47 protein-coding genes, 1 tRNA gene and 1 pseudogene (1 of these 49 running past the window's edge) are annotated in these 57,671 nt (G+C 75.7%); 37 read left to right on the forward strand and 12 right to left on the reverse strand.

From position 1 onward, the window contains the following. The first annotated feature begins 219 nt into the window (after positions 1-219). Entirely contained in the window at positions 220-921 is a 702-nt protein-coding gene (locus ACI79V_RS07545) for a hypothetical protein (protein WP_456887988.1), read from the forward strand. Between the two features lie 18 nt (positions 922-939). On the opposite strand, the gene ileS is transcribed toward ACI79V_RS07545, so the two are convergent. Continuing rightward, complete coding sequence (gene ileS / locus ACI79V_RS07550; RefSeq protein WP_456888278.1) at positions 940-4,098, reverse strand: isoleucine--tRNA ligase; 3,159 nt, start codon at positions 4,096-4,098, stop codon at positions 940-942. A gap of 87 nt (positions 4,099-4,185) precedes the next feature. Here ileS and ACI79V_RS07555 point away from each other — a divergent pair, with 87 nt between their 5' ends. Continuing rightward, positions 4,186-5,697, forward strand: a complete 1,512-nt coding sequence (locus ACI79V_RS07555) for a potassium/proton antiporter (protein ID WP_456887990.1) — start codon at positions 4,186-4,188, stop codon at positions 5,695-5,697. Between the two features lie 38 nt (positions 5,698-5,735). Here ACI79V_RS07555 and mqo read toward each other — a convergent pair whose 3' ends face one another. Continuing rightward, positions 5,736-7,169, reverse strand: coding sequence for a malate dehydrogenase (quinone) (mqo, locus tag ACI79V_RS07560; protein ID WP_456887991.1), 1,434 nt, complete (start codon positions 7,167-7,169; stop codon positions 5,736-5,738). A 115-nt stretch (positions 7,170-7,284) separates the two neighbouring features. Here mqo and lspA point away from each other — a divergent pair, with 115 nt between their 5' ends. The 6 genes from lspA (at position 7,285) to ACI79V_RS07590 (ending at position 14,742) form a co-directional block, all read left to right on the forward strand. Then, positions 7,285-8,028: a signal peptidase II gene (gene lspA, locus ACI79V_RS07565; RefSeq protein WP_456887993.1), complete on the forward strand. Its 744-nt coding sequence runs from the start codon at positions 7,285-7,287 to the stop codon at positions 8,026-8,028. A gap of 26 nt (positions 8,029-8,054) precedes the next feature. Beyond that, the gene (locus ACI79V_RS07570) at positions 8,055-8,990 is read left to right on the forward strand and encodes an RluA family pseudouridine synthase (protein ID WP_456887995.1); all 936 of its coding nucleotides are present in this window, start codon (positions 8,055-8,057) and stop codon (positions 8,988-8,990) included. An 18-nt stretch (positions 8,991-9,008) separates the two neighbouring features. Beyond that, positions 9,009-9,860 (forward strand): CPBP family intramembrane glutamic endopeptidase, encoded by an 852-nt coding sequence (locus ACI79V_RS07575; protein ID WP_456887997.1) that lies wholly within the window; start codon positions 9,009-9,011, stop codon positions 9,858-9,860. Further along, positions 9,857-10,291 carry a GNAT family N-acetyltransferase gene (locus tag ACI79V_RS07580; protein ID WP_456887998.1) on the forward strand — a complete coding sequence of 145 codons (435 nt, stop codon included), beginning with the start codon at positions 9,857-9,859 and terminating at the stop codon, positions 10,289-10,291. The genes ACI79V_RS07575 and ACI79V_RS07580 overlap by 4 nt, the downstream gene beginning before the upstream one ends. A 204-nt stretch (positions 10,292-10,495) precedes the next feature. After that, a complete protein-coding gene (dnaE, locus tag ACI79V_RS07585; protein WP_456888000.1) occupies positions 10,496-14,074 on the forward strand; it encodes a DNA polymerase III subunit alpha in 3,579 nt (1,192 codons plus the stop codon). Positions 14,075-14,133: 59 nt separating this feature from the next. Further along, positions 14,134-14,742, forward strand: a complete 609-nt coding sequence (locus tag ACI79V_RS07590; protein WP_456888001.1) for a hypothetical protein — start codon at positions 14,134-14,136, stop codon at positions 14,740-14,742. 72 nt (positions 14,743-14,814) lie between these two features. Here the strand turns inward: ACI79V_RS07590 and ACI79V_RS07595 are convergent, their stop codons facing one another. Further along, positions 14,815-15,708 (reverse strand): LON peptidase substrate-binding domain-containing protein, encoded by an 894-nt coding sequence (locus ACI79V_RS07595; RefSeq protein WP_456888003.1) that lies wholly within the window; start codon positions 15,706-15,708, stop codon positions 14,815-14,817. 108 nt (positions 15,709-15,816) lie between these two features. Between ACI79V_RS07595 and hisD the strand changes: the two genes are divergently transcribed. From hisD to hisB, 3 genes are read left to right on the forward strand one after another with little or no spacing between them, the layout of a single operon-like run. Next, positions 15,817-17,121 (forward strand): histidinol dehydrogenase, encoded by a 1,305-nt coding sequence (gene hisD / locus ACI79V_RS07600; protein WP_456888005.1) that lies wholly within the window; start codon positions 15,817-15,819, stop codon positions 17,119-17,121. Then, entirely contained in the window at positions 17,118-18,221 is a 1,104-nt protein-coding gene (locus tag ACI79V_RS07605; protein WP_456888006.1) for a histidinol-phosphate transaminase, read from the forward strand. The genes hisD and ACI79V_RS07605 overlap by 4 nt, the downstream gene beginning before the upstream one ends. A 5-nt stretch (positions 18,222-18,226) precedes the next feature. Next, positions 18,227-18,823, forward strand: coding sequence for an imidazoleglycerol-phosphate dehydratase HisB (gene hisB, locus ACI79V_RS07610; protein ID WP_456888008.1), 597 nt, complete (start codon positions 18,227-18,229; stop codon positions 18,821-18,823). Here the strand turns inward: hisB and ACI79V_RS07615 are convergent. After that, positions 18,820-19,755 carry a hypothetical protein gene (locus tag ACI79V_RS07615; RefSeq protein ID WP_456888010.1) on the reverse strand — a complete coding sequence of 312 codons (936 nt, stop codon included), beginning with the start codon at positions 19,753-19,755 and terminating at the stop codon, positions 18,820-18,822. The two genes, hisB and ACI79V_RS07615, sit on opposite strands and share 4 nt — an antisense overlap. A gap of 81 nt (positions 19,756-19,836) precedes the next feature. Between ACI79V_RS07615 and hisH the strand changes: the two genes are divergently transcribed. Then, on the forward strand, positions 19,837-20,472 hold the full coding sequence (gene hisH, locus ACI79V_RS07620; protein WP_456888011.1) for an imidazole glycerol phosphate synthase subunit HisH: 636 nt from the start codon (positions 19,837-19,839) through the stop codon (positions 20,470-20,472). Positions 20,473-20,487: 15 nt separating this feature from the next. On the opposite strand, the gene ACI79V_RS07625 is transcribed toward hisH, so the two are convergent. Continuing rightward, positions 20,488-20,724, reverse strand: coding sequence for a hypothetical protein (locus ACI79V_RS07625; RefSeq protein WP_456888013.1), 237 nt, complete (start codon positions 20,722-20,724; stop codon positions 20,488-20,490). A 95-nt stretch (positions 20,725-20,819) separates the two neighbouring features. After that, complete coding sequence (locus ACI79V_RS07630; protein WP_456888015.1) at positions 20,820-21,854, reverse strand: molybdopterin-dependent oxidoreductase; 1,035 nt, start codon at positions 21,852-21,854, stop codon at positions 20,820-20,822. Positions 21,855-21,917: 63 nt separating this feature from the next. Between ACI79V_RS07630 and ACI79V_RS07635 the strand changes: the two genes are divergently transcribed. Both ACI79V_RS07635 and ACI79V_RS07640 read left to right on the forward strand, forming a co-directional pair. Further along, positions 21,918-24,191 (forward strand): M28 family peptidase, encoded by a 2,274-nt coding sequence (locus ACI79V_RS07635; RefSeq protein WP_456888016.1) that lies wholly within the window; start codon positions 21,918-21,920, stop codon positions 24,189-24,191. Between the two features lie 387 nt (positions 24,192-24,578). Then, positions 24,579-25,223 (forward strand): annotated as a pseudogene (locus tag ACI79V_RS07640) (DUF222 domain-containing protein); the annotation flags it as partial. A 563-nt stretch (positions 25,224-25,786) separates the two neighbouring features. Here the strand turns inward: ACI79V_RS07640 and ACI79V_RS07645 are convergent. Continuing rightward, positions 25,787-26,743 (reverse strand): helix-turn-helix transcriptional regulator, encoded by a 957-nt coding sequence (locus ACI79V_RS07645; RefSeq protein WP_456888017.1) that lies wholly within the window; start codon positions 26,741-26,743, stop codon positions 25,787-25,789. Between the two features lie 106 nt (positions 26,744-26,849). On the opposite strand from ACI79V_RS07645, the gene ACI79V_RS07650 reads away from it, so the two are divergent. Further along, on the forward strand, positions 26,850-27,251 hold the full coding sequence (locus ACI79V_RS07650; protein ID WP_456888019.1) for a VOC family protein: 402 nt from the start codon (positions 26,850-26,852) through the stop codon (positions 27,249-27,251). Between the two features lie 5 nt (positions 27,252-27,256). On the opposite strand, the gene ACI79V_RS07655 is transcribed toward ACI79V_RS07650, so the two are convergent. Together ACI79V_RS07655 and ACI79V_RS07660 are read right to left on the reverse strand one after the other, a co-directional pair. After that, positions 27,257-28,012, reverse strand: coding sequence for an SDR family NAD(P)-dependent oxidoreductase (locus ACI79V_RS07655; protein WP_456888021.1), 756 nt, complete (start codon positions 28,010-28,012; stop codon positions 27,257-27,259). Next, positions 28,009-28,635: a nitroreductase family protein gene (locus ACI79V_RS07660; RefSeq protein WP_456888023.1), complete on the reverse strand. Its 627-nt coding sequence runs from the start codon at positions 28,633-28,635 to the stop codon at positions 28,009-28,011. The genes ACI79V_RS07655 and ACI79V_RS07660 overlap by 4 nt, the downstream gene beginning before the upstream one ends. Positions 28,636-28,693: 58 nt before the next feature. Here ACI79V_RS07660 and priA point away from each other — a divergent pair, with 58 nt between their 5' ends. The 3 genes from priA to hisF are packed head-to-tail and all read left to right on the forward strand — an operon-like array spanning position 28,694 to position 30,602. Then, positions 28,694-29,428, forward strand: coding sequence for a bifunctional 1-(5-phosphoribosyl)-5-((5-phosphoribosylamino)methylideneamino)imidazole-4-carboxamide isomerase/phosphoribosylanthranilate isomerase PriA (priA, locus tag ACI79V_RS07665; protein WP_456888025.1), 735 nt, complete (start codon positions 28,694-28,696; stop codon positions 29,426-29,428). Continuing rightward, on the forward strand, positions 29,425-29,811 hold the full coding sequence (locus tag ACI79V_RS07670; RefSeq protein ID WP_456888027.1) for a RidA family protein: 387 nt from the start codon (positions 29,425-29,427) through the stop codon (positions 29,809-29,811). The genes priA and ACI79V_RS07670 overlap by 4 nt, the downstream gene beginning before the upstream one ends. Beyond that, positions 29,808-30,602 carry an imidazole glycerol phosphate synthase subunit HisF gene (hisF, locus tag ACI79V_RS07675; protein ID WP_456888028.1) on the forward strand — a complete coding sequence of 265 codons (795 nt, stop codon included), beginning with the start codon at positions 29,808-29,810 and terminating at the stop codon, positions 30,600-30,602. Before ACI79V_RS07670 ends, hisF begins: the two co-directional genes overlap by 4 nt. Here the strand turns inward: hisF and ACI79V_RS07680 are convergent. Continuing rightward, positions 30,595-31,236, reverse strand: a complete 642-nt coding sequence (locus ACI79V_RS07680; protein ID WP_456888029.1) for a TIGR03085 family metal-binding protein — start codon at positions 31,234-31,236, stop codon at positions 30,595-30,597. The two genes, hisF and ACI79V_RS07680, sit on opposite strands and share 8 nt — an antisense overlap. 111 nt (positions 31,237-31,347) lie before the next feature. On the opposite strand from ACI79V_RS07680, the gene ACI79V_RS07685 reads away from it, so the two are divergent. The 17 genes from ACI79V_RS07685 to ACI79V_RS07765 all read left to right on the forward strand — a co-directional run bounded on the left by ACI79V_RS07685 (position 31,348) and on the right by ACI79V_RS07765 (position 53,687). Continuing rightward, on the forward strand, positions 31,348-33,123 hold the full coding sequence (locus tag ACI79V_RS07685; protein WP_456888031.1) for an ABC transporter ATP-binding protein: 1,776 nt from the start codon (positions 31,348-31,350) through the stop codon (positions 33,121-33,123). Then, positions 33,120-34,931, forward strand: coding sequence for an ABC transporter ATP-binding protein (locus ACI79V_RS07690; protein WP_456888033.1), 1,812 nt, complete (start codon positions 33,120-33,122; stop codon positions 34,929-34,931). The genes ACI79V_RS07685 and ACI79V_RS07690 overlap by 4 nt, the downstream gene beginning before the upstream one ends. Before the next feature lie 39 nt (positions 34,932-34,970). Then, complete coding sequence (locus ACI79V_RS07695; protein WP_456888036.1) at positions 34,971-35,378, forward strand: hypothetical protein; 408 nt, start codon at positions 34,971-34,973, stop codon at positions 35,376-35,378. A 19-nt stretch (positions 35,379-35,397) separates the two neighbouring features. Continuing rightward, positions 35,398-35,922 carry a hypothetical protein gene (locus ACI79V_RS07700; protein WP_456888038.1) on the forward strand — a complete coding sequence of 175 codons (525 nt, stop codon included), beginning with the start codon at positions 35,398-35,400 and terminating at the stop codon, positions 35,920-35,922. Between the two features lie 10 nt (positions 35,923-35,932). Beyond that, positions 35,933-37,585 carry an FAD-binding dehydrogenase gene (locus tag ACI79V_RS07705; RefSeq protein ID WP_456888040.1) on the forward strand — a complete coding sequence of 551 codons (1,653 nt, stop codon included), beginning with the start codon at positions 35,933-35,935 and terminating at the stop codon, positions 37,583-37,585. Next, positions 37,582-38,241, forward strand: coding sequence for a hypothetical protein (locus ACI79V_RS07710; RefSeq protein WP_456888041.1), 660 nt, complete (start codon positions 37,582-37,584; stop codon positions 38,239-38,241). The genes ACI79V_RS07705 and ACI79V_RS07710 overlap by 4 nt, the downstream gene beginning before the upstream one ends. 83 nt (positions 38,242-38,324) lie before the next feature. Beyond that, the gene (hisI, locus tag ACI79V_RS07715) at positions 38,325-38,690 is read left to right on the forward strand and encodes a phosphoribosyl-AMP cyclohydrolase (RefSeq protein ID WP_456876024.1); all 366 of its coding nucleotides are present in this window, start codon (positions 38,325-38,327) and stop codon (positions 38,688-38,690) included. Next, on the forward strand, positions 38,677-40,188 hold the full coding sequence (locus ACI79V_RS07720; RefSeq protein ID WP_456888043.1) for an anthranilate synthase component I: 1,512 nt from the start codon (positions 38,677-38,679) through the stop codon (positions 40,186-40,188). Before hisI ends, ACI79V_RS07720 begins: the two co-directional genes overlap by 14 nt. After that, entirely contained in the window at positions 40,185-40,805 is a 621-nt protein-coding gene (locus tag ACI79V_RS07725; protein WP_456888045.1) for a Trp biosynthesis-associated membrane protein, read from the forward strand. Before ACI79V_RS07720 ends, ACI79V_RS07725 begins: the two co-directional genes overlap by 4 nt. Before the next feature lie 60 nt (positions 40,806-40,865). Next, the gene (trpC, locus tag ACI79V_RS07730) at positions 40,866-41,675 is read left to right on the forward strand and encodes an indole-3-glycerol phosphate synthase TrpC (RefSeq protein WP_456876021.1); all 810 of its coding nucleotides are present in this window, start codon (positions 40,866-40,868) and stop codon (positions 41,673-41,675) included. A 74-nt stretch (positions 41,676-41,749) separates the two neighbouring features. Beyond that, a complete protein-coding gene (gene trpB / locus ACI79V_RS07735) occupies positions 41,750-43,099 on the forward strand; it encodes a tryptophan synthase subunit beta (RefSeq protein ID WP_456888047.1) in 1,350 nt (449 codons plus the stop codon). Then, positions 43,096-43,899 (forward strand): tryptophan synthase subunit alpha, encoded by an 804-nt coding sequence (gene trpA, locus ACI79V_RS07740; RefSeq protein WP_456888049.1) that lies wholly within the window; start codon positions 43,096-43,098, stop codon positions 43,897-43,899. The genes trpB and trpA overlap by 4 nt, the downstream gene beginning before the upstream one ends. Beyond that, positions 43,896-44,861 carry a prolipoprotein diacylglyceryl transferase gene (lgt, locus tag ACI79V_RS07745; RefSeq protein ID WP_456888051.1) on the forward strand — a complete coding sequence of 322 codons (966 nt, stop codon included), beginning with the start codon at positions 43,896-43,898 and terminating at the stop codon, positions 44,859-44,861. The genes trpA and lgt overlap by 4 nt, the downstream gene beginning before the upstream one ends. 304 nt (positions 44,862-45,165) lie before the next feature. Continuing rightward, complete coding sequence (gltB, locus tag ACI79V_RS07750; protein ID WP_456888053.1) at positions 45,166-49,830, forward strand: glutamate synthase large subunit; 4,665 nt, start codon at positions 45,166-45,168, stop codon at positions 49,828-49,830. Beyond that, positions 49,823-51,322: a glutamate synthase subunit beta gene (locus tag ACI79V_RS07755; RefSeq protein WP_456888055.1), complete on the forward strand. Its 1,500-nt coding sequence runs from the start codon at positions 49,823-49,825 to the stop codon at positions 51,320-51,322. The genes gltB and ACI79V_RS07755 overlap by 8 nt, the downstream gene beginning before the upstream one ends. A 77-nt stretch (positions 51,323-51,399) precedes the next feature. Further along, positions 51,400-52,815, forward strand: a complete 1,416-nt coding sequence (pyk, locus tag ACI79V_RS07760; protein ID WP_456888057.1) for a pyruvate kinase — start codon at positions 51,400-51,402, stop codon at positions 52,813-52,815. Further along, the gene (locus ACI79V_RS07765) at positions 52,812-53,687 is read left to right on the forward strand and encodes an acyl-CoA thioesterase (RefSeq protein WP_456888059.1); all 876 of its coding nucleotides are present in this window, start codon (positions 52,812-52,814) and stop codon (positions 53,685-53,687) included. Before pyk ends, ACI79V_RS07765 begins: the two co-directional genes overlap by 4 nt. On the opposite strand, the gene ACI79V_RS07770 is transcribed toward ACI79V_RS07765, so the two are convergent. Together ACI79V_RS07770 and ACI79V_RS07775 are read right to left on the reverse strand one after the other, a co-directional pair. Next, a complete protein-coding gene (locus ACI79V_RS07770) occupies positions 53,665-55,299 on the reverse strand; it encodes an aminotransferase class V-fold PLP-dependent enzyme (RefSeq protein ID WP_456888061.1) in 1,635 nt (544 codons plus the stop codon). The two genes, ACI79V_RS07765 and ACI79V_RS07770, sit on opposite strands and share 23 nt — an antisense overlap. A 269-nt stretch (positions 55,300-55,568) precedes the next feature. Further along, a tRNA-Leu gene (locus tag ACI79V_RS07775) sits at positions 55,569-55,642 on the reverse strand. Between the two features lie 80 nt (positions 55,643-55,722). Here ACI79V_RS07775 and ACI79V_RS07780 point away from each other — a divergent pair. Together ACI79V_RS07780 and ACI79V_RS07785 are read left to right on the forward strand one after the other, a co-directional pair. Continuing rightward, positions 55,723-56,325 (forward strand): ANTAR domain-containing response regulator, encoded by a 603-nt coding sequence (locus tag ACI79V_RS07780; RefSeq protein WP_456888063.1) that lies wholly within the window; start codon positions 55,723-55,725, stop codon positions 56,323-56,325. Between the two features lie 165 nt (positions 56,326-56,490). Next, on the forward strand, positions 56,491-57,671 hold the 5' portion of the coding sequence (locus tag ACI79V_RS07785) for an ABC transporter substrate-binding protein (RefSeq protein ID WP_456888065.1). The gene runs 163 nt beyond the window's last position; only the first 1,181 of its 1,344 coding nucleotides appear in the window; its start codon is at positions 56,491-56,493; its stop codon lies off the right edge, out of view.

Here is a 57,671-nt window from a genome sequence, read left to right on the forward strand (position 1 = left end):
CTGACCCTGCGGGTGGACGCGCGCAAGCCGCCGGCCAAGGGCGAGGTGGTGCACGTGGCCATCCGCCCCGGCGAGGCGCACGTGTTCTCCCCGGAGTCGGGCAAGCGCGTCTCCCAGGACGAGCGCTGACCTCCCGGCACTGAGATCCCGACAGGGCCCCCGGACCACCGGTCCGGGGGCCCTGTCGCGTCGGTCCGCCCGAGCAGGTCCCGCCGGGACGTGACCGCCGCTACAGTCCGCGCCGTGGTCCTCGCCGCCGCCCTGCTCGTGCTCGCGGGCCTGGGGCTGTTCGTCCTCGGCGTGACGACCGCCGAGAACGCCTGGTACTGGACCTGCGTGGCCGCCTGCGGCCTGGCCGCGGCGCTGCTCGTCGTCGCCCGGCTCCGCACCCCGGCCGACGACGCCGTCCCCGCCCCGCCGGCCCCGGAGCAGGAGCCGACGCGGTCCGGCCGCGGATCGGCCCGGCCCGCCGCGCCCGAGCCGGCCCGGCCCGCCGCCGGCGGGTCGACCTCTGCGGAGGACGCCGACGAGGCGGCGGCGGACCGCGCGGGGGACCCCGCCGGGCCGGGGGCCCGCCCGCGGCCCCGGCCGGCCGGGGACCCCGCCGCGCCGGAGGCCCCGGCGAGGGCGCACGGCCGGTTCCGGGGGAGGGCCGCCGGGGCGGGGCCGGCCGAACCGCCGGAGGAGGACGAGGAGGTCACCGACCTGCTGCTGGTCGTCGACCTCGACGACGAGGTGCTCGTCGTCGACGAGCACCCCCGCTACCACCTCGCCGACTGCTCCTCGCTGGCCGGCGGGCAGACCGTCCGGCTGCCGGTGCGCGAGGCGCGCGCCGAGGGGTTCACCCCGTGCGCCCGGTGCGGTCCGGACGCGCACCTGGCGCACCGCGAGCGCGGCCGCCGCGCCGCGCGCCGCGACTGACCCCGCGCGGGCGGCCCGCTACTCCGCCCGCGCCAGCCAGAACCGCGAGCCCGACGGCCCCTCGACCCCGGGCCCCTCGCCGGCCGCCCCGGCGTGCACCCCCGTCGCGAGGACCTCGCCGGCCACCTGCGCGCCGTGCTCGGTCAGCGCCTCGGCCATCGGGCCCTCCGCGGTCCACCACAGCTCGATGCGGTCGCTGACCGACAGGCCCGCGTTCTTGCGCGCCTCCTGCACCAGCCGCACCGCCTCGCGGACCATGCCGGCCCGCTCCAGCTCCGGCGTCATCGTCAGGTCCAGCGCCACCGTGAGCCCGCCTGCGCTGGCCACCGTCCAGCCCTCGCGCGGGGTCTCGGTGACCACGAGGTCGCCGTCCTCGAGCGGCACGGCCTGCCCGTCGACGTCCACCGTCGCGGTCCCGGCCCGGTAGGCGGCCACCAGTGCCGCGGGGTCGGCGGCGGCGACGGCCTTCGCCACCGCCTGCACCTGCCCGCCCAGCCGCCGGCCGACGGCGCGGAAGTCGACCTTGACGCGGACGTCGACCAGGTCGCCGCCCACCGCCGACAGCTCGGCGAGCTCGGCCACGTTGAGCTCGTCGGCCACCTCGGCCACCAGGTCGCGGGCCAGCGACCCCCAGCCGGGGGCGGCGACCAGCGCGCGGGCCAGCGGCTGGCGGGTGCGCACCTTCGCCGAGGTGCGCGCCGCGCGGCCGAGCTCCACCAGCCGGCGGACCAGGTCGACCTGCGCGACCAGCTGCGGGTCGCGGGCGTCCTCGTCGACGGCCGGCCAGGAGGCCAGGTGCACCGAGTCGGGAGCGCCGTCGCCCAGCCCCGGGCGGACGACCCGCGCCCACACCTCCTCGGTGACGAACGGGGTGAACGGCGCCATGAGCCGGGTCAGCCCGTCCACGACCTCGTGCAGCGTGCACAGCGCCGCGGGGTCGCCGTCCCAGAACCGGCGGCGCGAGCGGCGCACGTACCAGTTGGACAGGTCGTCGACGAACTGCCCGATCAGCCGGCCCGCGCCCTGGGTGTCGAAGGACTCCAGCGCGTCGGTGACCCCCTCGGTGACCGCGGCCAGCTGGGCCAGCGCCCAGCGGTCGAGCAGCGGCCGCTGCTCGCGCGGCGGGGCGGCGGCCCCGTCCGCGCCCGGCCCGGCCCACCCGTTGGTCTCGGCGTAGAGGGTGAGGAAGCTGGCGGTGTTCCAGTAGGTCAGCAGGACCTTGCGGACCACCTCGGACAGCGTCTCGTGACCGACCCGGCGGGCCGCCCACGGCGAGCCGCCGGCCAGCATGAACCAGCGGACGGCGTCGGCGCCGTGCCGGTCCATCAGCGGGATCGGCTCGAGGATGTTGCCCAGGTGCTTGCTCATCTTGCGGCCGTCCTCGGCGAGGATGTGGCCCAGGCACAGCACGTTCTCGTACGAGCTCCGCCCGAACACCAGCGTGCCCACGGCCATGAGCGTGTAGAACCAGCCGCGGGTCTGGTCGATGGCCTCGGCGATGAACTGCGCCGGGTAGGCGGCCTCGAACTCGGCCCGGTTGCGGTGCGGCGCCCCCCACTGGGCGAAGGGCATCGACCCCGAGTCGTACCAGGCGTCGATGACCTGCCGGACCCGCCGGTAGGTGCCCTCCTCGCCGGGGCGGGTGAAGGTCACCTCGTCGATGAAGGGCCGGTGCGGGTCGAGGTCGGAGAGGTCCCGGCCGGTGAGCTCCGAGAGCTCGGCCAGCGAGCCGACGGCGACCATCCGGCTCGGGTCGGCGTCGTTCCGCCAGATCGGCAGCGGGGTGCCCCAGTACCGGTCCCGGGACAGCGCCCAGTCGACGTTGTTGTTCAGCCAGTCGCCGTAGCGGCCCCACTGGATGGTCTCGGGGTGCCAGTGGGTCTTCTCGTTCTCGGCGAGCAGCTGGTCCTTGATCGCGCTGGTGCGGATGTACCAGGACGGCTGCGCGTAGTACATGAGCGGCGTGTGGCAGCGCCAGCAGTGCGGGTAGCTGTGCTCGTAGCTCTGCTCGCGCCAGAGCAGGCCGCGCCGCTGCAGGTCGACGACGAGGGCGTCGTCGGCGGCCTTGAAGAACCGGCCGCCCACCAGCGGGACCTCGGGCAGGAAGTGCCCCGAGGCGTCGATCGGGCTGACCACCGGCAGGCCGTAGACCCGGGAGACGGCGAGGTCGTCAGCGCCGAACGCGGGGGACTGGTGCACCAGCCCGGTGCCGTCGTCGGTGGTGACGTAGTCGGCGAGGACGACGAAGTGGGTGTCCTCGCCCTCGGGGAAGTCGACCAGCTCGAACGGGCGCCGGTAGTGCACCCGCTCCCAGTCGCGGCCGGTCGTGCGGGCCAGCACCTCGACGTCCTCGCCCAGCGCCGCGGTCACCAGCGGCTCGGCGACGACGAGGACGGCGTCGTCCTTGCGGGCCACCACGTACGTGACGTCGGGGTGGACGGCGACGGCGGTGTTGCTCGGCAGCGTCCACGGCGTCGTCGTCCAGACCAGTAGGTCGGCCTTCCCGGCCCACTCGCCGTCGGTGACCGGCAGCCGGACGTACACCGACGGGTCGGTGATCGACTCGTAGCCCTGGGCGACCTCGTGGTCGGAGAGCCCCGTGCCGCACCGCGGGCAGTAGGGCGACACCCGGTGGTCCTCGACGAGCAGGCCCTTCTCGAACACCTGCTTGAGCGACCACCAGACGCTCTCGACGTAGGCGGGGTCCATCGTCCAGTAGGCCGTGGACATGTCCACCCAGTAGCCCATCCGGCGGGTGAGCTCGGTGAAGTCGGCGACGTGGCGCTCGACCGACTCGCGGCAGCGGGCGTTGAACTCCGCGACGCCGTAGCGCTCGATGTCGGGCTTGCCGGCGAAGCCGAGCTCCTGCTCGACGGCGATCTCGACCGGCAGGCCGTGGCAGTCCCAGCCGGCCCGGCGGGGCACGTGCCAGCCCTGCATCGTCTTGAACCGGGGGAAGACGTCCTTGAACGCCCGCGCCTCGATGTGGTGGGTGCCGGGACGGCCGTTCGCCGTCGGCGGGCCCTCGTAGAAGACCCACTGCGGCCGGCCCGCCGTGGCCTCCAGCGACCGGGCGAAGACGTCGGCGTCCTCCCAGCGGCGCAGCACGTCCCGCTCGAGCGCGGGCAGGTCGACCTGGGGTGGCAGCGCGCGGAAGGGAGAGCTCACGCGCGCCATTGTCCCCGAGCCGTCGAGCGCGTCCCGGTGCCGGGGCGGCGGGCGCGGCACGCGCGTACGGGAGACTGCGCCCATGGGGTGCGGGCGGTGAACGAGGCGGTCACCGCCGCCCTCGCCATCGGGGCGGTCGTCGTGCTCGTGGCCGCGGTGGCGCTGCGCCTCGCCGACCGGCTCGGCCTGCCCAGCCTGCTGCTCTACCTGGCGCTGGGCGTGGCGCTCGGGGAGAGCGGCCTGGGCATCGAGTTCGAGGACGCCGAGCTGACCCTCACCCTCGGTTTCGCCGCCCTGGTCGTCATCCTCGCCGAGGGCGGGCTGACGACGCGGTGGTCCGACGTGCGCCGGGCCATCGGGCCCGGCGTCACGCTGGCGACCGTCGGGGTCGTGGTCAGCGTCGGTGCGACGGCCGGGATCGTCGTCTGGTTGCTGGGGTTCGACTGGCCCTTCGCGCTGCTGCTCGCCGCGGTGATCAGCTCGACGGACGCGGCCGCGGTCTTCGCCACGCTCCGCCGGCTGCCGCTGCCGCGCCGGCTGGCGGCGTCGCTCGAGGCGGAGAGCGGCCTGAACGACGCGCCCGTCATCCTCCTCGTGACCATCCTCGCCGAGTACCTCGCCGGGGAGGTCAGCGAGGCCTGGTGGGTGGCGACGCTGATCGTGGCGGGGGAGCTCGCCGGCGGTGCGGTCGTCGGCGTCGGCGTCGGCTTCGGCGGGGCGGCCCTGCTGCGCCGCGTGGCGCTGCCGGTGGCCGGGTTCTACCCGCTGGCGACGCTCGCGCTGTGCGTGCTGGCCTACGCCTCGGGCGTGCTGCTGCACACGTCCGGGTTCGTCGCGGTGTACCTGTGCGGCGTCGTGCTCGGGAACGCCGCGCTGCCGCACCGGACGGCCAGCGTGGGGTTCGCCGAGGGCATGGCCTCGCTGGCGCAGATCGGCCTGTTCGTGATGCTCGGCCTGCTGGTCTCGCCGTCCCGGCTGCCCGAGGCACTGGTGCCCGCCCTCGTGGCAGGGTCCGCGCTGCTGCTGGTCGGCCGACCGGTCTCGGTGCTGGCCAGCCTGGTCTGGTTCCGCTTCCCGTGGGCCCAGCAGGCGTTCATCTCGTGGGCGGGGCTGCGCGGCGCCGTGCCGATCGTCGTGGCCACCATCCCGCTCACCGTGGGGGCACCCGGGGCGCCGCTGGTCTTCGACACCGTGTTCGTGCTCGTCGTCGTCTTCACCCTCGTCCAGGGCTGGTCGCTGCCGTGGGTGGCCCGCCGGCTGGGCATCGCCGCGCCGATCGCCCCCCGCGACGTCGAGGTGGAGTCGGCCCCGCTGGAGGAGCTCGACGCCGAGCTCATGCAGCTGCGGGTGCCCGAGGGGTCCCGGCTGCACGGCGTCTACCTGCCCGAGCTGCGGCTCCCCGACGACGCCGCGGTGGTGCTCATCGTCCGCGACGGCCGCTCGTTCGTCCCCGACGGCCACACCCGGCTCATGCGCGGCGACCAGGCGCTGCTGGTCTCGGCCCGCCGCTCCCGGCCGGAGGCCGAGCGCCGGCTGCGGGCGGTGAGCCGGGCGGGCCGGCTGGCGTCCTGGCGCGGCGAGCAGGGCGGGGCCACGGAGGCCGACTGAGGGACGCCGGGCACTTCCGCGGACGTGCACGCGGACGGTCAGCCGGTGAGCTCCAGGGTCTGCATCGTCTCCGCGCGGACGCGGGCCAGCAGCGCCGGGTCGGCGGACAGCTCGCGGCCGTAGGAGGGGATCGCCGCCTCCAGCGCCGCGCGGTTCGCCGCGACCCGGTCGGGGAAGGCCCGCTCGACCAGGGTGAGCATCGCCGAGACCGCCGTCGAGGCGCCGGGGGAGGCACCCAGCAGGCCGGCGATCGAGCCGTCGGAGCCGACGATCAGCTCGGTGCCGAACTGCAGCACCCCCCGACCGGTCGCCGGGTCGCGCTTGATCACCTGCACCCGCTGCCCGGCGGTGATCATGTCCCAGTCGGCCTGCTCGGCCAGCGGGACGAACTCCGTGAGCGTGCGGTGCCGGGCGCTGCGCGACTGCAGCAGCTCGCCGACCAGGTACCTCGTCAGCGCCAGCTCGGTCCGGGCCACACCGAGCATGGACCCGAGGTTGTTCGGCTTGACCGACAGCGGCAGGTCGAACACCGACCCGGCCTTGAGGAACTTCGGCGACCAGCCGGCGTAGGGGCCGAACAGCAGCGAGTACTCGCCGTCGACCAGCCGCAGGTCCAGGTGCGGCACCGACATCGGCGGCGCGCCGACCGCGGCCTGGCCGTAGACCTTGGCCTGGTGCTTGGTGACCAGCTCCGGCGAGCGGGTCCGCAGGAACATGCCGCTGACCGGGAACCCGCCGAAGCCGCGGATCTCGGGGATGCCGGCCTCCTGCAGCAGCGGCAGCGCGCCACCGCCGGCGCCGACGAACACGAAGCGGGTGCGCACCCAGCGCTCCTCGCCGGTCCGCCGGTCGGTGACGGTCACCTTCCAGCGCCCGTCGTCGAGCCGGTCGAGGCCGGTGACCCGCTGGCCGGTGTGCACCTGCACCCCGCGGTCCTCGGCCTGGGTCAACAGCAGCCGGGTCAGCGCGCCGAAGTTCACGTCGGTGCCGGCGGCCGAGCGGGTCGCGGCGACCACCTGCGCGGGGTCGCGGCCGTCCATCACCAGCGGGACCCAGTCGGCCAGCTCGGCGGGGGAGTCGGTGTACTCGAGCCCGGCGAACAGCGGCTCGGCCGACAGCGCCGCGTGGCGGGCGCGCATGTAGGCGCGGCCCTGCTCGCCGGTCACGAAGCCGACGTGCGGGACGGGGGAGATGAACTCCTTGGGCGAGCCGGTCAGCCCGGTCCGCACGAGGTGCGACCAGAACTGCCGCGACACCTGGAACTGCTCGTTGATGGTGCGGGCCTTGGCCGTGTCGACCCGGCCGTCGGGCCCGGCGGGGGTGTAGTTCAGCTCGCAGAGCGCCGCGTGCCCGGTCCCGGCGTTGTTCCACGCGTCCGAGCTCTCCCCGGCGACCTCGGGCGCGGACTCGAAGACGGTGACGGTCCACTCCGGCGCGATGACATCGAGCAGCGACGCGAGGGTCGCGCTCATGACGCCTCCGCCGACGAGGACCACATCGGGGTCGGTGGCTGAACCGAGGTCGGTGGACACGACTGCCTTCCTGCCGGGGGACGTGCGCCACCTCCGACGATCGGCCGAACGGAGCGTGAACACGCACTCGGCGGGGTGTGAGATTCGTCTAACCCCGCCGTCGCAAGCCTCCCGCGGTGGTCCCGGGCGCCCCGACGGCGCCGCGCGGCGGGCCGGAGGGGACGCCGGCCGCGGCTACCCTCGCGGGGTCGGACCACCGCCCGCCCCGCCCGAGGAGCACCCGCTGAACGACCTGCCCGAGGACGCCGCGCCCGCTCCGCCGCCGGCCCGCCGGCCGCGCACGCGGCTGCTGCTGGTCCTCGCGGCGCTGGTCCTGCTCGCCGACCTGGCCACCAAGCTGCTCGTCGTCGCCACGATCGACCGCGGGGAGAACATCCGCCTGCTCGGCGGGCTGGTCTACCTCACCCACGCCCGCAACACCGGCGCCGCGTTCTCCTTCGCCGAGGGCTTCACGGTGGTCTTCACCCTGATCGCCGTCGCGGTGGCCGTGGTGATCGTGCGGACGGCGCGGCGGCTGTTCTCCACCGGCTGGGCGGTGGCGCTGGGCCTGGTGCTCGGCGGCGCGGTGGGCAACCTCGTCGACCGGGTGTTCCGCGACCCCGGGTTCCTGCGCGGCGGCGTCGTCGACTTCGTGTCGGTGTTCGCGCCCGACGGCGAGGTCTACCCGGTCTTCAACGTCGCCGACTCGGCGATCGTCTGCGGCGGCGTGCTCGGTGCCTGGCTCGCGCTGCGCGGCGTCGAGTTCGACGGCACCCGCGGCCGGGACGACTCCGGCACCGACGCCGTCTCCCGCGGCTGACCCCGCTCACCTGGCACGATGGACCAGTGAGCTCGCCCGGCCTGCACCGCGCGCTGCCGGTGCCCGACGGGCTGGAGGGCCAGCGCGTCGACCAGGGCCTCGCCCGCCTCTTCGGGCTCTCGCGCGCCGTCGCCGCCGACCTCGCCGACGCCGAGCGGGTGTGGGTCGACGGCCGGGTCCGCGGCAAGGGCGACCGGCTCACCGGCGGCAGCTGGCTGGAGGTCGAGCTGCCCCCGCCGCCCGGCGAGGCCCCCGCGCCCGAGCCCGTCCCCGGGCTCACCGTCGTCCACGACGACGACGACGTCGTGGTGGTCGACAAGCCGGTCGGCGTCGCCGCGCACCCGAGCCCCGGCTGGGAGGGCCCGACCGTCGTCGGCGGGCTGGCCGCGGCCGGCTACCGGATCTCCACCTCCGGGGCGCCGGAGCGGCAGGGCGTGGTCCACCGGCTCGACGCGGCGACGACGGGGCTGATGGTGGTCGCCAAGAGCGAGCGGGCCTACACGCTGCTCAAGGCGGCGTTCAGGGAGCGCACCGTCGACAAGGGCTACCACGCGCTCGTGCAGGGACACCCCGACCCCTCGCGCGGCACCATCGACGCGCCCATCGACCGCCACCCGCGGCACGACTGGAAGTTCGCCGTGGTCAGTGGCGGGCGGCCCTCGGTCACCCACTACGAGGTGGTCGAGGCGTTCCCGGCCGCCAGCCTGGTCGACGTCCACCTCGAGACCGGACGCACCCACCAGATCCGGGTGCACTTCTCCGCGCTGCGCCACCCCTGCGTCGGGGACACGACCTACGGCGCGGACCCGACGCTGGCCGCGCGGCTGGGCGTGTCCCGCCAGTGGCTGCACGCGGTCCGGCTGGGCTTCGCGCACCCGGCCGACGGCCACTGGGTCGAGTTCGCCAGCGACTACCCGGCCGACCTCGCCGGCGCCCTGGCGATCCTGCGCGCCGAGTCCTGAGGCGGCGGCGCCCGCACCGTGACCGACCTGCCCGCCTCCCTCGCCGCGTTCGGCCCCGCCGCGCTGTCGGCCGTCGTCGTCGCGGTGTACCTGGTGGTCGGCGAGCCGCTGGTCGGGCAGGTGCTGCACCGGCGCTTCGAGGGCCGGCTGCGCACCGACCCGGCGGCGCGGCGCTCGTTCTACCTGCGGCTGCTGGTCCTGGAGTGGGGCCTCGCGGTGCTCGCCCTCGTCGTCTGGCTGGCCGCCCCGGGGGTGGACGCCGCCGCCGTCGGCCTGGCCTGGCCCACCGGGCTGCCCGGCCCGGTGACCGCGACGGCGACCGTGCTGGTGCTGCTCGCCTCGCTGCTCTCGGTGCGCGCGCTGCGCTCGGGCGCACTGGCCCGCACGGCGCCGCCGCGGCCGGGTGGGGGCCGGCACGCCGAGCCCACGGCGCACGCGACGCTGGCCCTGCTGCCGCGGTCGCCGGCCGAGCGGCGGCTGTTCTCGGTGGTCGGCGTGACCGCCGGCGTGTGCGAGGAGTGGCTCTACCGCGGGTTCTTCCTCGCCGTCGTCGCCGCGGTCGGCGGGGACCTGCCGCAGCCGGTGCTGGTCGCCGTCGGCGCGGTCGCGTTCGGCCTGGCGCACGCCTACCAGGGCGTGCCCGGCATCGTGCTCACCGGCGTCCTCGGCGGGCTGTTCGCCGCCCTGTACCTCGAGACCGGCTCGCTGCTGCTGCCGGTGCTCCTGCACGCCGTGGTCGACCTGCGCTTCCTGCTGGTGCCGGCCTCGGCGCTGCCCGGCGCGCTGCCGGGGTCACCGCCCGGGCCGTTGCCCGGGCCGCCGCCGGCGTCACGGCCCGGGTCGTGGCCGGCCGGGGGAGCGCTCGCGTGACCGGCGGCCCGGTCGCGACGGTGGCGACGGCGGCCGACTGGCCCGAGGTCGTCGCGCTGCGGACCCGCGTGTTCGTCGAGGAGCAGGGCGTGCCGCCCGAGGTCGAGCAGGACGCCGCCGACGCCACCGCCGTCCACGCGGTCGCCCGCGACCCCGGCGGGCGGGTGGTGGCCACCGGCCGGCTGCTCGAGCGCGACGGGCGGGCGCTGGTCGGCCGGATGGCGGTCGACGCGGCCGCCCGCGGCGGCGGGTACGGGGCCGCGGTGCTGGCCGAGCTGCACCGTCAGGCGCTCGCCCGCGGGCTGACCGAGGTGGAGCTGCACGCCCAGGTCACCGCCCGCGGGTTCTACGAGCGGGCCGGCTACACCGCGGTGGGCGGCGAGTACCTGGAGGCCGGCATCGCGCACGTCACGATGCGCCGCCGACTGTGACGGGGTCGTCCTGCCGCGCCGGGACACGTCCTGTCAGACCCTCGGCGTAGACAGTTCCCGGTGCGAGGATCGCAGGCGCCGGCCCGGGCCCGCGTCCCGACGTCCTCCGCGACTCGCACCGCACCGCCCGGTCTTCCCCGCCGGTCGCCCGCCGGAGCACCCGACGGCCGGGCCAGCACGACCCGTGAGGAGCGCCGCACCACCGTGAGCAGCCCAGACCGCCGAGCCGCGGGCAGCGACTCGTTCGTGCACCTGCACGTCCACACCGAGTACTCGATGCTCGACGGGGCGGCCAAGCTGCCCGAGGTCACGAAGGCCGCCGCCGAGTACGGCATGCCCGCGCTGGCGATGACCGACCACGGCAACGTGTTCGGCGCCTACGACTTCTACAAGCAGGCCACGGCCGCCGGCGTGAAGCCGATCATCGGCATGGAGGGCTACTACACGCCCGGCTCCCGGTTCGACCGCGCGCCCTTCGACTTCGGCGACAACCTCATCGACGAGGACGGCGAGGGCGGGTCCTCCCGCGGCAAGGCCGCCTACACGCACATGACGCTGCTGGCCCGCACCACCGAGGGGATGCACAACCTCTTCCGCATCTCCTCGCTGGCCAGCCTCGAGGGGCAGTACCGCAAGCCGCGCTTCGACCGCGACCTGCTCGAGCGCTACGGGAAGGGCCTCATCGCGACGACGGGCTGCCCGTCGGGCGAGGTCAACATGTGGCTGCGCGCGGGCAAGTACGACCGCGCCCGGCAGGCCGCGGCCGACTTCCAGGACATCTTCGGCAAGGAGAACTTCTACGCCGAGCTGATGGACCACGGCCTGTCCATCGAGCAGAAGACCCGCCCGCAGCTGATGCAGATGTCGCAGGAGCTCGGCATCCCGCTGCTGGCCACCAACGACCTGCACTACACGCACAAGGAGGACGCCGAGGCCCACGACGCCCTGCTGTGCATCCAGACCGGGTCGCGGCTCAACGAGACCAACCGCTTCAAGTTCAACGGCGACGGCTACTACCTCAAGAGCGCCGCCGAGATGCGGGCGCTGTTCACCGGTGACCTCGCCGCGGCGTGCGACAACACGCTGCTGGTCGCCGAGCAGTGCGAGGTCACCTTCACCGAGGGCGCCGACCTCATGCCGCGGTTCCCCCTGCCGCCGGGGGAGGACGAGACCTCCTGGTTCGTCAAGGAGGTCGAGCGGGGCCTGCACAAGCGCTACCCGAACGGCATCCCCGACCACGTGCGCAAGCAGGCCGACTACGAGGTCGGGATCATCACCCAGATGGGCTTCCCGGGGTACTTCCTCGTGGTCGCCGACTTCATCAACTGGGCCAAGGACAACGGCATCCGCGTCGGTCCCGGCCGCGGCTCGGCGGCGGGCTCGCTGGCCGCCTACGCCATGGGCATCACCGACCTCGACCCGCTGCAGCACGGGCTGATCTTCGAGCGCTTCCTCAACCCCGAGCGCGTGTCCATGCCCGACGTCGACATCGACTTCGACGACCGCCGGCGCGGCGAGGTCATCCAGTACGTCTCGCGGAAGTACGGCGAGGAGCGGGTCAGCCAGATCGTCACCTACGGCACCATCAAGGCCAAGGCCGCGATCAAGGACGCCGCGCGGGTGCTCGACCGCCCCTACTCGGTCGGCGACGAGCTGACCAAGCTCATGCCCCCGGACGTCATGGGCAAGGGCATCCCGCTGTCGGGCGTCTTCGACCCGGCCCACCCCCGGTACAAGGAGGCGGCGGAGTTCCGCGCCCGGTACGAGTCCGACCCGGGCGCGGCCGAGGTGGTCGACCAGGCGCGCAAGCTCGAGGGCCTCAAGCGGCAGTGGGGCGTGCACGCGGCCGGCGTCATCATCGGCCGCTACCCGCTGATCGACTCGATCCCGATCATGCGCCGGGAGAACGACGGCGCGATCATCACGCAGTTCGACTACCCGACCTGCGAGACGCTCGGGCTGCTGAAGATGGACTTCCTGGGCCTGCGCAACCTCACGGTCATCGACGACGCGCTGCGCAACATCGTCGCGAACGGCAAGGAGCCGATCGACCTCGACGAGATCAGCCAGGACCTCACCGACAAGGCCACCTACGACCTGCTGGCCCGCGGTGACACCCTCGGCGTCTTCCAGTTCGACGGCGGGCCGATGCGCTCGCTGCTGCGCCTCATGCGGCCGGACAACTTCGAGGACATCTCCGCCGTCGGCGCGCTCTACCGGCCCGGCCCGATGGGTGCGAACTCGCACACCAACTACGCGCTGCGCAAGAACGGCCAGCAGGAGATCACGCCGATCCACCCCGAGCTGGCCGAGCCGCTCGAGGAGATCCTGGGCGGCACCTACGGCCTGATCGTGTACCAGGAGCAGGTCATGGCGATCGCGCAGAAGGTCGCCGGGTACTCCCTCGGCAAGGCCGACCTGCTGCGCCGCGCCATGGGCAAGAAGAAGAAGTCGGTCCTCGACGCGGAGTTCGTCGGGTTCGAGGCCGGCATGAAGGAGCGCGGCTACTCCGACGCGGCGATCAAGACGCTGTGGGACATCCTCGTCCCCTTCGCCGACTACGCGTTCAACAAGGCGCACTCGGCCGCCTACGGCCTGGTCTCGTACTGGACCGCCTACCTCAAGGCCAACTACCCGGCCGAGTACATGGCCGGCCTGCTCACCAGCGTCGGCGACGACAAGGACCGCCGCCCCGTCTACCTGGCCGAGTGCCGGCGGATGGGCATCAAGGTGCTCCCGCCCGACGTCAACGAGTCCTCCTGGGACTTCACCGCCGTCGGCACCGACATCCGCTTCGGGCTCGCCTCGGTTCGCAACGTCGGCCACAACGTCGTCGAGTCGATCGTCCGGGCGCGCGAGGAGAAGGGCGCCTTCAAGGACTTCGCCGACTTCATGCGCAAGATCGACACCGTCGCCTGCAACAAGAAGGTGATCGAGTCGCTGGCCAAGTCCGGCGCGTTCGACTCGATGGGCCACTCCCGCCAGGGCATCGCCGCAATCCACGCCCAGGCCGTCGACGCCGCGATGGCCCTGAAGCGCAAGGAGGCCGAGGGGCAGTTCGACCTGTTCGGCAGCTTCGGCGCCGACGCCGGCGACGACGACCCCTTCGGCGGGGCGCTCGACATCGCCGTCCCGACGGCGGACTGGTCGAAGTCCGAGCGGCTGGTCTTCGAGCGCGACATGCTCGGCCTCTACGTCTCCGACCACCCGCTGCACGGCGTCGAGCACGTCCTCGCGGCCAACGCCGACACCCCGATCGCCGAGATCAACGCCGGCGGCGTGGAGGACGGCGCCAACGTCACCATCGCCGGCATCCTCACCTCGGTCGCCCCGCGGACGAACAAGCAGGGCGCGCCCTGGGCCATCGCGACGCTGGAGGACCTCGAGTCCGGCATCGAGGTGCTGTTCTTCCCGAAGACGTGGGCGGAGGTCTCGGAGAAGGTCGTCCGCGACCAGATCGTCGTGGTCAAGGGCCGGATCAGCCGGCGCGACGACCAGCCCTCGCTGTTCGGCTCCGAGGTGACCATCCCCGAGCTCACCGAGGGCCCGCGCGGGCCGGTGCTGGTGTCGATGGCCGCTGCCCGCTGCACCCCGCCGGTGGTCGAGCGGCTGCGGGAGGTGCTCGGCAGCCACCCGGGCACCACCGAGGTCCACCTCAAGCTGGTCAACGGCGGCCGGGAGACCGTGCTGCGGCTCGACCAGGGGCTGCGGGTGCGGCCGAGCACCGCGCTCATGGGCGACATCAAGGCACTGCTCGGGCCCACCAGCGTCGCGCTGCTGTGAGCCCCGCGGGCAGCGCCCCTGACGGCGGGCAGCCCGGGGCGCGGGGTTCACTGGGAGCCGTGAGCAGCCCCGCCCCGGTCCCCGACGGCCCCCTGCCCGGCCCGGCGGCGGTGCCGGCGACCGTGCCGTCGGTCGTCGGCCGGCCGGCCCGGTCGCTGGCCGGGCAGGTCCTGGCCGAGGTCCGCACCGACCTGCGGGCCGCGACCGCCTGGGGGTGCCTGATCGCGCTGTGCGGGCTGCCCGCCGGCCTGCTGTGGGTGTGGCTGGCCCCGCGCGGCCGCTTCGAGGTGGTCGAGGGCGGCGCGGTCCCGGTCGGCCGCCCGTCGGCGGAGCTGCTGGTGGCCGGCGACTCCGTCCTGGTCCTCGTGCTGGCCGGGCTGGGTCTGCTGGCCGGCGGGCTGGCCTGGGCGATGCGCCGGCGGCGGGGGGTGGCGGTCCTGGTGGCCACCGCCCTGGGTGCCGCCGTCGCCGGGCTGCTCGCCTGGCAGCTGGGCGAGCTGCTCGCGCCCGGCCCGACGGCGGAGCAGCTCGCCGACGTCGGCACCCGGGTCACGTCGGGCCTGCGGCTGTCCTCGCCACCGGCCCTGGCGGTCGGCCCGTTCGCCGCGCTGGCCGTCTACGTCGTCGCCGCGCTGTTCTCCTCCAGGGACGACCTGGGCCGCGGGTGACGTGCTCGAACGGCCATCCCCCAGGGGCCCGCGCCGAGCGGAGCGAGGCGTGGGGGGAGAGGTGGTCCTTCGTCAGTTCAGGCTCAGCGACCCGGCGAACTGCGTCGGCGGCGCCGGCACCGCGCCGACGGTCTCGAGCAGGGTCAGCTCCCGGCGCAGCATCCGGATCTCGGCGGCCAGCCGACGCCGGGTCGCCGACTCCGCGAGCAGCGCCTGCCGGTCCTCGGTGGTCAGCAGCGCCGCCGAGGCGACCAGGTAGGACAGCGCCCGCGGGTCACCGGCCACCGCCTCCAGCAGGGCCGCGGCGCCGGTCGGGTCCTCACCGGCGTCGGCGAGGTCCGCGGCCTGCTCCACCTCGTCGGTGTCCAGACCCGCCTGCAGCCCGGCGACCGCGGTGACGTACCGGGTGAACAGCCCGCCCACGCCGCGCTCGAGCAGGGCCAGCGACCCGCGCGCCACCTCGGCGGCCAGGCCCTCGTCGACCCTTCCGTCCGGCGCCGCGCCCGCGCCGGCCGGCGGGTCGGCGACCGCCTCCTGGTCGCCCGCCGCCTCCTCAGCGGCCTCCTCGTCGGCCAGCCACTCGACCTCGGCCCGCAGGTAGGGCGGGTCGTCCCCGGCGGCGTCCCCGTCCCCGTCGTCCCCGGCCCGGCCGCCGACGACGACGTCGAGCAGCCGGAACCGCTCACCGCCCACGGTGACGACGGCGAAGGTGCCGTCGGGCTGCGGCCGGACCGCCTGCACCAGCGCCGTGCAGCCGACGTCGAACAGCGCCTCGGCCGGCGCCACCCGCTCGACCTCCCAGCCCTGGCGGATCGCGACCACCCCGAAGCGCCGCTCCGCTCCCTCCGGCATGGCCAGCAGGTCGCGCACCAGCGCCCGGTACCGCGGCTCGAACACCTGCAGCGGCAGCACGATGCCGGGGAACAGCGGCGTCCCCAGCGGGAAGAGCGGGATGAGGTCGCCCACGCCGGGAGCCTACGGGCGGCGGGTGCCCCGGGCGCTCCCGACGGGCGCCTGCCCGGTCACTACCCTGGGGGGTCGACCCCCCCCGCGCCGCACTCCCGGAGGCCGCCCGTGCTCGCCCGCATCGACCTGCGCGGATCCGCGCTCCCCGGGGTCCGCGACCTGGCCGGCCTGCTGCCGCGGGCGGCCACCGACATCGACTCGGTCCTGGCCACCGTGCGGCCGCTGTGCGAGGACGTCCGCGTCCGCGGCGCCCAGGCCGTCCGCGAGATCACCGCCCGCCTCGACGGCGTCGACGCCGAGGACTTCACCGTCCCGCCGGAGGCCATCCGCGCCGCCCTCGACGGCCTGGCCCCCGACGTGCGGGCCGCGCTCGAGGAGTCCATCGCCCGGGTCCGGAAGGTGCACGCCGACCAGGCGCGCACCGACGTCACCACCCAGGTGGTGCGCGGCGGCACGGTCACCGAGCGGTGGGTGCCGGTGCGCCGCGTCGGCCTGTACGTGCCCGGCGGGCTGGCGCCGCTGCTCTCCAGCGTGGTGATGAACGTCGTCCCCGCGCAGATCGCCGGCGTCGAGTCGATCGCCGTCGCCTCCCCGCCGCAGCGCGACCACGGCGGCCTGCCCGACCCCGGAGTGCTGGCCGCGTGCGCACTGCTCGGCGTCACCGAGGTGCACGCCGTCGGCGGCGCGCAGGCCATCGCCGTCTTCGGCTACGGCGCGGGCGCCTGCGAGCCGGTGGACATGGTCACCGGGCCGGGCAACGTCTACGTCACCGCTGCCAAGCGGCTGCTGCGCGGGCTGATCGGCATCGACTCCGAGGCCGGCCCCACCGAGGTCGCCATCCTCGCCGACGACACCGCCGACCCCGTGCACGTCGCCGCCGACCTGATCAGCCAGGCCGAGCACGACCCGCTCGCCGGCGCGGTCCTGGTCACCACGAGCGAGGAGCTCGCCGACGCCGTCCTCGACCTGGTCCCCGGGCAGGTCGCGGCCACCAAGCACTCCGAGCGGATCCTCACCGCCCTCGGCGGCAGCCAGTCCGGGATCGTGCTGGTCGACGACGTCGACGCCGGCCTCGCGGTGGTCGACGCCTACGCCGCCGAGCACCTGGAGATCCAGACCCGGGACGCCCGCGAGGTCGCGCTGCGGGTGCGCAACGCCGGCGCGGTGTTCGTCGGCGCCTGGTCGCCGGTGTCCCTGGGCGACTACATCGCCGGCTCCAACCACGTGCTGCCCACCGGCGGCTGCGCCCGGCACAGCAGCGGCCTGTCGGTGCAGTCGTTCCTGCGCGGCATCCACGTGGTCGAGTACGACGAGCAGGCCCTCGCCGAGGTGGCCGGGCACGTCGACGCGCTCGCCCACGCCGAGGACCTGCCCGCACACGCGGCCGCCGTCCGGGTGCGGCAGCAGCCGTGACCTCCCTCGACGAGCTCCCGCTGCGGCCGGAGCTGCGCGGCCGCACGCCCTACGGCGCCCCGCAGCTGCAGGTCACCCACCGGCTCAACACCAACGAGAACCCGCACCCGCTGCCGGCCGAGCTGCTCGCCACGCTCGGCGAGGCGCTCGGGCACGCTGCGGTCGACCTCAACCGCTACCCCGACCGGGACGCCGTCGCCCTGCGCGCCGACCTCGCCGCCTACCTGAGCCGCGGCGGGGAGCGCATCGAGCCGGCGCAGGTCTGGGCCGCCAACGGCTCCAACGAGGTCCTCCAGCAGCTGCTGCAGGCCTTCGGCGGTGCCGGCCGGACGGCGCTGGGCTTCACCCCGTCCTACTCGATGCACCCGATCATCGCGGCCGGCACCGGGACGGCGTGGGTCGACGGGCACCGCCGCGAGGACTTCACCATCGACGCCGCGCAGGCCGCCGCGCAGGTGCGCGAGGTCGGTCCCGACGTCGTCTTCGTGACCAGCCCGAACAACCCGACCGGCACCGCCGTCGCGCTGGAGACGATCGCGGAGCTCCACGACGCCACCGAGGGCATGGTCGTGGTCGACGAGGCCTACGCCGAGTTCGCCCGCACCGGCACCCCGTCGGCGCTGAGCCTGCTGCCGGGCCGGCCGCGGCTGGTGGTCAGCCGCACGATGAGCAAGGCGTTCGGCATGGCCGGCCTGCGGCTGGGCTACCTGGCCGCCGACCCCGCCGTCGTCGACGCGCTGCAGCTGGTCCGGCTGCCCTACCACCTGTCCTCGCTGACGCAGGCCGCCGCGCGGGCCGCGCTGGCGCACACCGACGCGCTGCTGGCCACCGTCGACGCGGTCAAGGACCAGCGCGACCGGATCGTGGCCACGCTGCCGTCCCTGGGCCTGACCAGCGTCCCCAGCGACGCCAACTTCGTCCTGTTCGGCCGGTTCGCCGACGCCGCGGCCGCCTGGAAGGCACTGCTCGAGCACGACGTCCTCGTCCGCGACGTCGGCATCCCCGGCTGGCTGCGGGTCACCGCCGGCACGCCCGCCGAGACCGACGCCTTCCTCACCGCGCTGGGTGAGGTCGCCCCCGACCACCGCCTGGGAGACTGAGACCCATGAGCCGTACCGCCCGCGTGGAGCGCACCACCAGCGAGACCAAGCTGGTCGTCGAGCTCGACCTCGACGGCACCGGGAAGAGCTCGATCAGCACCGGCGTCGGCTTCTACGACCACATGCTCACCGCGCTGTCCAAGCACAGCGGCATCGACCTGACCGTCCAGGCCGACGGCGACCTGCACATCGACGCCCACCACACCGTCGAGGACGTCGCCATCGCGCTCGGCCAGGCCTTCGGCGAGGCGCTGGGGGACAAGAAGGGCATCACCCGCTACGGCGACGCCACGGTGCCGATGGACGAGGTGCTCGTGCAGGCCGCCGTCGACCTGTCCGGCCGGCCGTACTTCGTGCACGCCGAGCCCGAGACCATGACGCCGATGATCGGGCCGGACTACCCGACGTCGCTGACCAAGCACGTGCTCGAGTCGTTCGCCTTCAACGCGCGGATCACCCTGCACGTGCGGGTGCTCTACGCCGGCCGCGACGCCCACCACATCGTCGAGGGCCAGTTCAAGGCGCTGGCCCGGGCGCTGCGCACCGCCGTCGCCCTCGACCCGCGGGTCGCCGACGTCCCCTCCACCAAGGGCGCGCTCTAGGTGACCTCCGGCGTCGTCCTCGTCGTCTTCGGCGGCTTCCTGCTCGGCGGGGCGTGGAGCATCTGGCGGGCCGACCACGACACCAAGGGACGCACCGGTCCGCAGGTCTTCTTCGCCGTCGTGCTGCTGGTGGCGGCGCTCCTGGCGACCGTCTCGGGGATCCTGCGGTTGATCTGAGGCTCCTCGGGCGAGATCGAGGCCGCCCGCAGGCAGGCGGTGTGGCCCGAGCTCACCGTGCTGCCGTGGGACGCGAGCCCGCCGCGGTGACCGCACCGGCCGCGATCGCGGCCGGCACCCGACGGCCCCGCGTGGCGTTGCGCACCGCAGCCGCCACCAGCCCCCACACGACGGCGGCCGGGTAGCCCCGCGACGACGGGATGCCGCGGGTGACCGCCGAGGCGATCGCGGCGGCGGCGCCGGTCATGGCCACGCCCCCAGGCGTCGGCGGCGCAGGGGCCGGGCCGGACCCCCTCGGCCAGCAGCACCTCGGTGGGCGCGGCCACGGATGCCAGCGTCAGCCAGCCGGCGAACAGGCCCAGCGGCACGCGCACCGTCCAGCGGTCGGTGGGGCGCGCGGGCCCGCCGCCGGCCCGGGCGTGGGCGAGCGCCGCCGCGGCCATCGTGGCGGCCAACACGGGGACCTGCTGCCGCGGCCGCAGCCGCACCCAGGTGCCCGCCAGCGCGTAGGCCGCCGCGGCGGGCCAGCCGGTCCGGCGCAGCAGCGGGTCCCGGCGGCGGGAGGGGCGGGCGGTCTCGGCGGCGTAGGCCAGGGAGCCGGCGTAGACGGGGAACCAGATCCCGAAGGCCCAGTCCGCCGGCAGCACCCGGCTGTCGCTCTCCTCGGCGTCGCCGTAGTCCCCGGTCGCCCCGCTCACCAGACCGCCCAGGACCCCGGCGACCACGGCGGCCCGGCGCAGGTCGTCGCTGTCCACGCCCGGGCAACGTCCGGGCCCGGGCGGGGGTGCCGGGGAACACGGCCGGTCCCGGGCGTGCTGCTCGGTACCGTGGCAGACGTGAAGAAGGTGGTCGTCCTCGACTACGGCTCGGGCAACCTGCGGTCGGCCGAGCGGGCGCTGACCCGCGTCGGCGCCGACGTCACCGTGACCGCCGACCGGCAGGCCGCGCTCGACGCCGACGGCCTCGTCGTCCCCGGCGTCGGCGCGTTCGCGCACTGCATGCGCGAGCTGCGCGCCGTCGACGGGCCGCGCACCATCGGCCGCCGACTGGCCGGCGGGCGGCCGGTGCTGGGCATCTGCGTGGGCATGCAGGTCCTCTTCGAGCACGGTGTCGAGCACGGCCACGACGCCGAGGGCTGCGGGGAGTGGCCGGGCACGGTGGAGCAGCTGAAGGCGCCGGTGCTCCCGCACATGGGCTGGAACACCGTGGAGACGCCCCGCGACACCGTGCTCTTCAGCGGGCTGGCCGGCGAGCGCTTCTACTTCGTGCACTCCTACGGCGTCCGCGAGTTCACCCTCGGCCAGGACGGCCGCCCGGGTCCGCTGGCGCCGCCGAAGGTGACCTGGGCCGAGCACGGCGATCGCTTCGTCGCCGGGGTGGAGAACGGCGCCCTGTCGGCCACCCAGTTCCACCCGGAGAAGAGCGGTGACGCCGGCGCCCAGCTGCTCACCAACTGGCTCGCCACGCTCTGAGGCGCGCCCCGTCGGTCAGTGCTCCCTGACCGCCTGGATGAGCGCACCGACCCCCGACACCCAGCCGCCGCCCGCGGCCACCCACTGCGCGGTGGCCTTCGTCTCCCGGGTCTGTCGCGCCTGCTCGCAGGCGCCGGCCAGGAGGTCGGCGCCGACCGCGTACGGGCAGTCGGGACCGGCGGGGAGCAGGACGAGCACCCCCAGCCCGACCACGAGCACCGCCAACCCGGTCCACAGGAGCAACCTGCCCATGGCCCACCCTCCTCCGGCGCCGCAGCGGGGTCCTCGGTGCTGAGGACGGCGGGGGAGGGGCGTCTGATACACGCCCGGAGCGGCGGAGTCCCTGCTCACTGCAGCGGGACCGGCGGCTGCGTCCACCACGGCGCGTCGACCACCTCCACCCGCCGCACCCACTTGACCCACCAGTAGCCGCGCCGGCCCGGCGCGACCAGCCGCACCGGTGCGCCGTGCCCGGCCGACAGGCGCCGGCCCGCGCAGTGGGTGGCCAGCAGCAGGAACGCCGCGTCGGCCAGCGGCAGCCGCCGCCGGTAGCCGGTCACCGACACGACGTCCACGCTGCCGCCCTCGGGCAGGTCCCGGCCGGCGAGCAGCCGGTCCAGCCGCACCCCGCGCCACTCCTGCTCGGCGTACCAGCCGCCGGTGCAGTCGAGGACGGCGGTGAGGGTGTCGCCGCGGTCCAGGTCGTCCGCGCGCAGCCGGGTGGTGCGGCCACCGGCCACCAGCTCGAGCGCGTCCCCGGCGTCGGCCGGCACGGTGTCGGTGAACCACTGGGTGACCGGCATCGCCGACGGGTCGCCGCTGCCGCGCTCGTGCGAGCCGGTGGCCCGCCGCCGCGCGCCGGGCGCCCCGGTGAGCCGCAGGCCGCCCTCGACCGCGGCCCACAGCGCAATGGCGCCGGCCGCCAGGCCGCCGGCCTGCAGCAGCGCCCGCCGGGAGACGTCGGCACGCCGCGGCCGCTGCCGGCTGCCGACGGCGTGCAGGACCACCAGCAGGCCGGTGCCGACCCCCGCGGCCACGTGCACCTGCAGCACGCCCACCCCGGCCACCGTGGTGCCCGCCGCGCTGTGCAGGACGCCGGTGCCCACGGTGAGCGCCAGGAGCACGGCCAGCGCCCAGGCGACGGCGGGGTCGCGCCGCCCCTGGGTCCGGCGCCTCGCGCGCTGCACGACGACGGTCTTCCACGGCACCAGGAGCAGCAGGCCCAGGCCCGCGGCCCCGTGCGCGGCGGCAACGACGCGGGACGGCAGCGGCGTGCCGACGCCGAAGGCCAGCACGCCGGCGGTGCCCGCGACCACGAGCAGCGCCAGCAGGCCGAGGTTCGTGCGGCGCCCGGCGCGACGGGGGAACGCACCGGCCGGCATCCCCGGAGTGTCCTCCCCGCGCCCCTACGGTGACCCGGTCCCGCACCCGGTCGAGGAGGCCCGTTGCCCGCGTCGCGCCCGTCCGCGCCGGCGCCCGAGGTCCGCGGGCGGCGCCGCGGCGCGCTCGTCGTCCTGGTCCTCCTGGCCGCGCTGGCCGCCTGGAGCGTGCTGGCGCTGCAGCCGCCGGACCCGGCGCCGGCCGACGCGCCGCCGACGTCGTTCAGCGCCGCCCGCGCGGCCGCGCACGTGGAGGCGGTGGCCGGCGAGGTGCACGTGACCGGGAGCCCCGCCCAGGACCGCGTGGTCGACGGGCTGGTCGCGACCCTCGGCGGTCTCGGGCTCGACACCCGCGTGCAGAACGCCGTCGGGACGCGGGTGACCGGACCGGGCGCCGCCGACCTGGCACGGGTGCGCAACGTCGTCGCGGTCCTGCCGGGCACCGACCCCACCGGCCGGCTGGTGCTCACGGCCTCGTCGGACTCCGCGCCCACCGGTCCCGGCGCCGGCTCCGCCGCCGGCGTGGCCGTGGTGGTCGAGACCGTTCGGGCGCTGCGCGCGGGGGAGCCGCTGCGCAACGACGTCGTCGTCGTGGTCACCGACGGCGGGCAGGCCTGCGGGTGCGGTGCCGAGGCGTTCGCGGCCAGCCACCCGCTGGCGACCGGGGACGGGGTGGTGCTCGACCTCGACGTCCGCGGCGCCGGCGGCCCGGCGGTGGTGGTGGCGACGTCGCCGGGTCCGGCCGCGCGCTCGGCGGTCGGCAGCAGCGCCGTCCTCGAGCTGTACCGCGAGCTGCCGGGCGGCACCGGGCGCGGCGTCCTGCCCGCCGCGCCTGGGCTGACCCTCGCCGCCGTCGACGGCGCCGCGGGTTCCGGCACCCCGCAGGACACGCCGTCGCGGCTGGACCGGGGCACCCTGCAGGCGCTCGGCGACGCCACACTGACGCTGGCCCGGGAGCTCGGCGACGCCGACCTGTCCGGCGGGACCCCGCCCGGGGACGCCGGCGCCACGTGGTTCCCGGTGCCGTGGGGATCGGCGGGCTACCCCGGGACGCCGGTGTGGCCGTTGGCGGGCGCCGCGGTGCTGGGGGTGGCGCTGCTCGCGGCGCTGGACCGGCGGCGGGGGTCGCCGCCGTCCCGGACGCTGCTCGGCGCCGCGGCGTCGCTCGTGCCGGTGGTGCTCGCCCCGCTCGCGGTGGCCGGGCTCTGGCAGCTGCTGGTGGTGCTGCGGCCGGGGTACGCCGCCATGGCCGACCCGTGGCGTCCGGGCTGGTTCCGGCTGGCGGCGGTCGCCGTCGTCGCAGTGGTGGTCCTCGGCTGGTACGGGCTGCTGCGCCGGCGCCTGGGCGCGGCCGCGCTGCGGACCGGGGCGCTGGTGGTGCTCGCCGTGCTCGCGGTCGGGCTGGCCGCTCGGGCGCCGGGGGCGTCGTACGCGGCGGCGCTGCCGGCGCTCGCGGCGGTGCTCGCCGGGCTGCTGCCCGACCGCGCGCGGCTCGGAGGCGCCGCCCTGGCCGGCGCCGTCGCGGTCGGGGTGCTCGCCCCGGTGCTGCTGCTGGTGTTCCCGGCGTCGGGGCTCGCGGCCGGTGCCGTGCCGGCCGCGGTCGCCGCCGTCCTCGCGCTGGTGCTCCTGCCGGTGTGGGAGGAGCTGTTCCCGCCCGGCGGGGGCGCCCTGCGGTCGGTCGCCGTGCCCGGGGCGGCGGCGGGGCTCGCCGTGCTGCTGGCCGCCGTCGGGCTGGCCGTGGACCGGTTCGACCAGCAGCACCCCGTGCCCAGCCGGCTGGCGTACGTGCTCGAGGCCGACACCGACGAGGCGTGGTGGGTGAGCACCGAGGAGCGGCCGGGGGAGTACACCGCGCGCCACGTCGGCACGCCGCGGACGCTGCCGCACCACTACCCGTACCTGGGCGGCCCGGTGGCGGCCGCGCCCGCGGAGGTCGCCGACCTGCCGGCGGCGGCCGTGGAGGTGCTCGACGACCGGGTGGCCGACGGCGCCCGGACCGTGACCGTGCGGGTACGCCCGCAGCGCGCCGTCCGGCTGGTCGCCCTCGACCTGGACAGCGGCGGCGGGCGGGTGGTGTCGGCCCGTGCCGGGGCGCGTGACGTCCCGGCCGGGGCGCTGGGGGAGGACCGGCTGCGGCTGACCTTCCACGCGCCGCCGCCCGGCGGGGTGGAGCTGACGGTCACGGTGGAGGACGCCGGGCCGCTGCGGCTGCGGGTGGTCGACGGCAGCGACGGGCTGACCGGGCTGCCGGGTCTCGAGCCGCGCCCGCCGGGGGTGGACGCGGCCGGCGCGCCGGGCTCGGACCTGGTGGTCGTGGGAGCGACGACCGACCTCGGCTAGGCGTCCGCGGGATCTGTGGACGGCCTCCTCACCTGGGGATACGCCTCGCCGAGTGGTCGCGGGTCGGCTATGATCGAACACGTGTACGAAGTGGTGGAGCAGGCGACCGACGGGACGTTCCGGTCCCTCGGCTGCTTCGCCGACGACGGCACACCGGTGTCCCGCGTCGAGCTGTTCGCCGCGATCGGCCCGCTGCCCTCCACCGACGAGTTCATGGCCGCCGCGTGCCCGCCGGGCAGTCCCGAGCGGGCGGCGCTGCCCGACCGGTGGGTCGTCCGGCTGATCCAGCTCGCCGAGCGCCGCGCGGCCGCGCTGGCCGCGGAGCGGGCCGAGCTGGTCGGCCTCCTGGCCGCGCAGCGACCGGCCGAGGGTGCCGTGCCCGAGGTCATGGACGTCAGCGAGTGGCTGCCCTGCGAGCTCGGCCTGGTGCACCCCTACGGCGAGCGTCGGGTCGGCCGGCTGGTCCGGACGTCGCTGGCGCTCACCCGCCGGTTCCCGGCCACTCTGGAGGCGCTGCGCCGCGGCGAGATCGACGAGGAGCGCGCCGAGGCGGTCGTCGACCTGCTCGAGCCGCTGGACCGGGCGTTGGCCGCGCGGGTGGAGTCCAACGTGCTGCCGGGTGCGGCTGGCCAGACGCCGGCCCGGCTCCGCGCCGCCCTCCGTTGCCGGATCGACCGGCTGGACGCCGACGCCCGCGAGCGGCGCCACCGCCGGGCCCGCGCCGCCGCCGACGTCCGCTGGTGGCCGACCGAGGACGGCATGGCCCGGCTGGTGGCCGACCTGCCGCTCGCCGAGGCCGCGGCGTGCGGGACGGCGATCGACGCCTGGGCGCGCCAGCTCCGCGACGGCGGCGACGACCGGCCGGTCGGGCAGCTGCGCACCGAGGTGTTCCGCGCCCTCGTCCTGCGGCCCTGGGCCCGGCGTCCGGCGATCAGCGTCGCGCTCGTCGTGCACGCGACCCTGTCCACGCTGGGCGCTGGGAACGAGCCGGCCGAGGTCGACGGGCACCCGGTCAGCGCCGCGCGGTGCCGGGCGCTGCTCGCCGAGGTCGGCGCGCTCGGCCTGGACCGCCCGGACGGCGGCACGCTGGAGTTCGCCGTCCACGACCGGGCCGGTGACCTGGTCGCCGTGGGCACCCGGCGGGCGGTGGAGCGGGGCGCCCGCGGTGAGGGGTTGCGCCGGCCGCCGGACACCCCGCACTACCGTCCCCGCGCCGGCCACCGCCGGTTCGTGGCGGTCCGCGACCGTCGGTGCCGCCATCCGCACTGCAACCGGCGGGTGGGCCGCACCGACCTCGACCACTGCACCCCCTGGCCGGCCGGCGCCACGGGCTGCGACAACCTCTGCTGCCTGTGCCGCCCGCACCACCGGCTCAAGACCCACGCCCCCGGCTGGTGCTTCCGGCTGCTGCCCGGCGGCCGGCTCGAGGTGACCACGCCCTCGGGCGTCACCCGGGTCACCGATCCGCCGCGGGTCGTCGACGTCCCACCGGTCCGGGCCGGCGCACCTCCCCGGCGCGACCGCGGGGGCCGATCCGCCGCCCGACACCGCCTGCCCGTTCGGAGACCACGGTCACCGCCGGGCGGGAGGGCGCCTCAGTCCTCCGGCCCGGCCCAGTGGCGCCGGACCAGCTCCGCGCCGATGGCGGCCAGCTCGGCGCGCACCGCGGTCGGTTCCACCACCTCGACGGCCGCGCCGAAGCCGGCGAGCTGCTCGGCCACCGAGCGGACGGTGTGGGCGGCGACCCGCAGCTGCACGCACCCGTCGCCGTCCGGTCCGCCCACGACGGCGCAGTGCCGGCCGAACCGGTCGCCGAGCACCGCCGCCAGGTGGGCGGGCGCCCGCACGGTCGCCGTCACCAACGACCGGCGCCGCTCGACCTCACCGGCGACCTCGTCCCAGGCACGGGGCAGGTCGAGGTCCGCCGGCCGCTCGAACGCCGCGCCGGTCACGACCGCCGCGCCGATCCGGTCCACCCGGAAGGTGCGCCGACCGGCGGGGGTCCCCGCCACGAGGTACCAGGTGCCGTCCTTGTCCACGAGCCCCCACGGCTCGGCCCGCCGCCGGGTCGGGGCGGCTCCGCGGCCGGTGTAGTCGAACTCGACCACCCGCCGCCCGACGACAGCGTCCATCAGCAGCGCCACCTCCGGGCGCTCCCGTGCCCGCTCGCCCCAGCCGGCGGGGTCGACGACGACCGCCTCGGCGGCGGCCGCGGCGTCCGTGCGGAACGCGCCGGGCAGGGCCTGCAGCAGCTTGCGGAGCGCGGAACGGGCGGCGGGCGCGGCCGAGGAGGCCGGGCCGAGCAGCAGGAACAGCGCCCGGGCCTCCGGGCCGGTCAGCCCGCTCAGGTCGGTGCGGGCGCCACCGATCAGCCGCCATCCCCCGCCCCGGCCGGCCTGCGGGTAGACCGGGATCCCCGCGGCCGAGAGTGCCTCCAGGTCCCGCCGCGCGGTCGCCACCGAGACCTCCAGCTCCCGGGCGAGCGAGGCCGCGGTGACCCGGCCCCGGGCCTGCAGCAGCAGGAGGGCGGCGACGAGCCGGTCGGCGCGCATGCCGCCGAGGATGCCGCGGGAAGTGCTCAGGAGGTGAGCACTTCTCCCCGGAGCATGGGATCCAGCGGGACGCAGCGAGCGCCCCGACCGACGGAAGGACCCTCCCGTGCTGCGAGGCCTGGCCACCGTGACCCTGACCGCCGACGACGTGCCCGCCGCGGTGCGCTGGTACGCCGACGTGCTCGGCGTCGAGCCCTACTTCGTCCGCCCGGTCGAGGGGCCGCCGGCCTACGTCGAGTTCCGCGTCGGCGACGACGAGGACGAGCTCGGCATCATGGACGCCCGCTACGCGGCCTGGCCCGTGGGCCGGCCGGCCGGCGTCGTCGTCCACTGGCACGTCGACGACCTGCCCGCCGTCGTGCACCGGCTGGAGACCGTCGGCGCCACCGTCGTGCAGCCGCCGACCGTGCGCGGCGAGGGCTGGAGCACCGCCGTCGTCGCCGACCCGTTCGGCAACCTGCTCGGCCTCATCACCAGCCCGCACTGGGCGGCCGCCCACGGCGGCTGACCGGGTCAGCTGCGCAGGTAGGACGCCCCGTTGACGTCGACGATCGTCCCCGTGCTGAACCGCGCCTCCGGCGAGGCCAGCCACACCACCGCCGAGGCCACCTCCTCCGGGCGGGCGACCCGGCCGAACGGCGACTGCGCGCGCACGGCGTCCCCGCCGGGGCCGTCGAGCACCTCCCGCGCCATCTCGGTCTGCACGAAGCCCGGCGCCACGGCGGTGACCGAGATGCCCAGGGGCGCGAGCGCCAGCGCCATCGACTGGGCGAAGGCGTTCAGGCCCGCCTTCGACGCGCCGTAGGCCGGGTTGTCCGGCTCGCCCCGGAAGGCCCCGCGGCTGGACACGTTCACCACGGCACCCCCGCCGGCCGCGCGCAGGTGCGGGACCGCGCGGAAGGTGGCGTGGGCCGCCCCGGCCAGGTTCACCGCGAGCGTCTCGGCCCACACCCGCTGCCACTCCTCGTAGGAGGAGGTCAGCGGCGGGGAGGCGACGAACACGCCGGCGTTGTTCACCAGCACGTCCAGCCCGCCCAGGGCGCCGGCGGCGTCGTCGACCATCGCGCCCACCGCCGCGGCATCGGCCATGTCGGCCTGCACCAGCGCATGGCCGGAGCCGGTCAGCTCGGTGAGGACGGCCTCGGCCCGGTCCCGGGAGGCGCCGAAGTGGACGGCCACCCGGTCGCCGCGCTCGGCGAAGGCGCGGGCGATCGCGCGGCCGATGCCGCGGGAGCCACCGGTCACGAGCACGGCACGGGAGGAGGTCACGGGCCGGGAGTCAACCAGCGGCCCCGGTGCACCACCTCGTCGAGCCCGCGCCGGCCGCGCCGCAGCGACGGCGAGCGCCGGTCCTCGCTGCCCGGGTACCCGACCGACACCACCCCGACCGGGCGGTGCGAGGGCGGCACGCCGAACGCGGCCCGGAAGGCGTCCACCCGCTCCGCGGGGACGCCGAACAGGCAGGCGCCGAGCCCCTCGTCGACGGCGGTCAGCAGCATCAGCAGCGCGGCCATCCCGGCGTCGACGTCCCAGTACGGCACCGGCCAGCGGGCAGCGACACTGGCAGGGTCCCGGTCGGTCCAGCCCTTGTCCGGCTCGGCGTAGCGGTCGAGGTAGGCGTCCTTCGACGACAGGGGCACCACCAGCAGCGGCGCCCGCCGCATCCGGGTCAGCCAGCCGTCCGGAGCGCCGGGACCCGCGGTCACCGACCAGAACAGCTCGCGGTCGGCGGCCGACTCGAGCACCAGGAACGCCCAGCCCTGGGTGAACCCGGCCGACGGCGCCCGGGTCGCGTGCTCGAGCAGCCGCTCCCGCACCTCGGGCGGCACCGGCCGGTCGGGGTCGTAGTCGCGCACCATGCGGCGCCTGCGGACGACGTCGGCGAACTCCACCCCCGCAGCCTGCCCCGGGTGGGGCAGGCCACGGCGCGTCGGTCCCTAGGCTGGGAGCGTGCCGACCCTCCAGTTGCTCCCCGCCGTCGACGTCGCCGACGGCCAGGCCGTCCGTCTCGTCCAGGGGGAGGCCGGCAGCGAGACCTCCTACGGCGACCCGCTCGACGCCGCCCTGCAGTGGCAGCGCGACGGCGCGGAGTGGGTGCACCTGGTCGACCTCGACGCCGCCTTCGGCCGGGGCAGCAACCGCGAGTTGCTGGCCCGCGTCGTCGGCGCGCTCGACGTCGACGTCGAGCTCTCCGGCGGCATCCGCGACGACGAGTCGCTGGCCGCGGCCCTGGCCACCGGCTGCCGCCGGGTCAACCTCGGCACCGCCGCGCTGGAGTCGCCCGAGTGGTGCGCCCGCGCCATCGCCGAGCACGGCGACCGCATCGCCGTCGGCCTCGACGTCCGCGGCACCCGGCTCGCCGCCCGCGGCTGGACCCGCGAGGGCGGCGAGCTCTTCGAGACCCTCGCCCGCCTCGACGCCGAGGGCTGCGCCCGGTACGTGGTCACCGACATCACCAAGGACGGCACGCTGCGCGGCCCCAACCTCGACCTGCTCCGCGACGTCTGCGCCGCCACGCCGAGGCCGGTCGTCGCCTCCGGCGGGGTCAGCTCGCTCGACGACGTCCGGGCGCTGGCCGGTCTCACCGCGGTGGGCGTCGAGGGCGCCATCGTCGGCAAGGCCCTCTACGCCGGCGCCTTCACCCTGCCCGAGGCGCTCGCGGTCACCCGGGAGGCCGCGGCGTGACCGTGCGGCGCATCGGCTCCGGCGGGCCCTGGGAGGAGCTCGTCGGCTACAGCCGCGTCGTCGTCGCCGGGCAGCAGGCGTGGGTCAGCGGCTGCACCGCCACCGTCGACGGCGAGGTCGTGCACCCCGGCGACGTGGCCGCGCAGGCGCGGGTCGCCTTCGGCGTCCTGGTCGACGCGCTCGAGTCGGCGGGCCTCAGCGCCGCCGACGTCGTCCGCACCCGCATGTACGTCACCGACACCAGCCGCTGGGAGGAGGTCGGGCGTGTGCACGGCGAGGTCTTCGGCGCCGTCCGGCCGGCCACCGCGATGGTCGGCGTCGCCGCCCTGCTGCACCCCGACATGCTCGTCGAGGTCGAGGCCGACGCGGTGCGGGTCCGATGAGTCTGGCCGTCCGCGTGATCCCGTGCCTCGACGTCGACGCCGGCCGGGTGGTCAAGGGCGTCAACTTCGTCGGCCTGCGCGACGCCGGCGACCCGGTCGAGATGGCCCGCGTCTACGACGCCGAGGGCGCCGACGAGCTGACCTTCCTCGACATCACCGCGAGCTCCGGCGACCGGGAGACCACCTACGACGTCGTCCGGCGCACCGCGGAGAGCGTCTTCATCCCGCTCACCGTCGGCGGGGGCGTGCGCAGCCCCGACGACGTCGACCGGCTGCTGCGCGCGGGCGCGGACAAGGTCGCGGTCAACACCGCCGCCGTCGCCCGGCCCGAGCTGATCGGCGAGATCGCCGACCGCTTCGGCAACCAGGTGCTCGTGCTCTCCCTCGACGCCCGCCGGGTGCGCGACGGCGCGGTCACCGACTCCGGCTTCGAGATCACCACGCACGGCGGCCGCCGCGGCACCGGCCGGGACGCCGTCGAGTGGGTGGTCCAGGCCGCCGCGCTCGGCGTGGGCGAGGTGCTGCTCAACTCCATGGACGCCGACGGCACCCGCGCCGGCTTCGACACCGAGCTCATCCGCGCGGTGCGCCGCGAGGTGTCCGTGCCGGTCATCGCCAGCGGCGGCGCGGGCGCGGTCGAGCACTTCCCGCCCGCCGTGGAGGCCGGCGCCGACGCGGTGCTCGCCGCGAGCGTCTTCCACTTCGGCACCCTGCGCATCGGCGACGTCAAGGCCGCCCTGGCCGGCGCCGGCGTCCCGGTGCGGACGGCGTCGGACACGCCGCTCAGCTAGCCGGCGCCCCGTCCCGGACGGCGACCCGGGCGACGCCGCGGCGCCCGGCGGCCCACAGCAGCACCTCCAGCGGCTCGCCCTCGACGGTGGTGACCGCCGAGCCGGCGCGGATCCGCTTGCCCGGTCCGGGGACGTCGCTGCGCTGCAGCACCAGCCCGCCGGGGTAGCGCGGCGCGACGGCGCGGGCGAACAGCTGCGCCGCGGTCCACAGCCGGTCGGCGTCGGCCAGCGGGAGCGCCCGCGGCTCCCAGCCCGGCTGGGCGCGGCGCACGTCCTCGTGGTGGATCGCGAACTCGGCGCTGTCCACGAGCGCCGCCACCGGCGCCCAGCTCGTCGGCAGCCAGGCCGGCGGGCCCTGCCGGACGCGGGTCACCAGCTCGGGGTAGGGGGTCGAGGCGCGCAGCCGGTCCTCCAGCCGGGCCGAGTACGCGTGCGCCCGTTCGCCGACCGGGGTGCGCTCCAGCGCGTAGCCGGGCAGGGCGTCGGGCCGCCGGTCGCGGGTGACCAGGTGCGCCGCCAGGTGCGCCGTCGCCCACCCCTCGCAGCAGGTCGGGGCGTCGGGTCCGAGGTCGTCGAGCAGGTCGGCGAGGGCCGCGCGCTCGCGGGCGGCGAACGGGCGGGAAGCATCGGTCACCGCGGCGGGTTACCGACGGTGCGCTCCCCGGAAACCCGGCGGCCCCACCGTCGCCGATCGGTTAGCGTGACTAAGTACGCGGCAGGCCGCCGCCCGATCCCGAGGAGACCCGTGCCCCCCGCTCGAGACGCCGTCGTCCGGCGGGGACTGCGCCACGTCGGCCGCGCGATCGCCGAGCAGCCGGGCATGTTCACCCTCGCCGTCCTGGCCAGCAGCCTCTACGGCGCGATGACCGTGCTGTCGGCCTACGTGATCGGTGAGGTCACCGACCGGGTGGTGCTGCCGGCCTTCGACGAGGGCGACACCACCGCCGGCGCCCTGACCCTCGCGGTCGCGATCGTGCTGGCCGTCGCGCTGCTCAAGATCCTCGGCATCCTCGGCCGCCGGCTGTTCGCCGGGATCATGGCCTACCGGCTGCAGGCCGACTACCGCCGCCGGGTCACCGCCCAGTACCTGCGGCTGCCGCTGTCCTGGCACCAGCGCCACCCGACCGGCCAGCTGCTGTCCAACGCGAACTCCGACGTCGAGGCCGCCTGGTTCTTCGTCTCGCCGCTGCCCTTCGCCTGCGGCGCGCTGGTGATGATCGCCATCACCGTCGTCGCGCTCGTGGTCACCGACCCGCTGCTGGCCCTCGTCGGCCTGGTCGTCTTCCCGCTGGTCTTCGCCGTCAACGTCGTCTACTCGCAGGTGATGAGCCCGCGGATGCGCCGGGCCCAGCAGCTGCGCGCCGAGGTCAGCGAGATCGCGCACGAGAGCTTCGACGCGGGCCTGGTGGTCAAGACCCTCGGCCGCGAGGACGTCGAGAGCGCCCGGTTCACCCAGCGCGCCCTCGAGCTGCGCGACGGGCTGGTCGCCGTCGGCCGGGTGCGCGGGTTGTTCGACCCGCTGATGGAGGCGCTGCCCAACCTCGGCACCCTCGCCGTGCTGCTCGTCGGCGCCGGCCGGGTCGCCGGCGGCGGCACCGACCCCGGCGACCTGGTGAGCATCGCCTACCTGTTCACCCTCCTCGCCCTGCCCATCCGCGCGATCGGCTGGGTGCTCGCCGACCTGCCGCGCGCCCTGGCCGGCTTCGACCGCGTCACCCCGGTCCTCGACGCCACCGGGGAGACGCCGCACGGCGCCGAGACCGCCGTCCGCGGCGACGGCGGCGCGGGCCTGGCGCTGCGGGCGGTCGACCACGCCTTCGACGGCGCGTCCCGGCCGGTGCTCTCCGGCGTCACCTTCGACGTCGCGGCCGGCAGCACGGTCGCCGTCGTCGGGCCGACCGGCTCGGGCAAGTCCACGCTGGCCGGGCTGCTCGTCCGGTTGGTCGACCCCGCCGACGGCGAGGTGCTCCTCGACGGGGTCGACCTGCGCCGGCTGCGCGAGGGCGAGGTCAGCGCCCAGGCCGCCTTCGTGCCGCAGGGCACCTTCCTCTTCGACGACACGGTGCGCGGCAACGTCACCCTGGGCGGCGACCAGACCGACGAGGAGGTCCGCGCCGCGCTGCGGGTGGCCGCCGCCGAGGAGTTCGTCGACCGGCTGCCCGAGGGCCTCGACACCCGGGTCGGCGAAAGGGGTGCCACCCTCTCGGGCGGCCAGCGGCAGCGGATCGCGCTGGCCCGCGCCGTCGTCCGCCGGCCCCGGCTGCTCGTCCTCGACGACGCCACCAGCGCCGTCGACCCCGCCGTCGAGGCCCGCATCCTCGACGCGCTGCGCTCGGCCGACCGCCCCTCGACCGTCGTCGTGGTCGCCTACCGGCAGGCCACCATCGCGCTGGCCGACGAGGTCGTCTGGCTCGAGGGCGGGCGGGTCACCGCGCGCGGCAGCCACGAGGAGCTGCTGGCCACCGTGCCCGGCTACGCCGCGCTCGTGCGGGCCTACTCGCAGGCGGAGGTGGCGGCGTGAGCGGGCCGGAGCGCGAGGGCGCCTTCGCCACCCTGGGGCGGGGGCTGCGCGCGATGCCGGAGTTCCGCCGCGGGCTGCCGGCCACCTTCGCCCTGGCGCTGGTCGCCACCGCCGGGCGCGTGGTCGTGCCGATCGCCGTCCAGCAGGTGGTCGACCGCGGCCTGCTCGCTCCCGGCGGGCCCGACCTCGACCTGGTCCGCACGCTGGTGCTCGTCTGCGCCGCCGTCGTGCTGCTCACCGGCGTGGCCGTCTACCGGATGAACGTGCGGCTGTTCCGCACCACCGAGACGGCGCTGGCCGGGCTGCGCTCGCGCGCCTTCCGGCACGTGCACGACCTGTCGGTGCTGCACCAGCAGGGGCAGCGCCGCGGCTCGCTGGTCTCCCGCGTCACCAGCGACGTCGACCAGCTGTCGACGTTCATGCAGTGGGGCGGCGTCCTCGGCGTGGTCAGCCTGGGCCAGCTGATCGTGGCCACCGCGGTCATGTTCGTCTACTCCTGGCAGCTCACCCTGCTGGTGCTGGTCTGCTTCGTGCCGCTGGGCTTCGCCGTCCGCTGGTTCGCCAAGCGGCTGGCCGTGGCCTACGGCGTGGTCCGCGAGCGGGTCGGCGACGTGCTGGCCGCCATCTCGGAGTCCGTCGTCGGCGCCCCGACCGTGCGCGCCTACGGCATCCGCGAGCGCACCGCCGCCCGGCTCGACCGGTCCATCGGCCGGCACTACCGCGCCCAGGTCGACGCCCAGAAGGTCACCGCGGCGGTGTTCGTCAGCGGCGAGTTCATCGCCGCGCTCGCCAACGCCGCGGTCGTGGTCGTCGGCGTGCTGCTCGGCCTGGCCGGCCAGATCAGCGCCGGCACGCTGATCGCCTTCCTGTTCCTCGTCACGCTGTTCGTCGCGCCGGTGCAGATGGCCAGCGAGGTCCTCAACGAGGCGCAGAACGCCCTCGCCGGGTTCCGCCGCGTGCTCGACGTCCTCGACACCGAGCCCGACGTCCGCGACCCCGCCGCCGACGGCACCGCCCTCGACCTGCCGCCCGGGCCGCTGGGCGTGCGGCTGGAGCACGTCGCCTTCCGCTACGCGGAGGGCGCGCGCCCCGCGCTGCAGGACGTCGACCTGACCCTGGCGCCGCGCCGCAGCTACGCCGTCGTCGGCGAGACCGGCTCCGGGAAGACGACGCTGGCCAAGCTGGTCACCCGGCTCATGGACCCCACCGAGGGGCGGGTGCTGCTCGGCTCGGACGCCGCCGGCTGGGTGCCGCTGACCGACGTCGCCTTCGCCTCGCTGCGCCGGCGGGTCGGCATGGTGCCCCAGGACGGCTTCCTGTTCGACGCGACCGTCGCCGACAACGTCCGCTACGGCCGGCCGGGCCTCACCGACGCCGAGGTGACGGCGGCCTTCGACGAGCTGGGCCTGGGCGACTGGCTCGCCGGCCTGCCCGACGGCGTCGCGACCTCGGTGGGCCAGCGCGGCGACTCGCTGTCGGCAGGGGAGCGGCAGCTGGTCGCCATCGCCCGCGCGCACGTCGCCGCGCCCGACCTGCTGGTCCTCGACGAGGCCACCAGCGCCGTCGACCCGGCCACCGAGCGGCGGCTCACCCACGCCCTCGACCGGCTCACCGAGGGACGGACGACGCTGACCATCGCCCACCGGCTCTCCACCGCCGAGCGGGCCGACGAGGTGCTCGTCGTCGACGCCGGACGGGTGGTGCAGCGCGGGGCGCACGCCGACCTGGTCGACGCCGTCGGGCCCTACGCCCGGCTGCACGCCTCGTGGCGCCGGTCCTCCGCCGCGGCGCCCGAGCGCGTCGGCTGATCCCCCGGGCGGGCGACGCTCCCTTCTAGGCTGCGCCGCATGAGGATCCCCGTGCCGGCCGTCGCCGCCGCCGTCCTCGCGGGACTGGGCGTGCTGCCGCTGGCGATCGTGGCGTTCCTGGTCTACGCGCTGGGCGGGCTGCAGGCCGACGCCGGACGCGAGTGGTTCACGCTGGTCCTGCTCGTCGTCCCGCCCTTCCTGCAGCTGTTCGCCCTCACCTGGTTCCTGTTGCGGCGCGGCCGGGTGCCCCTGGTGCTCTCGGCGCTGCTCGCGATCGGGGTGGCGGGGCTGGTCGTGGCCACCGCCCGGTCGGTCGGCGAGTCGGTGGGCGCGGGCCCGTTCGTCCTGGCGCTCTGCCCGGTGCTGGCCGCCGGGCTGGCGATGACCCCGGCCGTGGGCCGCTGGCTGGCCGAGGCGCGCGACGCCCGCCGTCGGCCCGCGGCCTGACCGGCCGGGTCCGCGCGGCATGCCGCCGTCCCCGTCCCGCCGCGCGGCGCCCCGGCGGTCCCCCCGGGCCGCGGCCGCGCCGTCGGCTCCCGCCCGGTCCCCGTCCCGGCCGGCGCGCGTCCGGCCGCTGACCGCGCCGTTCGCCGCGGTCTTCGGACTGCTGGTCGCCGCCGAGGACCTCTACCTCGCCTGGCTGCTGTGGGCGCCCGAACCGGGCTGGGACTGGTTCGTGCTCACCCCGGCCGGGCTGGCACTGCTCGCGGTGGTGGGCGCGGTCCTGGTGCTGCTCGGCCGGGGCCGGGGCTGGCTGGTGCTGACCCTCGCCGCCGTCCCGTCGGTCCTGCTGCTGCTCGGCGTCGCGTTCCTCTTCGGCGTCCTCGGGGACGGCCGGTCGGTCGGCTGGGCGCTGCTGCTCCTCGTCGGCCCGGTGGGCTGCCTGGTGCTCGCGGTGCGCCGCCCGATCCGGGACTGGACCCGCCCCCGGCGGGGGACACCGCCGCCGTCGGCGGCCCGTCCGCGCCGCGCCGGGCCCCGCGGCGGCTAGCGTGCCCGCCGTGGTCGAGACAGACGTCGTCGTGGTGGGGTCCGGGCTGGCCGGGTTGGTGGCGACCGCCGAGCTCGCCGACGCCGGCAAGCGGGTGGTGCTCCTGGAGCAGGAGCCGGAGGCGTCCTTCGGCGGGCAGGCCTGGTGGTCCTTCGGCGGGCTGTTCCTCGTCGACTCGCCCGAGCAGCGCCGGCTGCGGGTCCGCGACTCCCTGGAGCTGGCCCGCCAGGACTGGTTCGGCACCGCCGCCTTCGACCGCGCGGAGGACCACTGGCCGCGCCAGTGGGCCGAGGCCTACCTGCAGTTCGCCGCCGGCGAGAAGCGGGCCTGGCTGCGCGAGCAGGGCGTCGGCTTCTTCCCGATCGTCGGCTGGGCCGAGCGCGGCGGCTACACCGCCACCGGCCACGGCAACTCGGTGCCGCGCTTCCACATCGTCTGGGGCACCGGCCCGGGCATCGTCGAGCCCTTCGCCCGCCGGGTGCGCGCCGCCGCCGACCGCGGCCTGGTCGACCTGCGCTTCCGCCACCGGGTCACCGGGCTGGTCGTCACCGGCGGCGCGGTCACCGGCGTGCGCGGGGAGGTCCTCGAGCCCAGCGACGCCGCCCGCGGCGAGGACAGCTCCCGCACCGCCGTCGGCGACTTCGAGATCGCCGCGCAGGCCGTCGTCGTCACCTCCGGCGGCATCGGCGGCAACCACGACCTCGTGCGGAAGAACTGGCCGGCCCGGCTGGGCCCGGCGCCGCAGCGGCTGCTGTCGGGCGTGCCCGCGCACGTCGACGGGCTGATGCTGGAGGCCACCGAGGCGGCCGGCGGCAACGTGGTCAACCGCGACCGGATGTGGCACTACACCGAGGGGATCGCCAACCACTCGCCGGTGTGGAGCCGGCACGGCATCCGCATCCTGCCCGGGCCCTCGTCGCTGTGGCTCGACGCCACCGGCACCCGGCTGCCGGTCCCGCTGTTCCCCGGCTTCGACACCCTGGGCACCCTCGCGCACATCGGGCAGACCGGCCACGAGCACACCTGGTTCATCGCCACCAAGAAGATCGTCGAGAAGGAGTTCGCCCTCTCCGGCTCCGAGCAGAACCCCGACCTGACCGGCAAGGACGTCCGGCTGCTGGTCAACCGCGTGAAGGCCGGCGTCTCCGCCCCGGTGCAGGCCTTCCTCGACCGCGGCGAGGACTTCGTCACCGCGACCACCCTGCCCGACCTGGTCGCCGGGATGAACCGGATCACCGGCGGCACCCCCGAGGTCGACCTGGCCACGGTCGAGCGCGAGGTCCTCGCCCGCGACCGCGCGGTGGCCAACGCCTTCACCAAGGACCTGCAGCTGACCGCGATCCGCGGCGCCCGCAACTACCTCGGCGACAAGCTCATCCGGGTCGCCCCGCCGCACCGGCTGCTCGACCCGCAGGCCGGGCCGCTGATCGCCGTCCGGCTCAACCTGCTGACCCGCAAGACCCTCGGCGGGCTCGAGACCGACCTGTCCGCCCGGGTGCTGCGGGCCGGCGGCGAGGTCTTCCCCGGCCTCTACGCCGCCGGCGAGGTCGCCGGCTTCGGCGGCGGCGGCGTGCACGGGTACCGGTCGCTGGAGGGCACCTTCCTCGGCGGCTGCCTGTTCTCCGGGCGGGTGGCCGGCCGGGCGCTGGCGGCGGCGCTGTGACCGCCCCCGGCAGCCCCTGGGCCGATCCCGCGACCGAGACCGAGCAGGTGGTCTACACCGGGCCGCCGTCGTACGCGACCCCGCCGGTGCCCGGCGCCCTGCCACCCGGGTACGGCTGGCCGCCCCCGTCGGTGCCGTACTGGCCGACCCACGGCCTGCTCGCGCCGGCGCGCTCGCGGCGCCCCGGGCAGGTCGTGGCCGCCGCGGTCCTCGCGTTCGTGCAGGCCGCCCTCGTGGCCCTGACGTCGGCCTACCTGCTCCTGCTGGCCAGCACGCTGGGCCTGGTGTCCCCGGGGTTCGGCGGCGACGCGGACGCCGACTCCCTGGTCACCGAGGCCGTCGTCGTCACCGTCGTGCAGCTGCTGTCGGCGGTCGCGCTGGTCGTCGGCGGGGTGCTGGTGCTCAACCGGCGCAGCCGCGGGTCGTGGCTGACGCTGCTCGTCGCGCTCGCCGTCCAGCTCGCCCTCGCCCTGTACTGGCTGGTCCGGCTGGGCACCCTCGACGGCTTCACCGACGAGGTCGGCCCCGGCGCCGTGCTGGTCGCCGGGGTGCTGTTCTACGTCGCGGCTCCCGCGGTGGGCCTGGGCCTGCTGCTGGCCGGCGGCGTGCGCCGCTGGGCCGCCGACCCGGAGCCGGCCGCCGCGGGCGCCCGGTGACGGGCCGGCCCGGGTCGCGGCCCCGCAGGGCCGCGCGGGGCCGCTGACCCGGCCCGTCCCGCGGGCGGGGGAGAATCGCCGGCATGCCCGCCGTCGACTCCGCCCTCGACCCCGCCGTCGCCGCGCTGCTGCGCCGTGACCCCGCCGGGCTGGTCGCCGCCGTCGTCCAGCAGCACGACACCGGTGAGGTGCTCATGCTCGCCTGGATGGACGACGAGGCGCTGCGCCGCACGCTGACCACCGGCCGCGCCACCTACTGGTCGCGCAGCCGCCGGGAGCACTGGGTCAAGGGCGAGACCTCCGGGCACCGGCAGTGGGTCCGCGACGTGCGGCTGGACTGCGACGGCGACGCGCTGCTGGTGCTCGTCGACCAGGAGGGCCCGGCCTGCCACACCGGCACGCGCTCCTGCTTCTCCCGCGACCTGGAGGTGACCCGTGCGGCTCGGTGAGACCACCCCGTCCCGCGAGGACTTCCTCGCCGCCGACCAGCCGGTCGTGCCGGTCACCCGGCGGCTGCTGGCCGACGGCGAGACGGCGGTCGGGGTCTACCGCAAGCTCGCGGGCAACCGGCCGGGCACGGTGCTGCTGGAGTCCGCCGAGCAGGGCAAGCGGTGGTCGCGGTACAGCTTCGTCGGCGTGCGCAGCGCCGGCGTGCTCACCGAGCGCGACGGGCGCACCCTCTGGCTCGGCGACCGGCTGCCCGGCCTCACCGACGACCTGCCCGAGGACCCGCTGGCCGCCGCGCGCACGCTGGCGCGGCGACTGCGCTCGCCGCGCAGCCCCGACCTGCCCCGGCTCACCGGCGGGCTGGTCGGGTACCTCGGCTACGACGTCGTCCGGCGTCTGGAGCGGCTGCCCGCCACCGCCACCGACGACCTCGGCATGCCCGAGCTGGCGCTGACGCTGGTCACCGACCTGGCCGTGCTCGACCACACCGACGGCACGGTGCTGCTCATCGCCGACGCCTTCCGGCAGACCGCGGACGACCCCGCGGCGGCCTGGGACGACGCCGTCGCCCGGCTCGACGCGATGGCCGCCGACCTCACCAAGGCCGTGCCGCCGGGCGTGGCCACCTTCACCCCCGCCGGGCCGCCCCCGGTGCGCAGCACCATGGCGCCGGGGGAGTACGAGGCCGGGGTGGAGGCCGTCCGCGAGCACATCCGCGCCGGCGACGCCTTCCAGGTGGTGCTGGCCCAGCGGTTCGAGACCGACACCGACGTCGACGCGCTCGACCTCTACCGGGTGCTGCGGGCGACCAACCCCTCGCCGTACATGTACCTGCTGCGCTTCGCCGGCCGGGAGACGCCCTTCGACGTCGTCGGCTCCTCGCCCGAGGCGCTGGTGACCGTCACCGGCGACCAGGCCGTCGTCCACCCGCCGGCCGGCACCCGCCCGCGCGGGGCCACCGAGGAGGAGGACCTGCGGCTGGCCGAGGGCCTGCTGGCCGACCCCAAGGAGCGCGCCGAGCACGTCATGCTCGTCGACCTCGCCCGCAACGACCTCGGCCGGGTGTGCGTGCCGGGCACGGTCGAGGTGCCCGACTTCATGCGCGTCGAGTACTACAGCCACGTCATGCACCTGGTCTCGACCGTCTCCGGCCAGGTCAGCCCCGACCGCGACGCGCTCGACGTCTTCGACGCGACCTTCCCGGCCGGCACCGTCTCCGGCGCCCCCAAGCCGCGGGCCATGGAGATCATCGAGTCGCTGGAGCCCACCCGGCGGGCGCTCTACGCCGGCACCGTGGGCTACGTCGACGCGAGCGGCGACATGGACATGGCCATCGCCATCCGCACCGCCGTGCTGCACCAGGGCCGGGCCTACGTGCAGGCCGGCGCCGGCATCGTCGCCGACAGCGACCCCGCGACCGAGGAGGCCGAGACCCGGCACAAGGCCCGGGCGGTGCTGTCGGCGATCGCGACCGCGGAGGGCATGCGGGAGGTGCGGTGAACCCGCGGCGGGAGCTCGGGACGGCGCTGGCCGGCTGCGCGCTCGCCGGGGCGCTGGCGCTGTCGGCCGGCGGGCAGACCTGGTCCACGGTCACCGTCACCCGCCGCCCGCCGCTGCCGCCGGTCACCGAGGCGCTGACCGGCGCCGCGCTCGCGCCGCTGGTCCCCGCCGCCGGCCTGCTGCTCCTCGCCGCGGGGGTCGCCGTCCTCGCCGTGCGGGGCGCGGCCCGGGCCGCCGTCGGCGCGCTCGTCGTCCTCGCCGGGGCGGCGCTGGCCTGGTCGGGCCTGCGGGTGCTCACCGGCGCCGCGGACACGGGGACGGCGGCACCGGGGGAGCGGCGCACCGCCGACCTGGCCGCGGCCTGGCCGGTGCTGTGCCTGGTCGCCGCGGCCGTCGCGCTCGCCGCCGGCGGGCTGGTCCTCGCCCGCGGACGGCGCTGGCCCGCGATGGGGCGACGCTACGAGCGCGCGCCGGGCACGGCCGTCCCTGCTCCGGCCCCGGCCCGCACCGACGAGGACCGGGCGCTCGACGCCTGGCGCGCGCTCGACCGCGGCGACGACCCGACCGACGACCCGGCCGACGACCCGGCGCCCGGCCCGCCGGGCCGTCATCGCTAGGGTGTGACGACCGTTCCGGCGGGGGCCGGGACCCCCGACGACCAGCAGCGAGGAGGCGGTGTGACCGTCCTCGACGACATCGTCGCCGGCGTCCGCGAGGACGTCGCGGCGCGCGAGGCGGCCACCCCCCTGGCCGAGGTGAAGGCCGCCGCCCGCGACGCCCGCCCCGCGCTCGACGCGCTCGCCGCGCTGCGCGAGCCCGGCGTGGGCGTCATCGCCGAGGTCAAGCGGCGCAGCCCCAGCAAGGGCGCGCTCGCGGACATCCCCGACCCCGCGGTGCTCGCCCGGCAGTACGCCGCAGGCGGCGCCCGGGTGATCAGCGTGCTCACCGAGCGGCGCCGCTTCGGCGGCTCGCACGCCGACCTGGCCGCGGTCCGCGCCGCCGTCGACGTGCCGGTGCTGTGCAAGGACTTCGTCGTCAGCAGCTACCAGGTGCACGAGGCCCGGGCCCACGGCGCCGACGTCGTCCTGCTCATCGTCGCCGCGCTCGAGCAGAACGCGCTGCTCGGGCTGCTCGAGCGAGTCGAGTCCCTCGGCATGACGGCGCTGGTCGAGGTGCACACCGAGGCCGAGGCCGACCGCGCGCTGTCCGCCGGCGCCTCGGTGATCGGCGTCAACGCCCGCGACCTCACCACCCTCGAGATCGACCTGGGCACCTTCGAGCGGATCGCGCCCGGGCTGCCCTCGGGCGTGGTCAAGGTCGCCGAGTCCGGCGTGCGCGGCCCGCGCGAGCTCATCGCCTACGCCGCGGCCGGAGCCGACGCCGTGCTGGTCGGCGAGGGCCTGGTCACCGCCGGCGACGCCCGCCAGGCGGTCGCCGACCTGGTCACCGCCGGCTCGCACCCGGCCGTGCCGCGCACGACCCGCTAGACCCCGGCCTCGCTGCAGGGTCCCGCCGCGAGCCTGCGAGGGGCGGGGGGCAGCGAGGTCCTTAGGCTGGGCGCATGACCAGCAGCGCCGTGCACCCGCCCGAGGACCGACTCGCCCCGGCGCGTCCGTCCTGGCCGGATCCCACGGGCCACTTCGGCGTCTTCGGTGGCCGCTTCGTGCCCGAGGCGCTGATCGCCGCGCTCGACGAGCTGACCGAGGCCTACGAGACGATGCGCGTCGACCCGGCCTTCCTCGCCGAGTTCGCCGCCCTACAGCGCGACTACACCGGCCGGCCCAGCCCGATCACGGAGGTGCCCCGGTTCGCCGAGCACGCCGGCGGCGCTCGGGTCCTGCTCAAGCGCGAGGACCTCAACCACACCGGCTCGCACAAGATCAACAACGTGCTGGGCCAGGCGCTGCTCACCAGGCGGATCGGCAAGCAGCGGGTCATCGCCGAGACCGGCGCCGGCCAGCACGGCGTCGCCACCGCCACGGCCGCGGCGCTCATGGGGCTGTCCTGCACGGTCTACATGGGCGAGGAGGACACCCGCCGCCAGGCGCTCAACGTCGCCCGCATGCGGCTGCTCGGCGCCGAGGTCGTGCCGGTGATCACCGGCTCGCGCACCCTCAAGGACGCCATCAACGAGGCGTTCCGCGACTGGGTGACCAACGTCGAGACCACCAACTACGTCTTCGGCACCGTCGCCGGCCCCCACCCGTTCCCGGCGATGGTCCGCGACTTCCAGCGCGTCATCGGCGACGAGGCCCGGGCGCAGGTGCTCGAGCGGGAGGGCCGGCTGCCCGACGCCGTGCTGGCCTGCGTGGGCGGCGGGTCCAACGCGATCGGCATCTTCACCGCGTTCGTCCCCGACGAGGGGGTCCGCCTGCTCGGGCTGGAGGCCGGCGGCGACGGCGTCGACACCGGCCGGCACGCGGCCACCATCACCGGCGGCTCGCCCGGCGTGCTGCACGGCGCCCGCTCCTACCTGCTGCAGGACGACAACGGGCAGACGATCGAGTCGCACTCGATCAGCGCCGGCCTGGACTACCCGGGCGTGGGCCCCGAGCACAGCTTCCTCCACGACATCGGCCGCGCCGAGTACCGCCCGGTCACCGACGCCGAGGCGATGGAGGCCTTCGCGCTGCTGTGCCGCACCGAGGGCATCATCCCGGCGATCGAGTCCGCGCACGCCCTGGCCGGGGCGCTCGTCCTCGGCCGGGAGCTGGGGCCGGACGCGCTGCTGCTGGTGAACCTCTCCGGCCGCGGCGACAAGGACGTGGAGACGGCGTCGCGCTGGTTCGGCCTCGGCGACCGCGAGCACGTCGAGCCCGGCGCCGGCATGGACACCGACCAGCGGCCCACCGAGGGCGCGGTCAGCAACGACCAGGCCGTCCCCGGCCGGGACGCGGGGGAGTCGGCATGAGCCTGCTCGCCGACCGCATCGCCGCCGCCCGGGCCGAGGGCCGCGCCGCGCTGATCGCCTACCTGCCGGTGGGGTACCCCGACGTCGACACCTCGATCGAGGCGATGGTCGCAGCCATCGAGGGGGGCGCGGACGCCCTCGAGGTGGGGGTCCCGTACTCCGACCCCGGCATGGAGGGCCCGGTCATCCAGGAGGCCATGGACGTGGCCGTCCGGGCGGGCGTCGGGCTGCGCCACGTGCTGCCGGCCGTGCGGGCGGTCGCCGCGGCCGGCGGGGTGCCCGTGGTGATGAGCTACTGGAACCCCATCGAGCGCTACGGCGTCGACCGGTTCGCCGACGACCTGGCCGCCGCCGGGGGGGCGGGGGCGATCACGCCCGACCTCATCCCCGACGAGGCGGGGCCCTGGCTGGCCGCCACCGACCGCACCGGCCTCGACCGGGTCTTCCTGGTCGCCCCGTCGTCCACCGACGCCCGGCTGGCCGCCACGGTCGCGGCGTCCCGGGGCTTCGTCTACGCCGCCTCCACCATGGGGGTCACGGGCACCCGGGCCACGGTCAGCACGGCCGCCGGCGAACTGGTCGCCCGCACCCGCCCGGTGGCCGGGGACCTGCCGATCTGCGTCGGGCTCGGTGTGTCCAACGGTGACCAGGCCGCCGAGGTGGCCGGCTTCGCCGACGGCGTCATCGTGGGCTCGGCCTACGTCCGCGAGATGCTCGACGGGCGCGGCGCGGAGGGGGTCCGGGCCCTCTCGGCCGAGCTGGCCGAGGGCGTCCGCCGGCGCGCCGGGGTGCCCTCGTGAGCGTCCTCGCGGCGATCCCCAGCCCCGCGCAGGGGACCTGGTACCTCGGCCCGCTCCCGCTGCGGGCCTACGCGCTGTGCATCATCGCCGGCATCGTCGCCGCCTGCTGGATCGCCGAGCGGCGCTGGGTGGCCCGCGGCGGGCGGCCCGGGGAGGTCCTCGACATCGCCATCTGGGCGGTGCCCTTCGGGATCCTCGGGGGCCGGCTCTACCACGTGCTCACCACGCCCCAGCCCTACTTCGGCGAGGGCGGCGACCCGCTTCGGGCGTTCGCCGTCTGGGAGGGCGGCCTCGGCATCTGGGGCGCGATCGCCCTCGGCGGCGTCGGCGCGTGGATCGCCTGCCGCCGCCGGGGCATCCCGCTGCCGGCCTTCGCCGACGCCGCCGCCCCGGGCCTGCTGGTCGCCCAGGCCATCGGCCGCCTCGGCAACTGGTTCAACCAGGAGCTCTTCGGCCGGCCGACGACGCTGCCGTGGGCGCTGGAGATCGACCCGGTCCACCGGCCCGACGGCTACGAGGCGTTCGCCACGTTCCACCCGACGTTCCTCTACGAGCTGCTGTGGAACCTCGCCGCGGCCGCCGTCGTCGTGTGGGCCGACCGCCGCTTCCGGCTCTCCCACGGCCGGGCGTTCGCCCTCTACGTCGCGCTGTACTGCGCCGGCCGGCTGTGGATCGAGATCCTGCGCATCGACGACGCCAACCGGGTCCTCGGCGTCCGGCTCAACGTGGTCACCTGCATCGTGGTCGGCCTGCTCGCCGTCGCCTACATGGTCTGGCAGCGCGGCCGGCCGCGGGAGGTCCTCGACCGGGCAGGGAACACCGACGCCGGGGACGCCGCCGACGCCGGGGACGACGCCCGGGACGAGAGCGCGGACGACGTCGGCGAGGCCCCCACCGGCACCGACGCGCCCGGTGCCCGGCGGTCGGGGGACCGCCCCTCCGGCACGCCGGGGGCACCCTGACCGGACGCGCGCCGGACACCCTCCGGACGCGTGAGCGCCGCGTTACGGCTGTGTACCCTCCTGTGCAGACTCCCAGTGATCCTGGGTCGTCCCACGTGTCGGAACCGGGCCAGCGCTGCCCCGCGGACGACGACCCCGCGGCACCATCCGCGGGGCCGCGAGCTCAGCCGGTCCGGGCACACCGTGTCCGCCGGACGCCGGCTCACCGCAGCCCTCGGCTGCTCTCCGCCCCCCTGACCACCGGCCGTGCCCCCGCGCCGTCCTCGCCACGAGGCCGGCGCGGTAGCCGACGACGGGAGTGACCATGTCCGGGTCCCGCACCCCCGCCCCCCGCACCACCGCCGGCCCGGCCGTGCCGTTCTCGGCCACCCCGCCGGCCACCGGTCTCTACGACCCGGCCAACGACTCGGACGCCTGCGGTGTCGCCTTCGTGGCCGACGCCCGCGGCCGCCGGTCCCGCGCGATCGTGGCCGCCGGCCTGACCGCGCTGCACAACCTCGACCACCGCGGCGCCGCCGGCTCCGAGCCGAACTCCGGGGACGGCGCGGGCATCCTGACCCAGGTGCCCGACGCGCTGCTGCGGGCCGTCGTCGACTTCGACCTGCCGCCGCTGGGGGAGTACTCGGTCGGCATCGCCTTCCTGCCCCTCGATGCCGGCGAGCGGGCCGCCCGCCAGGCCGACGTCGCGCGGATCGCGACCGAGGAGGGCCTGACCGTCCTCGGCTGGCGCGACGTGCCCGTCGACCCCGACGGCGCCGACCTCGGTCCCACCGCCCGGGCGGTCATGCCGCACTTCGCCCAGCTGTTCGTCGCCGAGACGATGGGCGCCCGCGCAGACGCCTCCGCCTTCGGCGGCACGGTGGCCCCGAACGGCGTCACCCGGCTGGAGCGGCGCTCCTTCGTGCTGCGCAAGCGGGCCGAGCGGGAGGCCCGCGAGGCGGGCAGCTCGCTGTACGTGGTCTCGCTGTCCTCGCGCACCCTCACCTACAAGGGCATGCTCACCACCGACCAGCTGCCCGCGTTCTTCCCCGACCTGCGCGACGAGCGCTACGAGTCGGCGATCGCGCTGGTGCACAGCCGGTTCTCCACGAACACCTTCCCGAGCTGGCCGCTGGCCCACCCGTTCCGGTTCATCGCCCACAACGGCGAGATCAACACGATCAAGGGCAACCGGAACCGGATGCGCGCCCGCGAGGCCAAGCTCGAGACCGAGCTGTTCGACGGTCCCGCGGGCCCGGCCGCCGAGCTCGGCCTGGAGCGCGTCTTCCCGGTGACCGCGAGCGACTTCAGCGACTCGGCCACCTTCGACGAGGTGCTCGAGCTGCTGCACCTGTCGGGCCGCTCGCTGCCGCACGCGGTGCTGATGATGATCCCGGAGGCGTGGGAGAACCACGACGAGATGGACCCGGCCCGCCGGGCCTTCTACCGGTTCCACTCCTCGATCATGGAGCCCTGGGACGGGCCGGCCTGCGTCGCGTTCACCGACGGCACGCTGATCGGCGCCGTCCTCGACCGCAACGGCCTGCGCCCGGGCCGCTGGTGGCGCACCCGGGACGACCTCGTCGTCCTGGCCAGCGAGGCCGGCGTGCTCGACATCCCGCCCGGCGACGTCGTCGCCAAGGGCCGGCTGCAGCCGGGCCGGATGTTCCTCGTCGACACCGCCTCCGGGCAGCTGGTCTCCGACGAGGAGGTCAAGGGCGCCCTCGCCACCGAGCACCCCTACGAGGACTGGCTGCACGCCGGGCTGGTGCACCTGCCCTCGCTGCCCGAGCGGCGGCGCGCGCGGCCCAGCCACGAGTCGGTCGTCCGCCGCCAGCAGCTGTTCGGCTACACCGAGGAGGAGCTGCGCCTCCTGCTCACCCCGATGGCCGCCAGCGGCGCCGAGCCGATCGGCTCGATGGGCACCGACACCCCGATCGCGGCGCTGTCGGACCGCTCCCGGCAGCTCTACGACTACTTCGGGCAGCTGTTCGCCCAGGTGACCAACCCGCCGCTGGACGCCATCCGCGAGGAGCTGGTGACCAGCCTGGGCCGCACCTTCGGCCCCGAGCAGAACCTGCTGTCGGCCACCGCGGCCTCCTGCCGGCAGGTGTACCTGCCCTACCCGGTCATCGACAACGACGAGCTGGCCAAGATCCTGCACATCGACGACGACGGCGACCTGCCCGGCTTCGCCGCCGTGCGGATCACCGGCCACTACGACGTCACCGGCGGCGGCCCCGCGCTGGTCGAGGCGATCGAGCAGCTGCGGACCAAGGTCAGCAAGGCGATCTCCGCCGGCGCCCGGATCATCGTGCTCTCCGACCGCGACTGCGACGAGCGCCGCGCCCCCATCCCGTCGCTGCTGATGACCGCCGCCGTCCACCACCACCTGGTGCGCGAGCGGACCCGCATGGAGGTCGGCCTGGTCGTCGAGTCCGGCGACTGCCGCGAGGTGCACCACGTGGCGCTGCTGCTCGGCTACGGCGCTGCGGCGGTCAACCCCTACCTGGCGTTCGAGTCCATCGAGGACCTCATCCGCGACGGCGCCCTCACCGGCGTCCAGCCCGCGCAGGCCGTGCGCAACGTCGTCAAGGCGCTGGGCAAGGGCGTGCTCAAGGTGATGAGCAAGATGGGCATCAGCACCGTCGGCTCGTACACGATGGCGCAGATCTTCGAGGCGGTCGGCCTGTCGCAGGACGTCGTCGACGAGTACTTCACCGGCACGTCGTGCCCCCTCGGCGGCGTCGGCATGGACGTGCTCGCCGAGGAGGTCGCCATGCGGCACCGGCGGGCCTACCCGGAGAACCCGACCGAGCGGGCGCACCGCCGGCTGGAGACCGGCGGGGAGTACCAGTGGCGCCGCGAGGGCGAGGTGCACCTGTTCAACCCCGAGACGGTGTTCCTCCTCCAGCACTCCACCCGCTCGCGGCAGTACGAGGTCTTCGAGCGGTACACGCAGACGGTCGACCAGCTGTCGGAGGACGCGGCCACCCTGCGCGGCCTGTTCTCCATCCGGAAGGGCGTGCGCCCGCCGGTGCCGATCGAGGAGGTCGAGCCGGCGAGCGAGATCGTCAAGCGGTTCCAGACCGGCGCGATGAGCTACGGCTCCATCTCGCAGGAGGCGCACGAGACCCTCGCCATCGCGATGAACCGCCTGGGCGGGCGGTCCAACACCGGCGAGGGGGGCGAGGACCCCGACCGGTACGTGCCCGACCCCAACGGCGACCTGCGCCGCTCGGCGATCAAGCAGGTGGCCAGCGGCCGCTTCGGCGTGACCAGCGAGTACCTGGTCAACTCCGACGACATCCAGATCAAGATGGCGCAGGGCGCCAAGCCCGGCGAGGGCGGCCAGCTGCCCGGCGGCAAGGTCTACCCGTGGGTGGCCCGCACCCGGCACTCGACCCCCGGCGTCGGCCTGATCAGCCCGCCGCCGCACCACGACATCTACTCGATCGAGGACCTCAAGCAGCTGATCCACGACCTGAAGAACGCCAACGACCAGGCGCGGGTCAACGTCAAGCTGGTCGCCGAGGTCGGCGTCGGGACGGTCGCGGCCGGGGTCAGTAAGGCCCACGCCGACGTCGTGCTCATCTCCGGGCACGACGGCGGTACCGGTGCCGCGCCGCTGACCTCGCTCAAGCACGCCGGCTCGCCGTGGGAGCTGGGCCTGGCCGAGACGCAGCAGACGCTGCTGGCCAACGGCCTGCGCGACCGGATCGTGGTGCAGGTCGACGGGCAGATGAAGACCGGCCGCGACGTCGTCGTCGCGATGCTGCTCGGTGCCGAGGAGTACGGCTTCGCCACCGCCCCGCTGGTCGTGTCGGGCTGCATCATGATGCGGGTCTGCCACCTCGACACCTGCCCGGTCGGCGTCGCCACGCAGAACCCGGAGCTGCGCAAGCGGTTCACCGGGCGGCCGGAGTTCGTGGTCACCTTCTTCGAGTTCCTCGCCGAGCAGGTGCGCGGGTACCTCGCCGAGCTCGGCTTCCGCTCGGTCGACGAGGCGGTCGGCCACGTCGAGCTGCTCGACACCCGGCAGGCGGTCGACCACTGGAAGGCCCGCGGGCTGGACCTGTCGCGGATGCTGGCCCTGCCCGAGCTGCCCGAGGGCACGCCGCGGCGGGCGGTCCGCCCGCAGGACCACGGGCTCGACGTCGCCCTCGACCAGACGCTGGTCCAGCTGTGCGAGGGCGCGCTGCTCGACGCCCGCCCGGTGCGCCTCGAGCTGCCGGTGCGCAACGTCAACCGCACCGTCGGCACGATGCTCGGCTCGATGGTCACCCGCCGCTTCGGCGGCGAGGGCCTGCCCGACGACACCATCGACCTGACCTTCACCGGGTCGGCCGGCCAGTCCTTCGGCGCGTTCCTGCCGCGCGGGGTCACCATGCGGCTGTTCGGCGACGCCAACGACTACGTCGGCAAGGGCCTCTCCGGCGGGCGGATCGTGGTCCGCCCGGCCCGCGAGGCCCCCTTCGCCGCCGAGGACAACGTCATCGCCGGCAACGTCATCGGCTACGGCGCGACCTCCGGCGAGATCTTCCTGCGCGGGCGCGTCGGCGAGCGGTTCTGCGTGCGCAACTCCGGCGCGCTGGCCGTCGTCGAGGGCGCCGGCGACCACGCGCTGGAGTACATGACCGGCGGGCGCGCGGTGGTCCTCGGGCCCACCGGGCGCAACGTCGCGGCCGGCATGTCCGGCGGGGTGGGCTACGTCCTCGACCTCGCCCGCCACCGGGTCAACCCCGAGATGGTCGACGTCGAGCCGCTCGACGGCGAGTCCTCGCAGTGGCTGCGCGACGTCCTGGTCCGGTACCACGCCGCGACCGAGTCGCCGGTCGCCGCCGCGCTGCTGGCCGACTGGGGCCGGTGGTCGGAGCAGTTCAGCGTGATCATGCCGCGCGACTACCGCCGCGCGCTCGAGGCCCGGCGCGCCGCCGAGGCCGCCGGGACCGATGTCGACCGAGCAGTGATGGAGGCCGCACGTGGCTGACTCCACGGGGTTCCTGAAGTACGAGCGGGCCCTGCCGCCCAGGCGGCCGGTGGACGTCCGCATCCTCGACTGGAAGGACGTCTACCTCTCCCGGCAGAACGGCGAGGACGGCGTCTACCCGGTCGCGGCACTGCGCCAGCAGGCCGCCCGGTGCATGGACTGCGGCATCCCGTTCTGCCACCACGGCTGCCCGCTGGGCAACCTGATCCCGGAGTGGAACGACCTGGCCCGCCGCGACGACTGGCGCGACGCCATCGAGCGGCTGCACGCGACCAACAACTTCCCGGAGTTCACCGGGAAGCTGTGCCCCGCCCCCTGCGAGGGCGCCTGCGTGCTCAACCTGCAGGACTCCCCGGTGACGATCAAGCAGATTGAGTGGGAGATCATCGACCAGGCCTTCGAGCGCGGCTACGTCGAGCCGCAGGCCCCGGCCGAGCGGACTGGTAAGTCGGTCGCCGTCGTCGGGTCCGGCCCGGCCGGCCTGGCCGCCGCCCAGCAGCTCACCCGGGCCGGGCACGACGTCACCGTCTTCGAGCGCGCCGACCGGATCGGCGGCCTGCTCCGCTACGGCATCCCCGAGTTCAAGATGGAGAAGTCCGTCCTGGACCGGCGGCTGGACCAGATGCGCGCCGAGGGCACCCGCTTCGTCACCGGCGTCGAGGTCGGCGGCAGCGGCGAGGGGGACCTGTCGGCCGAGCAGCTGCGTGCCGAGTACGACGCCGTCGTCCTCGCCGCGGGCGCCACCGTCGGCCGCGACCTGCCCGTGCCCGGCCGGGAGCTCGAGGGCATCCACCTCGCCATGGAGTTCCTGCCCTTCGGCAACCGGCAGGCGCTCGGCGAGCTCGACGACCCGCCGATCACCGCGAAGGGCAAGGACGTCGTCATCATCGGCGGCGGTGACACCGGCGCGGACTGCCTGGGCACCTCGCACCGGCAGGGCGCCCGGTCCGTGACCCAGCTGGAGATCATGCCGGCGCCGCCGGAGAAGCGGGCCGAGGGCAACCCCTGGCCGACCTACCCGATGATCATGCGGGTCTCCTCGGCGCACGAGGAGGGCGGCGAGCGGCTGTACTCGGTCAACACCGAGCGCTTCCTGGGTCATGAGGAGGGCCCCGCCCAGGGCCGCGTGCGCGCGCTGGTGCTGCACGAGGTCGAGCGGGTCGAGGGCCGGTTCCAGAAGGTGGAGGGCACCGAGCGCGAGCTGCCCGCCCAGCTGGTGCTGCTGGCCATGGGCTTCACCGGCGCCCAGCGCGAGGGTCTGGTGGAGACCCTGGGCCTGGAGATGGACGCCCGGGGCAACGTCGCCCGCGACGACGAGTTCATGGCGAGCGTGCCCGGCGTCTTCGTCGCCGGCGACGTCGGCCGCGGCCAGTCGCTCATCGTCTGGGCGATCGCCGAGGGCCGCGCCGCCGCCGGCGCCGCCGACGCGTGGCTGACCGGCAGCTCCATGCTGCCCCGGCCGGTCACCCCGACCGCGGTCGCCCTCCGCTGACGGCTCCGCAGGCCGGGTCCCGCGACACCGCGGGACCCGGCCCGGACGCCGCTGGAGCGACCGTTAGCGTTCTGCGCATGTCCCGCCGCGCGAAGATCGTCTGCACCCTGGGTCCGGCCACCAGCTCCCTGGAGCAGATCACCGCCCTCGTCGAGTCCGGGATGGACGTCGCCCGGCTCAACTTCAGCCACGGGTCGCACGCCGACCACGAGGTGGCCTACCAGCGCGTGCGCGAGGCGTCGGATGCCACCGGGCACGCCGTCGCCGTCCTCGCCGACCTGCAGGGCCCCAAGATCCGCCTGGGCACCTTCGCCGACGGCCCGGTCACCTGGGTCACCGGCAGCCGGGTCTGCATCACCGTCGACGAGGTCGAGGGCACCGCCGAGCGGGTCTCCACCACCTACAAGGGGCTGGCCAACGACGCGCGCGTCGGCGACCGGCTGCTGGTCGACGACGGCAAGCTCGCGCTGACGGTCGTCGGCATCGACGGTCCCGACGTGTGGTGCCTGGTCGTCGAGGGCGGCGAGGTCTCCAACAACAAGGGCCTGTCGCTGCCCGGGGTCGCCGTGAGCGTCCCGGCGCTGTCGGAGAAGGACGAGGAGGACCTCCGCTTCGCCCTGCACCTGTCGGTCGACTTCGTGGCGCTGTCGTTCGTCCGCTCGCCGGCCGACGTCGAGCTGGTGCGCGACATCATGCGTCAGGAGGACGTGCACCTGCCGGTCATCGCCAAGCTGGAGAAGCCCGAGGCGGTGGCGAACCTGGAGGCCATCGTCGAGGCCTTCGACGGCATCATGGTGGCCCGCGGCGACCTCGGCGTGGAGCTGGCGCTGGAGCAGGTGCCGCTGGTGCAGAAGCGCGCCGTGCAGGCCGCCCGCGAGCGCAACAAGCCGGTCATCGTGGCCACCCAGATGCTCGAGTCGATGATCGTCAACTCCCGGCCCACCCGCGCGGAGGCCTCCGACGTCGCCAACGCCGTCCTGGACGGCGCGGACGCGGTCATGCTCTCCGGGGAGACCTCGGTGGGCCGCTACCCGGTCGGCGCCGTCCGCACCATGGAGCGGATCATCGCCGCGGTCGAGGGCGACGACCGGTGGGTGCCCGAGCTGACCCGCCGCTCGCGGTCCCGGTCCGGGGCGATCGTGCGCGCCGCCCGCGACATCGGCGAGGCGCTCGACGTCAAGGCGCTGGCCACCTTCACCCAGACCGGCGAGACCGCCCGCCGGCTGGCCGCGCTGCACCCCCGCCAGCCGCTGCTGGCCTTCACCGTCGACGCCCGCGTGCGCAGCCAGCTCGCGCTGTCCTGGGGCGTGGAGACCTTCCTCGTGCCCTCCGTCGAGCACACCGACGACATGGTCGACCAGGTCGACTTCTCGCTGCTGTCGATCGGGCGGCTGCGGGTCGGCGACCGGGTGGTCGTCGTCGCCGGCAGCCCGCCGAACACGGTGGGCTCGACCAACCTCATCCGGGTCCACGAAGTCGGCACCGACTCGTGAGCTCCGGCGGGACCCAGGCCGCCGTCCTCATGGGCGTCCTCGACCTCGAGGAGCGCTCACCCGACCTGTTCGTGGGGCAGACGCCGGGCACCCGGCTGCAGCGGATCTTCGGCGGCCAGGTCGCCGCGCAGGCGCTCATGGCCGCCGTGCGCACGGTGCCGGCCGCCCGGGGGGTGCACTCGCTGCACTCGTACTTCCTGCGGCCGGGTGACCCGAACGAGGAGCTGCGCTACACCGTCGAGCGGATCCGCGACGGCCGGTCGTTCTCGACCCGCCGGGTCATCGCCTGCCAGCGGCGCCGCGGCGAGGACGTCGGCGTCTTCGCGCTGACCGCCGACTTCCACGCCGGGGAGGCCGCCGTCGTCACGCACGCCCGGCCGATGCCCGACGTGCCGGGCCCCGAGGACCTGCTCTCCCTCGCCGACCACGCCGCGGGCCACGGCGCCCTGGCCGCCCCGGCGCTGGAGATCAGCCGGGCGGTGGAGCAGCGGCCGCTGGGCAACCCGTTCGCCCCCGACCCGAAGACACCGCCGCGCACCCAGTCCCACGCGTGGTTCCGGGTGACCGGGCGCCTGCCCGACGACGCCGGCGTGCACGCGGCCGCGCTGACCTTCGCCACCGACCTGACGCTGCTCTCGGCCGGGCTGGCGCGGGTCGGCGGCGGGTGGGGCGGCCGCTACGTCGGGTCCAGCCTCGACCACGCCGTCTGGTTCCACGCGCCGGTGCAGGCCGACGAGTGGTTCCTCTACGAGACCGACAGCCCGGCGGCCACCGCCGGCCGCGCGCTGTGCTTCGGCAGCATCTGGGCCGCCGACGGCACCCACGTGGCGACGGTGGCCCAGGAGGGGCTCATCCGGTCACTGGGGGAGTGACGGCGGCGGGGTCGGCCTCCTGGTCGGCCTCCTCGGCCGTCTCCACCGTGCGCAGGGCCGCCAGGCGCTGGGCCTCACGCTCGGCCTCGACGGCGCGCTCGGCCTCGGCCCGGCGCTCGGCGTCCGCGCGGGCCCGCTCGGCGGCGGCCTCGGCGAAGTCGTCGGCCAGCCAGTCGTGACCCTCGCACAGCAGCGCCCACGCCCGCTCGACGTGCGCCCGCGTCGTCGTCGGCGCCCCGACGGCCACCCGCAGCACCACCTGGCCGCGCACGGTGGTGTGGGTCAGGAACACCTCGCCGCCGTCGTTGAGCCGCTCGAGCAGCGTCATCGTCGCGACGTCGGCGTCGACGTCGGCGGGCCACCGCGGCCGCAGGCACACCAGCGACAGCGGGTGCGGGACGACGACGTCGAAGCGGTCGTCGGCCTCGGCCCAGCCGGCCAGCTCCTGGGCCAGGGCGACGCCGGAGCGGACGTGCGCCCGCAGCCCCTCGGCGCCGTACCAGCGCAGCACCGCCCACAGCTTGAGCGCGCGGAACCGGCGGCCCAGCTCGATCTGCCAGTCGCGGTAGTCGACCACCGCGCCGGCCTCGGTGGCGGCGTTGCGCAGGTACTCGGGGAGGATCCCCAGCGCCCCGGTCAGCGCCGCCCGGTCGGCGACCCAGAACAGCGTCGCGTCGAAGCCGGTGAGCAGCCACTTGTGCGCGTCGGTGGTGTAGCTGTCGGCCTCCTCGACGCCGGCCTGCAGGTGCCGCAGCTCCGGGGCGAGGGCGCTGACCCCGGCGTAGGCGGCGTCGACGTGCAGCCACGCGCCGTACCGGCGGCAGATCGGGCCGATCTCGGCGAGCGGGTCGACCGCGGTGGTCGACGTCGTGCCGACCGTCGCGCAGACCAGCACCGGGCGGAAGCCGCGCTGCGTGTCCCGCTCCAGCCGGGCCGCGAGCGCGGCGGGGCGCATCCCGAGGTCGCCGTCGACCTCGACGATCCGGACGGCGTCGCTGCCGAGGCCGGCGATCCGCACCGCCTTCTCCATCGACGAGTGGGTCTCCGAGGAGACGTAGACGGTGTACTCGTCGGGCCGCACGCCGTGCCGGACGGTGCCGCCGCCGCTGGCCCGGTGCAGCGCGGCCAGCAGCGCGACGAGGTTGGCCCCGGAGCTGGAGTCCTGGACGACGCCGCCGCCGGTGCCGGTGGACCGGAACGTCCCGGGCAGGCCCAGCAGGTCGCCCAGCCAGTCCAGGACGTGCTGCTCGAGCTCGGTGGCCGCCGGGCTGGTCACCCAGGACATGCCCTGCACGCCCAGGCCCGCCGAGAGCAGGTCGCCGAGGACGGAGGGGCCGGAGGTGTTGGCCGGGAAGTAGGCGAGGAAGCCCGGGTGCTGCCAGTGGGTGACCCCGGGGAGGACGACGCCCTCCAGGTCGGCCAGCACGGCGGAGAAGGGCTCACCCTGCTCGGGGGCCGACGGCGGCAGGGCCGCGCGCACGTCACCCGGCGCCACCCGCGAGCGGACGGGGAACGACTCCAGCCGCGACCAGTAGTCGGCGATCCAGTCGACCACCTCGTGACCGTGCTGCCGGAACTGCTCGGGGGTCATGTGGGGGACGGGCTCGCTCACGCGCCCACCGTATTGCCCGCGACGAGCGGGCCCCGGAGGGGTTGCCCGCGACGAGTGGGCCCCGGAGGGGTTGCCCGCGACGAGCGGGCCCCGGAGGGGTCCGCGAGGAGCGAGGCGGCGCAGGACGAGGACGCCGGGACGTGAGCCGCCCCGCGAGGCGGTGGGAGGAGCGGGGCCCGGAGGGTCCCCGACGACCGCCAGGGAGGGCTCGACGCACCAGGGGACGGCACGTGGCCGCGGTGTCGGCCGGCAGGCCGACGGTGTCACGGTGCCCCCGGTGCGACTCGAACGCACACTGCGCGGGTTTTGAATCCGCTCCCTCTGCCGATTGGGGTACGGGGGCCGGCCACCGCGACCGGGATCACGGCGCCGCCAGCGTAACCGGGCGGCTGCTCCCGGTTCCCGTCGCTAGGCTCTGCGCCCGTGAGCAGCGAGCCGACCCGGGTCCTGATCGCCGAGGACGAGGCCCTCATCCGCCTCGACCTCAAGGAGATGCTCGAGGAGGAGGGCTACGTCGTCGTCGCCGAGGCCGGCGATGGCCAGACCGCCGTCGACCGGGCCCGCGAGCTGACCCCCGACCTGGTCATCCTCGACATCCAGATGCCCGTGCTGGACGGCCTGGCCGCCGCCGAGCAGATCGCCTCGGACCGGATCGCGCCGGTCATCGTGCTGACCGCGTTCAGCCAGCGCGAGCTCGTCGAGCGGGCCCGCGACGCCGGCGCCATGGCCTACCTGGTCAAGCCGTTCTCCAAGAACGACCTGGTGCCGGCGATCGAGGTCGCGCGCGCCCGGTTCGCCGAGATCTCCGCCCTCGACGGGGAGGTGCGCACGCTCGAGGAGCGGCTGGAGGCGCGCAAGGTCGTGGAGCGCGCGAAGGGCCGGCTGATGGCCGAGCAGGGGATGACCGAGGCCGAGGCCTTCCGCTCCATCCAGCGCGGCGCGATGAACGAGCGGACGTCGATGAAGGCACTGGCCGAGCGCATCCTGGCCGCGGACGCGACACCGGCGGAGGGTGCACCCTCCTGAGTGACACGCGGGGGCCGTGAGCAACGGAGCAGGTCACGACCTCGTCACGGTCTCCGCTCGTGCACTTCCGCGCACTGTGGCAGCGGTTACCTTCTGCGGACTGACGGGGCCGGTGCGTCCGCGCCCGGCCCGCCGCCACGACGTACGACAACTGGGAGTTTCTGGATGCGCACGCGTACCTACGCCCGCAGCATCGCCGTCATGTCCGCCGCCCTCATCGTCCTCACCGCCTGCGGTGGCGGCGAGGAGGACACCGGCGGGGACTCCGGCGGCGGCGGTGACGCCGCGGGCAGCGGTGAGAAGCAGGTCAACATCTACGGCACCGACGGCAACATGGGCAACGCCCTCGCTGAGGACTTCTCCGAGGAGGGCGCCCTCGCCGGGATGAGCGGCACGACGCCGCTCACCGACCTGGGCTCGGAGTTCACCGACCGTCTGCTCGAGGTCGACCCCGCCCTGCAGGACTACAACTACGCGGGTGAGACCTACGACGCGGTGGTCCTCACCGCGCTGGCCGCACAGGCAGCGGGCACCAACGACGCCAACGTCTTCAAGGCCTACGTCAACGGCATCACCACCGGCGGCGACAAGTGCACCGACTTCGCCGGCTGCCTGGAGATCATCAACAACGGCGGCAACGTCGACTACGACGGCATCTCCGGTCCGCTGGCCTTCACCGACGCCGGTGAGCCGGCCGCGGCGAGCTTCGCTCTGCTGCAGTTCGGCGAGGACAACGCGCTCGACGACTCCGCCACGGAGTACGTCATCGCCGGGGACGAGGCCAACGCCTCGACCGACGAGGGCCCGGCGTACGCGCCGGCCGGCACGACCGGCGAGCAGCTGGTCATCGGCACCCTGCTGCCGCTGACCGGTGACCTCGCCTTCCTCGGCCCGCCGGAGGTCGCGGGCGCCCGCCTCGCCGTCCAGGAGATCAACGCCGCCGGCGGCGTCCTCGGCCAGGAGGTCCGCCTCGAGGAGGGTGACTCGGGCGACGCGACGACCGACACCGCCACCCAGACCGCCGACCGTCTGCTGCAGGCCGGCGTCAACGCGATCGTCGGTGCGGCGTCCTCGACCGTCAGCCTCAACGTGATCGACCGGATCACCGCGGCGGGCGTCATGCAGATCAGCCCGGCGAACACGTCGGACCAGTTCACGACCTACAACGACAACGGCCTGTACTTCCGCACCGCCCCGCCGGACGTCCTGCAGGCTCGTGCCCTCGCCGACCTGATCGCCGCTGACGGCAACAACACCGTCGGGATCCTGGCCCGTAACGACGCCTACGGCAACGGCCTCGCCGAGAACACCCGCAACAACCTGCTCTCGGGCGGCCTCAGCGAGGA

The sequence above is a fragment of the Geodermatophilus sp. SYSU D00700 genome (assembly GCF_054050255.1).

What these genes read in the sequence shown, in the direction of transcription:
- ileS (WP_456888278.1), bottom strand. Translation starts at nt 4,098, where the DNA reads ATGGCGCGCGTGAGCTCTCCCTTCCGCGCGCTGCCACCCCAGGTCGAC.
- trpB (WP_456888047.1), top strand. Translation starts at nt 41,750, where the DNA reads ATGACCAGCAGCGCCGTGCACCCGCCCGAGGACCGACTCGCCCCGGCG.
- hisB (WP_456888008.1), top strand. Translation starts at nt 18,227, where the DNA reads ATGAGCCGTACCGCCCGCGTGGAGCGCACCACCAGCGAGACCAAGCTG.
- ACI79V_RS07645 (WP_456888017.1), bottom strand. Translation starts at nt 26,743, where the DNA reads ATGCGCGCCGACCGGCTCGTCGCCGCCCTCCTGCTGCTGCAGGCCCGG.
- ACI79V_RS07630 (WP_456888015.1), bottom strand. Translation starts at nt 21,854, where the DNA reads ATGCCGGCCGGTGCGTTCCCCCGTCGCGCCGGGCGCCGCACGAACCTC.
- gltB (WP_456888053.1), top strand. Translation starts at nt 45,166, where the DNA reads ATGTCCGGGTCCCGCACCCCCGCCCCCCGCACCACCGCCGGCCCGGCC.
- ACI79V_RS07625 (WP_456888013.1), bottom strand. Translation starts at nt 20,724, where the DNA reads ATGGGCAGGTTGCTCCTGTGGACCGGGTTGGCGGTGCTCGTGGTCGGG.
- mqo (WP_456887991.1), bottom strand. Translation starts at nt 7,169, where the DNA reads ATGAGCGCGACCCTCGCGTCGCTGCTCGATGTCATCGCGCCGGAGTGG.
- hisF (WP_456888028.1), top strand. Translation starts at nt 29,808, where the DNA reads ATGAGTCTGGCCGTCCGCGTGATCCCGTGCCTCGACGTCGACGCCGGC.
- trpA (WP_456888049.1), top strand. Translation starts at nt 43,096, where the DNA reads ATGAGCCTGCTCGCCGACCGCATCGCCGCCGCCCGGGCCGAGGGCCGC.
- ACI79V_RS07695 (WP_456888036.1), top strand. Translation starts at nt 34,971, where the DNA reads ATGAGGATCCCCGTGCCGGCCGTCGCCGCCGCCGTCCTCGCGGGACTG.
- pyk (WP_456888057.1), top strand. Translation starts at nt 51,400, where the DNA reads ATGTCCCGCCGCGCGAAGATCGTCTGCACCCTGGGTCCGGCCACCAGC.
- ACI79V_RS07700 (WP_456888038.1), top strand. Translation starts at nt 35,398, where the DNA reads ATGCCGCCGTCCCCGTCCCGCCGCGCGGCGCCCCGGCGGTCCCCCCGG.
- hisI (WP_456876024.1), top strand. Translation starts at nt 38,325, where the DNA reads ATGCCCGCCGTCGACTCCGCCCTCGACCCCGCCGTCGCCGCGCTGCTG.